Below are 55,224 nucleotides of genomic sequence, written 5' to 3'. Positions count from 1 at the left end.
CCGTCATGGCGTCATAACCCATGGCTTTCAAACGGCTGACCTGTTTTTTCAGGATTGAACGCGGCGCGTGCGGCACTTCCTCGTGCGTGTGATGATCCAGCACGTCACACATCACCATCACCGTGCCTTCAAGCCACGGCACCGGGCGCAGGGTGCTGAGGTCCGGTTTCATGACATAATCGCCATAGCCCCGTTCCCAACTGGTCGAGGCGTAGCCATCGGGTGTCGCCATCTCCAGATCGGTGGCCAGAAGGTAGTTGCAGCAATGGGTCTCTTCCCATGCGCCAGCCACGAAATGGCCCGCGTGAAAACGCTTGCCCATCAACCGGCCCTGCATGTCCACCATGCAGACCAAAACCGTATCAACCGAACCTTCGGATACCTGCGTTTTCAGATGTTCGAACGTGAGCATGTGCCACCTTTGTCTTTGCCGAAATCCTTCATCGGCCATTCGTTCTGTCAGACCCGCCCCCATGCAAGGGGCGGGTCGCTTGGCCAATTCTTAGCCGTAGCGGTAGGGCCGTCCAGCCTTGAGCATGTCGGCGTTGTACTGTTTGAAGATTTCAACAACCTTCGCCTTGGTTTCGGATTCGGCTGCGATCTCGTCCCAGAAGGCAACGGCCGCGGCTTCGACGGTTGCCCATTCTTCGTCCGGAATCGACGTCAGCTGCATCTTGTCTCCGTTGACGCGCAGGCTGGCTTCGCCGCCCCAGTACCACCACTGACGATAATAGTGTGACTGATCGGTGCAGACGCGGAACAGGGTCTGCAAATCTTCGGGCAGCTCGTTCCAGCGATCCATGTTGGCAAAGAACGAACCGGCCCAGGCGCCCGAGATGTTGTTGGTCAGGAAGTAGTTGGTCACATCCGCCCAGCCGACTGTGTAGTCTTCGGTGATGCCGGACCACGCGATGCCGTCCAGCTCTCCGGTTTGTACCGCGACTTCGATGTCTTCCCAGGGCAGGGTGACCGGCACAACGCCGAACTGCGACAGGAAGCGGCCCGCGGTCGGGAAGGTAAACACACGTTTGCCCTGAAGGTCCGCCAGGCTGTTGATCGGGTCCTTCGTTGCAAAGTGGCACGGGTCCCAGGCACCGGCCGAGATGTGCTTGACGCCGACTTTCGAGTATTCCTCGTCCCAGATCTCGTTCAGCCCGTACTGGTTGAACAGAACCGGCACGTCCAGCGAGTAGCGCGAGGCAAAGGGGAAATAGCCGCCGAACACGGTGACCTCGGTGGGCGACGCCATCGAGTCATCATCCGACTGCACGGCATCAATCGTGCCGCGCTGCATGGCACGGAACAGCTCGCCCGTCGGAACCAGCTGGTCGGCATAGAACAGCTCGATCTGCATCCGGTCTCCGGCGATCGTGTTGAACATCTTGATGGCCGGGTCGATCACGTGTTCGGCCAGCGCCGGGCCGGCATAGGTCTGCATCCGCCATCTGATGGTCGATTGCGCCAGTGCAGGCGTCGCCAGAGCAGCGGCGGGAGCGGCCGCAGCACCTTTCAGAAATGTACGTCTGTTCGTCATTCTCTCTCTCCGTTGGTCAGTTTCGATTGTGCGGGGATTGCCCGCGAAGCCCCGGTTTGATCCGGGATCATTTGTTGTAGATGTATTCAGGCAGCCACAGCGCGATCTGCGGGAATGTCATGATGATCGCCAGCGCCAGCGTCATCACCATCACGAAGGGCAGGATCGAACCGTAGATGTCGCGCAGCGATATCTCTGGCGGCGCCATCGCGCGCATCAGGAACAGGTTGTAGCCGAAGGGCGGCGTCATATAGGCGATCTGGGTGGTGATCGTGTACAGAACCCCATACCAGATCAGGTCGAACCCCAATGCACCCACGAGCGGCACGTACAAAGGCGCGACGATCACCAGCATGGCTGTATCGTCCAGAAACGTGCCCATCAGAATAAAGCTGAGCTGCATCAAGATCAGGATCACCCACGGGTTGAGGCCCAGCCGTTCGGTAAACAGGTTCTCGATTGCCCGAACGGCGCCCAAACCGTCGAAAACAGCGCCAAAGGCAAGCGCAGCCAGAATGATCCACATGAACATACAGGTGATGCCCAGCGTTGACCGTACAGACGTCTCGAAAACCTCACGTGTCATACGGCCCTTGAGGATGGCCGCGGCGAACGCCGTCAACGCACCGATGGCCGAGCTTTCAACAAGCGAGGTCCAGCCGTTGACGAAGGGCACCATCATCGCGGCAAAAATACCCAGGGGCAGCAGGCCCGCGCGCAACAGGCGCAGTTTCTCTGCCATGGGCACGTCGCGCTCCTCGGCTGACAAGGCGGGCCCTAACGCCGGGTTGATGCGGCAGCGGATCACGATGTAAAGGATGAACATTGCGGCCATCATCAGCCCGGGAAGCAGCCCTGCAAGCCAGAGCTGCCCGACAGGCTGGCGCGCGATCATCGCGTAAAGAACCAGCACGACGGAGGGTGGCACAAGAATACCTAATGACGATCCGGCTTGTATCACCCCGGTCACCATTTTCTTGTCATAGCCGCGTTTCAGAAGTTCCGGCAGCGCAATGGTCGCGCCGATGGCCATGCCTGCGACACTCAGCCCGTTCATGGCCGAGATCAGCACCATAAGACCGATCGTGCCAATCGCGAGCCCACCGTTCAGGCCGCCCATCCAGACGTGGAACATCTTGTACAGATCGTCTGCAATTTTGGATTCGGCCAGAACATAGCCCATGAAGATGAACATCGGCAGGGTCAGCAGCGGGTACCATTTCATCAGCTTCATGGCGGCCGAAAAGCCAATGTCATAGCCGCCGCGATCCCCCCACAGAAACAGGGCGGCCATCACGGCGACAAATCCAATCGCGCCAAAAACGCGCTGCCCGGTCAGCAGCATCAACATCATGGTCGAAAACATCAGGATGGCGATCAATTCGTAAGACATCAGATCACCTCGCGCGGGATGTCATCGCCCCTGAGGCGCAGAATATCTTTGAACAGTTCCGAGATCGCCTGAAGCAACATCAGGAACAGACCCACGACCATGATGACCTTGATTGGCCACAGATATGGACGCCACGCGGTCGGGCTGCGTTCGCCATATTGCAGCGAATAGCTCAGAGAGTCGTATCCGCCGTAGATCATCACGCCCAGGTAGATGATTAGAAAAAGGACGGTGATCGCATCCGTCCACGCGCGACGACGGTCGGACCATTCGCCGTACAGAAGGTCCATGCGGACGTTGGACCCCATCTGGATCGAATAGGGGCCGCCCAGAATGTAATAGGCGACCATTGCGAACTGGGCCATTTCCAGGGTCCAAAGCGATGGCAGGAAAAAGGTTTTTGAAATCGAGGACCAGAGCAGAATGCCCATCATGGCGAAGATGCCGTACATGACGAAGCGTCCGATCCAGCGGTTCGTGCGGTCAATGACCGCCACATATCCCCGCATGAAATTCATCCCGATACCTCTGCTCTCATGGTTTCGCCTCTGCGTGCGATAAGTCTTGGATGACCGATTGCAGAATTGGCGTCAGCAATCCCGCAATGCGGTTCACGCCGTCTGCTGTGTCGATCAGATCGTTTCGAACTTCGATCATGACATTTGGAAGCCCTCGCCGGACCGCGTGTTCGCGCAACGTGTGCGTGACGCCATCCGTGGCCGAGTAAGGTTCGTTCAAAGCCACGCGCAATCCCGAGCTTTCCGCGTGGCTCAGCATCAGCTGCGCGGCGCGGTCGTCTTCGTCATGAAGAATCCCCAGCTCTACCGTTCGGGGGGTTCCCTTGTAGACGGGCGTGAAACTGTGGATCGTGATGACAACCGGAGGTTCGGGCCGTTCGTCCAAAGTGGATGAAACCAGTGTTTTGAAAGGTTCATACACGTCGCGAACCCGCTGGGCGCGCTGAGCATCTGTCAGGTTCATGTTTCCGGGAATGGAAAACACTTCGCTGACCTGCGGCATGGCATCGCCGCGTTCGGGCGGGCGGTTGCAGTCATAAACAAGGCGACTGACGCGCGAGTGGACCAGCGGCGCATCCAAAGCGCCCATCAGCTCCACCGACAGGTCCAGCGCGCCGATGTCCCAGGCCGCGTGTGAGCTGGCCGCCGCCTCATCCAGCCCCAATCCATCCAGCGCGGCCGGAATAAACCGGCTTGCATGTTCGCATATCAGCACGGCAGGCGCGCAACCGTGCGCATTGAGCACGCGGGCTGCCGGGGCTTCGGTCGGCAAAAGCAATGATGACTCGGTCTCGTGACGCATAGGTAGCATTTGTTACAGCAACTTCTCACCTGTCAAGAAAATTTCTGTAGACAAAATTTCAAACGAACATATTCTGTAACAAATTCAAGAAACGAGGGCGCCGATGGCCACCGTTGCCAAACTTGTCAAACAGCGGATTCAGGATGAGCTGGACGATCTGACACGGTCTGAACGTCAATTGGCCTCGGTCCTGTTGCAGGATTATCCGATGGCCGGTTTGCAATCGATCACCAAGTTGGCCGCTGCGGCGCAGGTTTCGACCCCGACCGTCATTCGCATGGCGCGCAAGCTTGGGTTTGACGGGTTCCCCGACTTGCAGGATGCGCTGCGCGAAGAGGTTGCGGCGCAGATCAAAAAGCCGATCTCGAAACGGGACGCCTGGGTTGTGGATGATGAGGCAGAACATCCGACAACGCGCTTCGCCCAGGCCGTATGGACCAACATGCGCCACACGCTGGAACGTCTGGACAAAGAGATGTTCGATGCCGTCGCGCGTCTTTTGGCCGAGACAGAGCGCCATCTTTACGTCGTTGGTGGCCGCATCACGCGGTCAAATGCGGATTACCTGTTCAATCACATGCAGATCATCCGGCCCAACGTGACGATGCTGGGCAATTCGGCGAATGTCTGGCCGCAATACCTTTTGGATATGGATAAATCATCCGTTCTGGTGATCTTCGACATCCGCCGCTACGAGGCGCATCTGGAGAAGCTGGCACAGGTTGCCTCGGGCCGCGGCGTCAGCGTTGTTCTGTTTACGGACCAATGGGGATCGCCGATCGGAAAGACCGCCAATTATTCCTTCCACGCATTGGTCGAGGCGCCTTCCAGTTGGGATTCGACCATTGCCTTGCAGTTGATCTCGGAAACGCTGATTGCCGAAGTGCAGGAGGCGCGTTGGGAAGAAAGCAAGGAGCGGATCGAAGAACTGGAGCGGTTCTTTTCCTCGACCCGGATATTTCGCAATCAGGACTGACGGGCCGAGCCGTGTCGGAAAAATTGCGCCACTAAATTTGCCACTTCCGGCTTGACGATCCCGAAAGCATGACTTAACCAGCGCAAACCATTTGCGGGTATAGCTTAATGGTAAAGCCCCTGCCTTCCAAGCAGGCTATGTCGGTTCGATTCCGTCTACCCGCTCCACGCCTTCCCTGAAATTCTGCGTCAAATGGCCCTTTCGACCTGCCGATTGCGGTTGTGATGCTTGACCATACCTGCCGCTACCTCCAAGAAAGCGGTCACTCAGTACGGTTCAGGACACAAGGGCCAGACATGGCAAGACAAGCCGCCAGCAAGCCAACGCATACCGCCGCGCCCGGAGCTTCCGAGGAACGCGCCCGTTCAAAGAAGATTGGGGTTCTGGCCTCGCTTTGGCCGTTCATGAAACCCTACAAATTCCTGATGATCGGCGCGACGCTGGCGTTGATTCTGACGGCCAGCATGACCCTCACGCTGCCATTGGCGGTGCGGCGCGTGGTCGACAATTTCCGAATTCAGGATGGAGAGCTTCTGGATTGGTATTTTCTGGCAGCGCTGGTCATCGCTGCCGTTCTGGCCGTGGGTACCGGTATTCGGTATGCGCTTGTGACCCGTCTGGGCGAACGGGTGGTGGCCGATATCCGCAAGGCGGTGTTTGATCGGGTCATCGGTATGAGCCCGGAATTCTATGAGCGAATCATGACCGGAGAGGTGCTAAGCCGGATCACCACTGACACGACGCTGATCCAATCTGTTCTCGGCTCGTCCGTGTCCATTGCCCTGCGAAACATGCTGATGTTCATTGGCGGACTGGTTCTGATGCTGCTGACATCCGCCAAGCTGACCGGGCTGGTGTTGTTGCTGATCCCAGTGGTCATCGTGCCGATCCTTGTACTTGGCCGCCGTCTGCGCGTGATCAGCCGCGAGAATCAGGACTGGATCGCGGCCTCGTCCGGCAACGCGGGTGAGGCATTGGGCGCGGTACAGACCGTTCAGGCATTTTCTCATGAACTGGCCAGCCGCCAGCAGTTCAGCGAGATGACCGAGACATCTTACGCCGTCTCGCTGCGCCGCATACAGACCCGCGCGGTGCTGACGGTGATTGTGATCTTCCTGGTTTTCTCGGGCATTGTCGGCGTTCTGTGGATGGGTGCCAATGACGTACGCAATGGCGTAATGACCGAAGGCGTTCTGATCCAGTTCGTCATCTATTCGATCATCATGGCGGGTTCGGTCGCCGCCCTGTCCGAAATCTGGAGCGAACTTCAGCGTGCCGCGGGGGCCACCGAACGTCTGGTCGAGCTACTGCACGCAGAAGATACCGTGACCGACCCTGCCAATCCCAAAGCGTTGCCCAAGAACATTCAGGGCGAAATCCGGTTTGAAGATGTCAGCTTCCGCTATCCCGCGCGGCCCGACACGGTTGCACTGGATCATCTGTCGCTTCTGGTGAAACCTGGCGAGACGGTCGCATTCGTCGGGCCATCCGGGGCGGGAAAAACAACCGTGATCCAACTGATCCAACGGTTCTATGATCCGAACTCGGGCCGCGTGACGCTGGACGGTCTTGATCTGCGCGACATCAACCGGTCTGATTTCCGCCGCCACATGGCTCTGGTGCCTCAGGATCCTGTGATCTTTGCCGCATCCGCGCGGGAAAACATCCGCTTTGGCCGTCTGGACGCCTCGGATGCAGAAGTCGAGGCCGCCGCGCGGGCCGCTGCCGCGCATGATTTTATCGCGGCCTTGCCGCAAGGATATGACAGCTTTGTCGGCGAACGCGGTGTCATGCTGTCTGGGGGGCAGAAGCAGCGTATTGCCATTGCCCGCGCAATCCTGCGCGACGCGCCGGTTCTACTGCTGGACGAGGCGACTTCGGCGCTGGATGCGGAAAGCGAACGCGCAGTGCAGGGCGCGGTGGACAAGATGCGCGCCGGCCGCACGACCCTAATCGTCGCGCACAGATTGGCGACGGTTAAGAAAGCCGACCGCATCGTCGTGCTGGAGGAAGGCCGCATCGTGGCACAAGGCCGCCATGAGGATCTGGTGTCTCAGGACGGGCTGTATGCACGCCTTGCCCGGTTGCAGTTCACCGATGGTGTCGCCGCAGAATAAGAGTGACGCTCCGGCACTTGCGAATTCGCCGTAGCGTCATTCTACATTTTACTCCCCTTGAAGGCTAAGGCCTCGCTTGCGCGAGGTTCGTTTTGCTTCCATCTTGGTTGCGAACAACAAGCCCGCGCAAAACGCGGGAGAATAATACGGGAGGAACCACATGGCCTTTGTGGGTTTGGAAGACAAGAAGCGCATGGAACAGGAAATGCCGTGGGAGGATCGGGATTTGCCTGTCACCTTCCACCAGCTTTTGTCGCGCACCGCAGGGAAGTTCCCCAACCACAATGCCATGAGCTTCCAACTGTTCTCGGGCCCGAAGGACAAGGCCGAGACCCTGACCTGGTCGCAACTTCTGGCTCAGGTCAACCAGGCGGCGAACCTGTTCCGCTCGCTGGGTGTGGGTGAAAAGGACGTGGTCGCCTATGTGCTGCCCAACTGCAACGAGACACTGGTCACGATGATGGGCGGCGCGGTTGCGGGGATCGTGAACCCGATCAACCCCTTGCTTGAACCGGAACAGATTGCCGCGATCCTGCGCGAGACCGGTGCCAAGGTCGTGGTGACGCTGAAATCTTTCCCGAAAACAGATGTCGCGCAGAAGGTCGAAGAGGCGGTGCGCCACGCACCCAAGGTCAATACCATTCTGGAAATCGACCTGAACCGGTATCTGACCCCGCCCAAATCATGGCTGGTGCCGTTTCTGCGCCCCAAGATGGGCGACAAGGAAAAGCTTGCCCATGCGGATTACAAGAACTTCCACACGGAACTGGCCAAGCAACCGACGAAGCTGACGTTTGAAGACAGCAAGGAAGATCGTGTCGCCTGTTATTTCCATACCGGCGGTACCACGGGTATGCCGAAGGTGGCGCAGCACAAGTATTCCGGCCTGATCTACAACGGCTGGTTGGGGAACACGCTTCTGTTTGACGAAAACGACGTCATCATGTGCCCGCTGCCCATGTTCCACGTTTTTGCGGTGCATGTGATTGTGATGGCGGCCGTATCATCCGGTGCCCATGTGGTTTTCCCGACGCCACAGGGATATCGCGGCGACGGGGTGTTCGACAATTTCTGGAAGCTGATCGAGCGTTGGAAGGTGAGCTTCATCATCACCGTGCCAACCGCGATTTCAGCCAAGATGCAGCGCCCGGTCGATGCCGATATCTCAAGCGTAAAAACGGCCTTCTCGGGCTCGGCTCCGCTGCCCGTGGAACTGTTCCGCCGCTTTGAAGAAGCGACCGGCGTCACCATTGTCGAAGGGTACGGTCTGACAGAGGCCACGTGTCTGGTTTCGTGCAACCCGGTGGATGGTGAGAAAAAGATTGGATCGATCGGTATTCCGTTCCCCTATACAGACGTCAAGATCTTGCAGGATGGGCCAGATGGACCGACCGAGTGCGACACTGATCAAATCGGTGAGATCTGCATCTCGAACCCTGGTGTCTATGCGGGCAATACTTACACTGAGGCCGACAAGAACGTTAACCTGTATCACTTCGACAAGTACCTGCGCACGGGCGATCTGGGGCGCTTCGACGAAGATGGATATCTGTGGATCACCGGTCGCGCCAAGGACCTGATCATTCGTGGCGGTCACAACATCGACCCTGCCGAGATCGAAGAGGCTTTGCTGGGTCACGAGGCCGTCGCTTTTGCCGGTGCCATCGGCCAGCCGGATGCGCATTCCGGTGAAGTTCCCTGCGCCTTTGTCGAGCTGGTCGAGGGCGCGTCTGTCACCGAGAAAGAGCTGATGGATTACTGCAAAGTTCACGTGCATGAACGCGCGGCGCAACCCAAGCACATGACCATTCTGGATGAGCTGCCCAAAACGGCCGTTGGCAAGGTGTTCAAGCCTGATCTTCGGAAACAGGCCATCACTCGTATCTACAACGGTGCCCTCGAGGATGCCGGTTTGGCGGCGCGAGTGGTTTCTGTCATTGATGATAAGAAACGCGGCCTCGTCGCGCAGCTTGACGCGAACGGATCTTCGGAAGACGATGTTGCAAAAGTGCTGGGCGTATACACCCGGCCATGGGAGTGGTCTGAATAAGCCGGAGGGACAATGGACTATGAACGCCTGATCGACGAAGAAACCTGGGCGTTCATACGTCGCACGGCCGAAAGCTATCCCGACGACGCTGTCGAGCTGTCGATCGAGGATCAGCGCCGTGTCTATGACTCCATGTGTCAGGACTTTCGCCAACCACGCCCGGCTGGCGTGGAAACAGAAGACCGGGCGGCCGATGGTGTTCCGGTTCGAATTTACTCTGCCGGGCAACCAACCCGAACCGTCATCTATTTTCATGGTGGCGGGTTCGTTGTTGGTGGTCTGGAAAGTCACGACGATGTTTGCGCTGAATTGTGCGCCCAAACCGGGTATCGGGTCGTCGCCGTCGATTACCGGCTGTGCCCTGAACATGTGCACCCGGCACAGTTTGACGACTGTTGGAGCGCTGCGAACTGGGCCGCAAACGAATTCGGAGACCCTTTGATTTTGGCCGGTGACAGCGCCGGTGGAAATCTGGCTGCTGCTGTATCCCACTACGCGCGCGGGCGTTTGGACGGGATTCTTGGGCAGGTGCTGATCTATCCGGGCCTCGGAGGGGACCGCAGTCAGGGGTCCTACCAGGAACATGCCCAGGCCCCCTTGCTGACGCTGGACGAAATCAGGTTCTATGAAACCATCCGATGCGCGGGCGATCCGCCCCAGGGCGATCCGACCTATGCGCCATTGCAGGACAGTGACTATTCAAACCTGCCACCGACCGTGGTTGTAACGGCTGATTGCGATCCGCTGCGTGACGACGGGCAAGTTTATTGCAGTCGGATCAATGCGGCGGGCGGGCAGGCCCACTGGATCAATGAATTCGGTCTTGTGCACGGATATCTGCGCGCACGAACTGCGGTGAAACGTGCGGCCGACAGTTTTGAGCGTATTTCGGTTGCGATAGAAGCGCTGGGGCAGGGGATCTGGTCCTACGACTGATGCAATGATTTGAAGGCTCAGGTCCTTTTGAGGCCTGTATGCCGAAAATCGGCTGGCTGTGGTAAGCTCACTCAAAATTTCCAAGGAGATCTTACCTTATGGCCGACCCCTTTCAGAACGTCGATGCCGCAGGGCCGGAATTCATCAAGCTGTTTGCGGATTCGATGGACCAGCGGCAAGCGGACCCGACGATGGAACAGATCGTTGCCGCGTATCTGGGCCACCTGAACGTCACGGATGCATCGACGGTTGTTGAGGTTGGCGCCGGTGCAGGCGCCGTCACACGTCGCATCGCATCACACTGCCACCCGGCGAACGTCATAGGTTTCGAGCCTTCAAAAGGATTTGTCTCGGAAGCCAGCACGCGGGCCAAAGAGCATTCGAACCTGACTTTCAAGGTTGCCGACGGTGCCGCGCTTCCGCTGGAGGATGATGCCGTCGATGCGGTCATCATGCACACGGTACTCACGCATGTAGAAGACCCCAAATCGTTGGTTGCCGAGGCCTTCAGAGTGCTGAAACCCGATGGGATCTTGATCGTCTGTGACGCTGATTTCTCAAAAGCGACCTTCAGTGCTTTTCCGAATGATCCACTGGATATGTGTGCAAAGGAATTTGTACGCGAGTTTGTGACCGATCCTTTTGTCGTCGCAAAACTCAGGTCAATGATTTCCGATGCCGGACTTTCCGTGCAACATTTCGACGTGCAGAGCAGAGTTGTCTCGACACCCGAGCAGATGTTGCCTTGGGTCGACCTGACCACCAAGCAAATGTACGAGCGGGGTGATATCGGAAAAGAACTGGCAGAGGGGCTTGTGGCCGAGCACGAAAGACGTGCTCGAAACGGGTCACTTTATGGATATCAGGTGTTTGCGACAGTGGTGGCTGCGAAGGCCGCATAAGTGACCCCGAAGCTGCGTGCGCATTACCGCAGAAACGGTTCGGCCTTCATTGTCTCAGCAATGGGGGCACCCATTCGGCTCAGGATGGTCGGGGCCAATTGCAACTGGCTTATGACGGTATCTGCGTCTGGCCCTTCGGCGTCGCCGAAATAGTACAGCGCCGTTTCCTGTTGCAGCGGGCCGCGCCCGCCGTGGTGCCCACGCTCGTCCTGGCCGTGATCCGCGGTGACGATCACTTCATATCCCAACTGGCGCCAGCGGGGGATGAAAGGGGCGAGCATTTCGTCGGCGACAAAGCAAGCGTGATCCATTTCTTCACAATCGTGGAAGAAACGGTGGCCCATACTGTCCAGCGTGCAGGTGTGCAGAATGCCATAGTCCAGCCCGAAACGCAGGCACAGATTGGTCAGAGTGGCATACAGGTCGACATCGGATGGCGTCATCTGGTTGGCTTTGCCATAGCCCGTCATGCTGTGAAAACGGCCATGGTTGATCGTCGCGCTTTCGGGTTCGTCATATTCGATGTCGCGGACGTAATCGAAGGGATGACGGTTGAAGAATTGCGACCAATAGCTGTGTGTGACCGCCCCGGTCACACCACCGGCTTCACGCATCTGGCTGAACACGTCCTTATGGTTCAGCCGGAAGACGTTTCCATTTCCGGTGCAGCCATGCTCTTGCGGCGTCACGCCGGTGTGGATCGACGCATAGCAACTGGCCGATGTCGAGGGCAGCACGGCATGCAGTTTCCAGACGCGTGCTTCTCCGCTGTCGACCCAGCCTTCGAGATTGCCGAACAGGCGGCGAAAGTTGCGATAGGGGACACCGTCCAGAATGATAAGGAGTAGCTTGCGGTCCATTTCGAGGCCCTTCGAGAGACATTGCATTCCGGCGACCCTAAGAGATTCGACGTCCTCAGGCTGCCACTTTGCGCCCCCAATAGCAAAATCCCGACACCTGTCTTCACACAAGATGCCGGGATTTCAAACCTTCATTGAAATGTCACGAACCGGATCAGTTGCCAGCGCTTTCCATCTTGCGATGAGCGACAACCTCTTCCAGCCAGCCCAGATGCATTTCAGGCACCGAACTGAGCAGCAGGTCGGTATAATCGTCGAAGGGCGGGCTCAGCACCTGGCTCTTCGAGCCATAACGGGCCACGCGACCCTGATACATCACTGCGATGCTGTCGCTGATCGCGCGGACCGTCGCCAGATCATGGGTGATGAACAGATAGGCCACATCTTCGATCTTTTGCAGGTCCAGCAGCAGCTTGAGGATCCCGTCTGCCACCAGCGGATCCAGAGCCGAAGTGACCTCGTCACAGATGATCATCTTGGGCTTGGCTGCCAGTGACCGGGCGATACAGACACGCTGTTTCTGACCTCCGGACAGTTCCGCAGGATAGCGGTCGATGAACTTTTCGCCCAACTCGATCTCATCCAACAGCTCGATGATCCGCTTGCGCTTTTCAGCGCCACGCATGTTGAAATAGAATTCCAACGGGCGGCCGATGATGGTGCCGACGGTCTGACGTGGGTTCATTGCCACGTCTGCCATCTGATAGATCATCTGCAACTCGCGCAGATCCTCCCGAGAACGCCCCGCAAGGTCCGGCGACAGCGTGCGACCGGCAAAACGGATCTCGCCATCGCGCGGCGGCAACAGGCCGGTGATCACCCGGGCCAGCGTGGATTTGCCCGAACCGGATTCGCCCACGACCGCCAGCGTTTGCCCCGGATGAAGCTCGACATTGACGTTGTGCAGCACGTCGAAGTTCAGCCCCTTGTAGCGCGCGGTGATCCCGTCAACGGTAAGCAGCGGTTCCGGTGTGGGCTGCTTTTCTTCGTGCTCGATCGAACGCACCGAGACCAAAGCCTGAGTATATTCTTCCTGTGGGTTGTTGATGATCTGATCGGTGCTGCCGTATTCGACTGTATCACCCATCCGCAAAACCATGATATCGTCGCTGACCTGCGCAACCACGGCCAGGTCATGGGTGATGTACAAAGCGGCAACGCCGGTGTCGCGTATGGCATCCTTGATCGCCATAAGAACATCGATCTGGGTGGTAACATCCAGCGCCGTGGTCGGTTCGTCGAACACCACCAGATCGGGTTCAGGACACAGTGCCAATGCGGTCATACAACGCTGCAACTGACCGCCCGAAACCTGGTGCGGATAACGGTTGCCGATGTTGTCAGGGTCAGGCAAACCCAGCTTTGCGAACAGCTCGCGCGCGCGGGCCTCGGCCTCTTTGCGCGAAAACTTCTTGTGCTCGACAGCCGCTTCGACAACCTGATCCATGATCTTCTTGGCCGGGTTGAACGACGCGGCGGCAGATTGCGAGACATAGGCAACCTCGCCCCCGCGCAGATTCCGAATATCGCCATGCGATGATTTCAGGATGTCGCGCCCGTTGACCCAGACTTCGCCGCCGGTGATTTCAACGCCACCCCGGCCATAGGCCATCGAGGCAAGACCGATGGTGGATTTCCCAGCGCCGGATTCACCGATCAGACCCAATACCTTGCCGCGCTCGAGGTCAAAGCTGACCCCGTGCACGATTTCGATGTCATGGGGTTTCTCACCCGGTGGGTAAACGGTTGCACCGATCTTGAGGTCACGGACCTTGAGAAGGGAATCACTCATCCCCGACCTCCTTTCAGCGATGTAGTACGGTTCAGGATCCAGTCAGCCACAAGGTTGACCGAGATCGCGAGCGTCGCGATGGCCACCGCGGGGTACAGGGCCGCGCCAATGCCATACACGATGCCGTCCTTGTTTTCCTTCACGATGCCACCCCAGTCGGCCAGCGGCGGTTGAACGCCAAGACCCAAGAAAGACAGGGTAGAGATGAACAGCACCATGAAGATGAACCGCAGGCCGAACTCGGCCACCAGCGGTGACAATGCGTTCGGCAGGATTTCCCGGAAGATGATCCATGTCCGCCCCTCACCACGCAGTTTCGCGGCTTCGACATAATCCATCACGTTGATGTCCACGGCGACGGAGCGCGAAAGGCGATAAGGGCGTGTCGCATCCAGAAGGCCCATGACGAGGATCAGGATCGGGACAGTTACCGGAACGATGGCCAGAATGACCAGCGCAAGGATCAGGGTTGGGATCGACATGATCAGATCGACCGTCCGGCTAAGCGCCTGATCCGCCCAACCGCCCAGAACGGCGGCCAGAAGACCAAGCGATGTACCGGTCAAGAAGCTGAGCAATGTCGCGGCGGCGGCAATGAAGATCGTCGTGCGCCCGCCATAGATCATGCGGGTCAGCAGGTCGCGGCCGATATTGTCGGTGCCCAGCAGGTGTTCGGCGCTGGCCGGCTCCCATACATCGCCGACCACTTCTGCCATCCCGTAAGGCGCGATCAACGGGGCAGCAATGGCCACGAAGAAATAGGCGCCGGTGAATATGAGGCCAATCAGAGCCGAAAGAGGGATGTTTTTCATTTCGGATGCCTCAGTCTTGGGTTGGCGAGGATCGAGACGATATCCGCGACCATGTTCAGGCCGATGTAAACAGCCGCGAATACCACGCCGCAGGCCAGAACAACCGGCACGTCACGCTTGGTCACTGCGTCCACAAGGTACTGCCCCATGCCGGGATAGACGAACACGACTTCAACCACGACGACGCCAACAACGAGGTAGGCGAGGTTCAGCATGACAACGTTCACGATGGGTGAGATTGCGTTGGGAAAGGCATGCCGCGCGATGACCTGAAATGTGCTCAGGCCCTTGAGTTCGGCCGTTTCGATATAGGCTGATTGCATGAGGTTCAGAATTGCAGCGCGGGTCATCCGCATCATCTGCGCGAGGACCACCAGTGTCAGAACGAAGGCCGGCAGCGCAATCGCGTTCAGCTTTTGCCAGAACGACATCGAGTCGTTGATCATCGCAAGCGAGGAAAACCATCCCAGCTTGACCGAGATGTAGTAGATCACGACGTAGCCGATCAGGAACTCGGGGATGGAAACCGTTGTCAGCGTGACGGCGGAAATCAGTTTGTCGGGCCAGCGATTGCGGAACCGGACAGCCAGCAGACCCAGAAAGATCGCAAGCGGGACGGATACGATTGCCGCGACACAAGCCAGGAACAACGTGTTCCCGAGGCGTTTTCCGATGCTCTCGGCAATATCAAGCTTGTTGGTCAGCGATTGGCCAAGGTCGCCCTGAACGATGCCGCCCAACCATTCAAAATAACGGGTCAGGGCCGGGCGGTTCAGGCCCATTTCTTCGCGAAGGTTGGCCAAGGCCTCGGGGGTTGCGGACTGCCCCAGGACGGCTTGCGCGGCGTCTCCGGGAAGAGCTTCGGTCAGGCCAAAAATCAAGGCCGAAGCGCCGAACAGCAATAGAATTCCCAGCGCGAGGCGCTGGGAAACCAGTTTTATGATAGGATGCATTATCCGATGCCCGTATCAGACGAACCACATTTTGCGGGACATGTTGCCGTTCATCATTTCCTGTGTCGGGTCGCTTTCCCAACCATCCAGTTGGTTGCTGACACCTTCAACAAAATCGTTGAACATCGGGCAAATCAGACCGCCTTCATCACGGACCATGCGGCCCATCTGGCTATAGATGCCCTTGCGTTTCTCGACATCCAGTTCTGCACGAGCCGCGAACAGCAGGTCGTCAAATGCCTGAACTTTGAAACGTGTATCGTTCCAGTCAGCCGTCGACAGATACGCGGTCGAGTACATCTGGTCCTGCACCGGACGACCGCCCCAGTAAGAGGCGCAGAAGGGCTGCACATTCCAAACCTCGGACCAGTAGCCATCATTCGGCTCGCGCTTGATTTCCAGCGGAATTCCAGCCTGGGCGGCTGTCTGTTGGAACAGGGCTGCGGCATCCACCGCGCCCGGGAAGGCGCCGTCTGCAACACGAAGGACAATCGGCGAGCCGTCATGACCGGACTTCTTGTAGTGCTCGGCTGCTTTTTCCACGCTGAACTCGCGCTGTTCGATTGTCTCATCAAACAGTGGATAGGCTGCGTTAATCGGCATGTCGTTACCGATCGAGCCATAACCGCGCAGTACTTTGTCCACCAGATCCGCACGGTTGATGGCATACTTCAGGGCCGTGCGCAGTTCGTTGTTGTCGAACGGTGCGGTATCGCAGTGCATGATAAAGACATAGTGGCCGCGGCCAGCGGTCGAGTGCACGGTCAGATTGGGTGCGCGCCCCAGCAGGTCCGCGACCTTTGGTTCAACACGGTTGATGGCGTGGACCTGACCCGATTGCAATGCAGCGGTACGCGCAGTTGCGTCATTGATAACCACAACTTCAACACTGTCGAAGTTACCAAAATCAGAGTTCCAGTGGTTCTCGTATTTTGTGAACAAGTGGCGCACACCGGGTTCGTCCACTTCCACCTTGTACGGTCCGGTTCCGATACCTGCTCCGGGATTGTCCATGCCGCCATCGGGCTGAATGATCAGGTGGTAGTCGGCCATCAGATACGGAAGGTCAGCGTTTGGCTCGGACAGAGTGACCTGGAAATTGTCGCCATCGGCTTTCATTGACTCGATGCCCTTCATGATACCAAGGGCACCGGACTTGGAGTCTTCGTTCGAGTGGCGCTGCATTGTCTTCAGCACGTCCTCGCTGGTCATGGTTTTGCCGTTGTGGAATTCGACACCCTGACGCAGTTTGAAGGTCCAGACCTTGGCATCCGCGCTGCCTTCGACGCTTTCCGCCAGGCGCGGTTCGATGGACCCATCTGGTGCAACTTCTACAAGCTGGTCACCAAACTGCTTGCCGTTCTGGAACGGAACCGAGCTGGCATAGGTCGCCGGATCCAGCGAGTTGGTCGACTCACCGCCTTGCAGACCGAACTTCAGATCACCACCCTTTTTCGGGCCTGCTGCGCGTGCTGCGTCCGCGAACATCGTGCTGGCCACGGCAGCCGAAACGCCCAGGGCCGCGGCTTTCCCCATGAATTCGCGGCGAGTCATCTTCCCGGCTGTGACCTGACCGGCCATATGCGTTATTTGTTCATTCATTGAGTGCTCTCCCTATTGAGTGGTTCCAGCCCCTTTGGGGGCTTTTTGTTGACGCATGAGTCAACGTTGGCTTATTTCCGCGAACCGGGCAAGGTTATTTCTCTTAAATACCGAAGGCCAAAGCCATCGCTTTGTTGTCCGGTGTGCGGCAATTGCTGAGTGGGTGTTCAGGTACATTCTGCATTTTCGGGTAGTTTCCGGTCGATTGCGGGCCAAAGCGGCATGATAAGCGTCAAATCATCCACGTATCGCGACAACCAGGTCCATGACATTGGTGCCGGTTGGTCCGGTTGTCAGCAGGCCGTGCGCTTTTTCCAGGAATGATCCGCTGTCGGCTTTGTGAAGAGCGCGTTCGGCGCCATCACTCCAAGTCTTTCCTGTTATGATTCCACCCGCCGCATTTGTCGGGCCATCCGTGCCGTCGGTGCCGCCCACGATCACCGCGAGATCCGTCTGCCCCGCGATCTCTTTTGCCAAAGCAAGCGCAAGGGCTTGATTTCTGCCGCCACGTCCCGGGTGATCAGGCAAGACCACGGTCGGTTCTCCGCCAAAGATCATCACGCCCTTTTCCATTCCACGCAGCACGGGCCCAAGACGCGCCGCGACCTGCAAATAGTCGTCGTGCAGAGCCTCATCATTGATCAAGACCCTCAGCCCCATTGTTTCCGCTGCTTTGGCAGCGGCACTGCGGGCATGCGCGTTCGAAGCAACGATCCGGGTGCTGGCGGCAAAGGAATGATTGTCGGGCAATGCTCCGATTCCCGAACCGATGACGTTCAGATCGTCTCCGGGCACATCCGATATCGCCAGAACAGTGGCGCGGTCTCCGGCGAAATGGGACAGCAGGCCGCCGCCCTTGATGCGCGACAGCTTGCGCCGCTCGGCATTCATTGCGCGGATATCCAGCCCTTTGGACAGCAGTTCGCGGTTCAACGCCTCGAGATCCGCCAGCGATGTTCCGGGAAGCAGGTCTTCGGCCAGGGATGACGCGCCGCCCGAGACCAGCAGCAGAACATGTGATCCGGGCCCCATCTGATCCATGGCCAGGCGCAGCGCCCGCCCGCCCGCCACGCTGCGGTCGTCCGGAACGGGGTGTGATGCTTCGATCACCTCGACCCCAGGCGGCAGGTCGTGGCCATGCCCGTCTTTGGTGACCACAAGCGTGGGGATGGCGCCGAAATGTTCCAGCGCAGCCCGCGCCATGGCTGCGGCGGGTTTGCCCACGGCCAGAATAAGGTCTGGTTTCGGGACATCAGGCAAGGCGGCCAGGGTGGCCTTATACCCGCCGACGGCATCAACACCGGCCTGCCACAACCTGACAGCTTGCTTTTCAATATCCATCAATTCTCCACCCAGATCGTGACCGGCCCGTCATTTACAAGCTCAACCGCCATGTCCGCGCCGAACTGTCCGGTTTCCACCGCGATCCCCTGCGCGGCAAGGTGCTCTGCGAAGACCTTGTACAATTGCTCTCCCAACTCGGGCGGGGCCGCGTTTGAAAATCCGGGACGATTGCCGCTGGAGGTGTCCGCCGCCAGTGTGAACTGGCTTACCACCAAAGCAGAGCCTTCAACATCCAGAAGCGAGCGGTTCATCTTGCCGGCGTCATCCTTGAAAATCCGCAGTTTTGCGGCTTTCTCGGCCAATTTTTCTGCCTGTGCCTTGCTATCGCCCTGCATGGCGCAGACAAGAATCATGAGCCCGGGACCAGTTTTGCCGATGACGGTGCCTTCGACCGACACTTTGGCCTGTGTCACCCTTTGCAGCAATGCGCGCACTTGGTTCCTCCCCCGAAACGTTGAGCCTGCCTGAGCGACGGTTTAGCCGCGCCAGTCCACAAAGTCACCCAATGCCGCGCGTTCCGTACGGAAGCTGTTTGCAGGATGATCCATATCCGAATAGCCAAAGGAAATTGCGCACAGGATCAACCGGTCATCGGGGATCTGAAAATACTGATGCAAAAACGGGCTGTACGCCGCCAATGCCGCTTGCGGGATGGTCGCCACGCCCAAAGCCTGAGCGGCGAGCGCAAAAGCCGTGACAAAGCCGCCGCAATCCATTGCACCATAAGGTCCCAGCTCTGCCGGGCTTGAGATGATGGCACAATGTGGTGCGCCAAAAAGGGCGAAGTTCTGCATCATTTGCTGCGCCGATCCTTTACGGTCCCCCCGTTCTACGCCAACCGCGCGGTAGAGCGCCCAGCCGCACGTCCGGCGGCGGTCTTGATACACGCCGGAGTAGGAAACGGGAAAAGGAAGATCGGGGGCCGGCGTGCCGTTCCTGGCTTCGTTTGACATCGCGTCGCGGAACCTGTCGGTTTCGTCTCCGCTGGTGATGACCAATTGCCAAGGTTGCGCATTGCACCAGCTCGGCACCCGGGACGCGCTGGTCACGATCTGTTCGATGTCACCACGTGGCACCGGGTCAGGCCGAAAGGCGCGGCAGGAATGGCGCGCAGTCAGAAGCGTGTTCAGATCGGCCAGGGTCACGTCGTCTTCTCCTCCGGGGCAGCCGGCGGCAGGATGGGTGAGAAGCCGGGGATGTTCAAGGGGTTCCGCCGCACAGATTTTGGCTGCGGCCCCCGAAGGTCATTGCTGTCCGGTCGCCATGAGGTATCCGATGCCTGCCGCAACCAGCAGGCCAAGCACAACGGCGATCGTGACCTTGATTGCCGACCAGGGGCGTTCTCCCTGAACCCGGCCGGTCCGGCCGTTCACCACGAAACGATAGGTCTGACCGCGATACTTGTACGCCGCCAACCAGACCGGCAGCAGGATATGCTTGAACGTGACATCGCGCACATCGGTGTCCACTGCATGGATGCGTTGCCTGTCGCCCCCAATATCAAACCGCACGTCCCGCTCGATCACGCGGGCCATATAAGCGCGTGCCTCGGCATATCCATCTTTCAGCTCGACCGTATAGGCCTCGGCCCGAAAACCGGCGAGGTACTCTGGCTGGTAGGGTTCCAGAGCCGGGAGATCCCAAGGCTCCAGAGCATCCGTGTAAGCCTTGGGCAGGGACCTTGAGGCCAACACCAACACGTCGTCAAAAAACCGCGCCACCCGGCCGGACTTGGGCGTCCAGCGGACCTTGGGCACCTGTTGTTGCACCCGTTTGCCATCCCGCATGACGGTGCGGGTTTCATAGTAGACTATTCCGCGCTCTCCGCGATAGGCCGACTTCGTATCGGCGTCGAAGGTCCAGTACGGCACATAGATGCCCTGCATCCTGCGGCCCTTGCGGGCATAATCCTTCAACCCGTTCGGCGCGAACCACAGCCGCCCCAGCCAGTCGCTCATGGCTTTGTGGGCGGCGCGTTCGTCCAGCGCAAAAGGCAGAACGCCCTTCGGTTTGATATGCCGGTTCATCCCGGTGTCCGTCACGACCGGGGTGGCGCAGAACGGGCATTCCGAAGCATGGGTGTTGGGATCGAATTCAACCTGCGCTGCACAGTTCGGGCAGGACAGAACCCGCGTCTTTTCGATTTCGCTGTCGGGCAGGCGGTCGGCGATGGCAGCGTCGAAATCCAGCTCGCGCAGGCTGGCGCCGCCCCAGGGGCCGGCACCGATCGGTTCGGAATGGCCACAGTGATCGCAGATCAGCGTGCCGGATTTTGGATCGAACCGATAATCGGCGCCGCACTGGTCACACGGGAAACGATGTTCCGCGAAATCAGGCGATGGGGCAGGGGCATCCGTCATGCTACGCTCAGTCCTTGAGAGGGAAGTAGAGATAGTCCGCGCGGTCTTCCGCAGGCAGGACATGCGGCAGCATCGCGGCCTCACAGGCCCCGATCGTCTTGAAGTTTTTACGCCCCTCAGCCAATGTCAGGCCGTGATTGGCCGCCGAAGGCTCGCGCAGGTTCGTGTCATATTGGATGTCCTCGTCCTCCCAGAAACAGATCGGGCAGATCAGGTACTGTCCACGTTCCGAAAGGGTGACATAGTCGCAGCAGGGGCAGACGAAATGCGGTTCGGGCCGCGTTCTGCGCCTGCCCTTTTTCGAACGCTTTCCAAGGCCGGCCATGCGGTGCCCTCATGCGCCGGGCGGGGGCGGAGGCAGAATGGTGAACAGCTGCGCCAGTTCCTGCACCTCACCCGCCTTCTTCCAGCCGTCCTGACCGGGCGTCCACACGTAGGTGTCGCGCGTGATCTCGCCCTCACTGGCCATGCGGCCCATCTTGGCCTTCGAGAACGGGCCGCTGGTCTGTCCGTCCACCGCAATGTGCCAGACATGCTCGACGGGCGGCGGAGGCGGCGGGGCCACATGTGCGGCCGGTTGCGCGGCAGCGGGCGCGGGCGCGCCCCACGGGCCTGACGACTGACCCGCTGCCATGTTCGACATCTGGTTCGCCATCGCCATGCCCATTCCCATACCAAGGCCAGCGCCCATGCCGCCGCCTCCGCCCGGGGAACTGGCTGCCGCCGTCATCGCCTCGGCCGCGGAATACTGGGTGAACTTGCCCAGATCCCCCGCCAGACCCATCGAGGTGCGCTTGTCCAGCGCCGCCTCGACCGCCGGCGGCAACGAGATGTTCTCGATGTAGAATTCCGGCATCTCCAGCCCATAGCCGTCCAGTACGGGCGAGACCTCGGCCGCGATCAGCTTGCCCAGATCGGCGGTGTTTGCAGCCATGTCCAGAACCGGGATGCCCGAGCCCGCGATCACTCGGCTGAATTCCTGCACGATGATGTTGCGGATCTGAAAGCTAATCTCGTCCATGGTGAACTCACCGTCGGTGCCCACGATCTCGACCAGGAAACGGGCCGGGTCCTTCACCCGGATCGTGTAGGTGCCATAGGCGCGGATCCGGGTGGGGCCGAATTCGGGATCGCGCAGCATGATCGGGTTCTTGGTGCCCCATTTCAGGTCGTTGAACCGGGTCGTGTTGACGAAATAGATCTCGGACTTGAACGGCGACTGGAACCCGTGATCCCAATGTTGCAGCGTCGTCATGATCGGCATGTTGTTGGTTTCAAGCATGTAGAGGCCCGGCGTGAACACATCGGCCAGCTGGCCTTCATGCACGAATACGGCCGCCTGGCCCTCGCGCACGGTCAGCTTGGCGCCATACTTGATCTCGTGGCCCTCACGTTCGAACCGCCAGACCATCGTGTCACGGGTGTCGTCCACCCAATGAATGACATCAATAAATTCTCCGGTCAGAAAATCGAAAATTCCCATCTGGGTTCTCCTGTCATCGGGGTCAGAGCGGCTGCCCCATCAATTCATGTGCGATTATTCGTACAATGGGTCGCGCTTCATCGACGTCTATGCCGGGCTGCAACCGTGGGTCATACAACATCGTCAGCAGCTTTTCGTCGTGACTGGTCAGCAGGGCAAATTCGTCATCATCATTGAAAATCGAAGGCCGCGCTGCCGGGCTGTCATTGGACAGGCCAAGACCCTGAGCTATTTCTTCGTGAATGCAGCTTTGGCGGCCCAGATCCGTCAATTCGGCCCGGATAAGGGAAACGGCACGCACGTACCTGTGTGGTGAAGACGTCGTTGCCGATGCAATCACCAGGCAATCGAAATTGGCGCGTGGATTGGCCACCAGATTCAGCGAGTCCTGACTGATATTTGGGATCAGCTGTTTCAGGCGGGATACGATATAGGCGCTGTCGTCCTTGCCTGCAATAAAGACATGGAAATTGGCGTTGCGAGAGACGACGGAAACCGGATGATCCGTCAATCTGGCCAGTCGGGTGGCAAAGGACCGAACCTGATCCGCATCATGCTGCCGTGCAGAAGGAAGCACGGAGGGCCCGAACTCGGTCTGTATGCGGACAGAGCCGGACCACCGGCTGAGTTGCCCGTCGGTCTGACGCGAGCCAGCCGAGACGCTTTGCGTCGGATATTCGCTGTAGAACGCAATCGCTTCGAAATTCCGCGCCAGATCATCGGCATCATAGGGAGTGTCCGGACCGCCCCCATCGGTGCGTAAAAGCCCCCGCACCAGCAAATCCCGTTCAACCCGCTGATAAAAACGCGCCAGATCCTGACTTGCGGCCGACGGCGGCACATAGGCATTGGCTGCCACGGGTGCGGGTGTCGGGCGAGGTTGCGGAACAACAGATGACGTCAGGGTTTCATCGCAATTGGCCAGAGCCAAGAGCGACACCATCCCCAAGGTTCCTTTCAAGTAACCGAAGGCCCGCACGCCGATCCCGCCCTCAGCCGGGAACCGCCGTACCGGCATTGTCGCCGGTTCCGTCGCGGCGCGCTTTGGCGGCCGCCAAAGTGTCGCGCAGTTCCTTTTCCATCTTCTGCAACTCAGCCTCGGCTGCGGCGCGTTTGGCTTTGCCTTCGTCCGCAATGGCAAGGCTTTCGTTGATGGTGCCAATCAGGTCGGCATTGGCCTGCTTGACCGCTTCGATGTCGAACACGCCGCGCTCCATCTCTTGGCGGATCATCTTGTTCGATTCGCGCAGGTTGGCCGCATTCGAAGTCAAAAGCTCGTTCGTCAGGTCGTTCGCATCCCGCACCGCGGCGGCGGCTTCGGCGCTGCGTTGTATCGTAACCGCCTGGGCCAGCTGCGTTTCCCACAGCGGTACCGTGTTTACCAGCGTCGAGTTGATCTTGGTGACCAGCGATTTGTCGTTTTCCTGAACCAAACGGATCGACGGCAGCGACTGCATCGTGACCTGTCGTGTCAGTTTCAGGTCATGAACCCGGCGTTCTAGGTCGTCACGCGCCGCACGGATGTCACGCAGTTCCTGTGCCTTCATCACTTGCTGGTCTTCCGGAGCGGCCTGAACTTCGGCTTCCTTTTCAGGGATGTCGTGGCTGTCCAGCTCGGTCAGCTTCTCTTCGCCCGCAGCGATGTACAGCGCCAGTTCGTCATAAAAGCCCAAGGTCTTCTCATACAGCAGATCCAGAGATTTGATATCCTTGAGCAGCGTATGCTCATGTCCCAGAAGATCGTCGGTAATGCGATCGATCTGGCCCTGAACCTCTTCGTACTGGGCGGTAAATTTGGCAAAAGGCGCAGCCCTGCCCAACAGTTTCTCCCACCAGCTGCGCTCGCGCCGCACGTCAAGTTCACTGACCGAGAAACCGCGGATCGTGGTCACGATATTGCGCAGGCTGTCACCGGCCGGGCCGACATCCTTGTTGCGCACATCCGCAAGCATGGCCTGGCTGATCTCCTGCAACTCGGCCTGCGCGGACGAGCCGAACGCGACAATCGAATTGGTGTTGCCCATGTCGATTTCATCCATCCGCTTGCGGATTTCGGCGCTGACGGGTTCGTCGGCTTCCTCCAACGACACGACCTCGGCCTGCGGTTCGGGCAGGGCAACTGCGGTGACTTCCTGTACCAGTGTTTCGGCCTGAACTGCCTTGTTCTTGATCTCATCGGACATGGGTATGTTCCTCGCTTAAATAATGGCCGGTCAGTCCAGCCGGACGCCTTCGCGCTGCAGTCTTTCACGCAACACGTCAATTTCGACCGTCAGATCACTGCGGTCATCCAAAAGCATTTTCCGCGTTCGCGCGGCGAAATTCTGTTCCAGATCGTCCAGCAAAGCAGAGTAATCCGCAAGCGCCTGCGCATCGCGGGTTCGGGCGTAGACATCAGCAAACTTAACGGTCGCGTCGCGTGCGCCCTGCAAGTACACGGTCAGGTACTTTCTAGCACCGGCCAGATCTCGCGGGTCTTCCTCGACCGTGCGAAACAAATCCCGCGCGGTGTTCTGAAACCGTTCGACGCGGGCTTCGACCCTGCGGTCACCAGCGCGTTTTATGGCATTCGTCATTTCCGACAGATGTTTCTCGGCATCATCGACCACGCGGGCCACGCGGTCCTGCTGAAAAGTGTCGACCCCTTCCATGCCCTTGTTCTTCATCGGATCAAGCCCGAATGAGACAGAATGCAGAACGGTCGCTGCAACACCAAACAGCACGGGGGCCAACAAACTGACCTGCACTGCCGCTTCAGCGTCCAGAAACTCGGACCTGTAAGACGCAAGGCCAGCGCCAAGGCCGGTGAGAACACTGGCAAATATCTTCCGCGGAAAAGCAGGACGTCGGGCGGTTTTGCGGGCATTGTACGCGGCCTCAGCTCTCAGACCTTCTCGCAGCAAAAATGCGGCCGCCGTCAGAAAACCAGCGGCGACCAGCCCCAGTGTCATGCCAATCGCGCCGTCGTTTAGGGACAGAAACACCAATGGAATGGCGGGTAGAAACAGAATATTCGCACGTGCGCCAGCGGGCTCGACCCGTGCGCCGTCAAACTGCCCCCTCGGCAGTGGGGTGTTTTCCGATTCATCCCCCTGTGGGCTGTATTTGCCGCCGAACCGCTTTGCCATGGCTTACAGACCTCCGAGCAAACCAGTGCAGACGCCAAACAACAGCACCAACAGCACAGCGTAGGCCAGTTTTTGCACTCCGCTTCCGGACATCACGCCCCCCAAATAGCAGCTTTCACTGAAAATTTAGGGTATGCGCGGGCTTAGCGCTAGGGGGAAGGTTGCCGAACCCACATCACTTACGGGGATTCTTGCCGATCAGAGGCCGTTTTCTTTTGGGCCGTGACGGGCGTTTGGGCGCGTTGCCGGGTTTGTCTTCGGCGTCCAGACCCAGCTGGTCCCGCATGACCCGGCGACGGACTTCTTCGACCTCGCCCTGTTTCAGCGTCCCAAGCTGGAAGGGGCCGTAGGACACGCGCAACAGACGATTCACGGTAAAGCCGATATCTTCCATCGCGCGGCGGATTTCGCGGTTCTTGCCTTCGCGCAAGCCGATCGTCAGCCATGCATTTGCGCCCTGCTGGCGATCCAGTGTGACGGTCATTGGCTGGAACCGTTCTCCCTCGATCACCAGCCCCTTGCGCAGCGGTTCGAAATCCTCGTCCTTCGGGCGACCGTTCACCCGCACGCGGTACTTCCGCAACCACCCGGTCGAGGGCAGTTCCAGCTTGCGCTTGATGCCGCCATCGTTGGTCAACAGCAGCAATCCTTCGGAATTCAGGTCCAACCGACCAACGCTCATCACTCGTGGCATGTCGTCAGGCAGCTTGTCGAATATTGTATCTCGTCCTTTTTCGTCGCGGGTCGTCGTCACCAACCCGGCGGGCTTGTGATACAGCCACAGACGCGACGGTTCCGGTTCCGAGACCGGCTTGCCGTCGACTGCGATCTTGTCTTTCGCGGTCACGTTCAGGGCGGGGCTGTCGATGGTCTTGCCATTCACTGCCACGCGGCCTGCTTCTATCATGCGTTCAGCCTCGCGCCGGGATGCTACGCCAGCGCGGGCCAGGACTTTGGCGATCCGATCGCCGGGGGGTGGGGTCTTGTTCATGTCAGGGCCATACCGCATCCCGGGCGCTTGCGAAAGGCGGGTTTCTGCGGCAGTCAGGGGGCATGGTGTTCAAATCGCATATGCAACAGGCCCTGGCCGAGGCGCGCGCAGCCGCTGACCGCGGCGAGGTGCCCGTGGGGGCCGTTGTCGTCGGACCGGACGGAACGGTCGTGGCCGCGGCCGGGAACCGGACGCGCGAATTGAATGACCCCACGGCCCATGCGGAAATCATGGCCTTGCGTGTCGCCTGTGCGCAGGCGGGCTCTGAACGGCTGCCGGATCATGATCTCTACGTCACGTTGGAGCCTTGCGCGATGTGCGCCGCGGCCTTGGCGGCCACGCGCATCCGGCGGATCTATTACGGTGCGGCAGACCCCAAATCCGGGGGCGTGGCGCATGGCGCGCGCGTGTTTTCGCATGCACAGGCGCATCACGTGCCCGAAGTCTATGACGGAATTGCAGGCGAAGAGGCTGCCGCGCTTTTGAAGGCCTTCTTCGAAGCGCGCCGCCAGGACAAGCCGGGCTGACGCGCTGCGCTGTCGTCAGACGGTGATGGCTTTCATGACCTCAGGTTCGATCACGTCGACCCCGGGCAACCCGTCGATCAATGCCTGTGCGGATTGTTCCAGAATGGGGAACGTCTGGTAGTGACATGGGATGACCGTCTTGAAGTCAAAGTACCGTTTCGCGGCATAAGCGGTGGCTTTCATATCCATGGTGAAATGCCCGCCGGCGGAAAGGATTCCGATATCGGGCTTGTAGTAATCCCCCATCCATTCCATGTCGGCCATGATGTCGGTATCGCCCGAGACGTAGAGCATACGCCCCTCGGCCGCGATCATGAAGCCGACCTCACTGCCTCCAGTGCGCAGACCGTCCGGTGTTGAAAAAGTCGAGCTGTGAGAGGCCGGTACCATTGTCACCATGACGCCGTTCAGGTCGACGGTGCCGCCTTTGTTGAAACCGATGGTCTCAATGCCTTCCGCTTCGCTCCAGTATCCCATCAGGTCATACTGTCCGACAACGGGGATTTTCAGGTGCTTTGCCAGAGGAAGTACATCGGCCACGTGGTCAAAATGCGTATGGGTCAAAAGAATGTGGGTCGCCCCTTCCAGCACGGCATCATGCCGATCTTCGGGCAAGACCGGGTTGCCGGTCAGCCACGGGTCGATCAACAGAACCTGCCCCTGAGTTTCTATGCGAAAACTGCCATGGCCCAGCCAGATAATGTTCATTCCGGAATTCCTCTCAAGTCTTGTCTTGGCTCCAGCCTAGCATTGGCTATGTAAATTTCCATGGACTGGATTCGAGAAATTGATGGCTATTGCGAACGCGTGTCGCCGGAGTATTGGGCCGAGCCGATCAACGCGATCACAAATGCGGCTTTTCTGATTTCCGCATGGGTCATTTGGCAGCGCGTGCGCGATCAGGACATGCCGCTGGCCAAAGGTCTGGTCGTGATTTTGGCCATGATCGGGGTTGGAAGCTATCTGTTTCACACCCATGCCCGAGTTTGGGCGGCATTGGCGGATGTGGCGCCGATCCTGCTGTTCATATTGGTCTATATATTTGCGGTGAACCGGAACATCTGTCGCATGTCGTCCGGAATGGCGATCTGCGGTACGCTTCTGTTTCTTCCCTTTGCGGCACTTGTTGCGCCTTTGTTCCAGCTTGTGCCGGGGTTTGGCGGGTCGGCGGTTTACGCGCCGGTTCCTTTGTTGATCCTGATCTATGCGTTCCTGCTGCGGGGCCAAGACATGATCCTGGCCAAAGGGATGACAGTCGGGGCCTTGATCCTGATTCTGTCGATCACGTTCCGGGCGCTGGATTTGCCATTTTGCGGGCAATGGCCGGTGGGGACGCATTTCATGTGGCATATCCTGAATGCCATCATGCTGGGATGGATGATCGAGGTGTATCGCGCAGCTCTTGTCAGGGGCCGTTTTAGCAAAGGCCCGGCGCCTTGAGGCGCGGAAGGATCGCGTGTGTCTTCCGAGCCTCATGGCAAGAAGCCAACGGAACCGCCCCGGTCCGATTCTAGTTCTGAAAGGCTGCGGCCAGATGGTCGGGCAGATCAAATTCGCTCAACACCCGAGCGCGGCCTTCGGGCGACATCTTGCGGGCCGTTTTTTCAACGATGCTCTGGATTTTCTCGGCCGAGTGTTTTGCGGCAAAGGGCTGGAAATACCATTTCAGAAACACAAAGCAGATCACGTCTTCCAACGCCTGCACTTCCGCGTCGCGCTTGATGCCTTGTTTGCGCAACATGCGCCCTGCGGCCTCGATCTGTTCTGAATCGTAACCTTCGCGGGCCATCAACCCCATGACCACGTCGGAATGGTGTTCGCCCTGCGCCTTGCGCCATGACAGATATCCAACCCGGCCTTCGGGGTATTCACTGCGGGCAAGTTTCCAACGTTCCACATGCTGCCCGCGCGCGGCGATTTGAAGGGCGTCGGAAGCATCCGGAAACAGGCGGCCCAGCTCGGCACTCATGCGTTCGCCATACAACAGTGCCGCGGGGCGGCCCTCGTCTTGGTTGGGGTCATTTGCATTGGCTGCGTCGATTGCGTCCAGAACCGCTTGTTTTTGCGCGCTCATCATCTGCTCCACTGGCTTGCCTGAACTACGAAACCTCGGCGCAGTTCTGTTCTGTATTCGACGTCATGCTAGCGGCTTGCTCAGGGATGTGCATCCTCGAAAATGCAAAACAGCCGGGTCAGAGAGGGGATATCTGACCCGGCTTGGACCTGCGCGTTACTTGGCAGGTTTAACCTGATCCTGCGTGACCGGTTCCGCGATAGGGGACGGGAAGGTCAACGTGCGTGTCAGGTTGCTTGTGTCGATACCCAAAGCCATGGCCGGTGCGGCCAAAATCGTGGCGGACAAGACTGCGGCTGTTATCAGGGGTTTCATGTTTTTCTCCGGTTTGCGTTATGTCGCATAAATAAAATGAACAGTACAGTACAGTTTTCAAGATCAATAATGAACTATTCGGTTTACTTTTTTGCATGCCAGTCATTCAGTTTTGAATAGCCTCATAAGAGGGGGGATTCCAAACTCGGACCTGCCCAAGGCACCCCGGTCTTGCGACTGCCGCTGCAGACGGGTAAACGCCCCCTAACGTAGATGAGGGAAGCCGATGTCGATTGACCAAAGCACCGCCGCCAAAGTGGCCAAACTGGCCCGGATCAAGGTCGAGGATGACGCGCTGCCGGCGCTGGCATCCGAGTTCAACACCATCCTTGGGTTCATCGAACAGCTGAACGAAGTGGATGTGGAAGGTGTCGAGCCGATGGTTTCGGTCACACCCATGCGCCTCAAGCGTCGTCAGGACGAAGTCACCGATGGCAATCAGCAGGACAAGATTCTGGCCAACGCCCCCGACGCCCGCGAAGGGTTCTTCGCAGTCCCCAAAGTGGTGGAGTAAGACATGAGCGATCTGAACAAATTGGGCCTGGCCGAGGCCCGCGACGCGTTGCGAGCCGGCGACGTCACCTCTGTTGAGCTGACAGAAGCCTGCTTGAAAGCCATTGATGAAGCAGATGCGCTGAACGCATTCGTCCACAAGACGCCCGAGATCGCGATGGAGCGCGCCAAGGCTGCGGATGAACGGATCAAGGGCGGGGACGCTCCGTCAATGTGTGGCCTGCCGATCGGCATCAAGGACCTGTTCTGCACCAAGGGCGTGCCGTCACAAGCCGCGTCGGGCATTCTTGAAGGCTTCAAGCCGGAATACGAATCCACCGTGTCACAGCAACTGGCCGACGCAGGCGCAGTCATGCTGGGCAAGCTGAACATGGACGAATTCGCCATGGGCTCGTCCAACGAAACATCGGTCTATGGCAACGCGGTCAGCCCGTGGCGTCGTGGCAACGATGATGCGCAGCTGACACCGGGCGGTTCGTCGGGCGGGTCCGCGGCCGCTGTGGCCGCCGACCTGTGCCTTGCGGCAACGGGCACTGATACCGGCGGTTCCATCCGCCAGCCCGCGGCTTTTGTCGGGATCACCGGCATCAAGCCGACCTATGGCCGATGCTCGCGCTGGGGCATTGTGGCGTTTGCGTCCTCGCTGGATCAGGCCGGTCCGATGACCAAGAACGTCCGCGACGCCGCGATCATGCTGGAAACCATGTGCGGCCATGACGCCAAGGATTCGACCAGTGCGGACCTGGCCGTCCCGAATTTCGAAGCGATGTTGACTGGCGACATCAAGGGCAAGAAGATCGGTATCCCCAAGGAATACCGCATGGACGGAATGCCCACCGAGATCGAAAAGCTCTGGGCCGATGGTGCCGCGATGCTGAAGGATGCGGGGGCCGAGATTGTCGATATCTCGCTGCCGCACACCAAGTATGCGCTGCCTGCCTACTATGTGATCGCCCCGGCCGAGGCGTCTTCGAACCTCGCCCGCTATGACGGTGTCCGCTATGGGCATCGTGCACAGATGGCGCAGGGTGATGGCATCACCGAGATGTACGAAAAAACCCGCGCCGAGGGCTTTGGCCACGAAGTGCAGCGCCGGGTCATGGTTGGCACCTATGTTCTGTCGGCTGGTTTCTATGACGCCTATTACAACCGTGCCCGCAAGGTGCGCACGCTGATCAAGAAAGACTTCGAAGACGTGTTCGCGGCCGGTGTCGACGCCATCCTGACCCCGGCAACCCCATCGGCGGCCTTCGGTCTGGGCGAAATGACCGAAGCAGATCCTGTTCAAATGTATTTGAACGATGTCTTCACCGTGACCGTGAACCTGGCCGGACTGCCCGGTGTCTCGGTCCCCGCAGGGCTGGACACACAAGGTCTTCCGCTGGGATTGCAGCTGATCGGACGTCCCTGGGAAGAAGGCGACCTGCTCAATACCGCCTATGCGCTGGAAAACGCGGCCGGTTTTGTGGCCAAGCCCGGGAAATGGTGGTAAGCCTCGGGCAACTGAAGCACTAGACACGGAGCCAAACTATGCGCGTTTTGCTTTTGGTCCCCGCTCTTGCACTGGCAGCGGCGTGCACGGATGTCGCACCGCTGACCAGCACGGGTTTCAACACGCCTGAATACCAGGCGCAGCGCGAGGCTCAATTGGCAGGTCAGGGTGCGGCCGGCAACCCTCTGCTGGCCCCGGTCGAAGTTTCACAACAACCGCTGGGCGCCCCTGGTACGGCGCCTGTTGCCACGGGTGAAAACGCGGATATCGCCAACCAGACCGCGGCGGCATTGGCCAGCACATCTGGCCAAAACCCAGCCGCGGTTACGGCGGTTCCCGTGGCGAAAACTGGCGCGATTTCGGATGAACAGGACTTTGCCGCCGTGTCCGAACGCCGCAGCATCGAATCCGACGCCGCCCGGATCGAGCAGAACCGCCAGACGTATGAACTCGTGGCCCCGACGGCAGTGCCCGAGCGCACGGCGAGCGGCCAGACAAACATTGTGCAATATGCGCTGAGCACGTCCAATCCGGTAGGTGTGCAACTCTACAGCCGCTCGGGCTTCAACCTTCAGGCCAAGGCTCAGAGGAACTGCGCGCAATTCCCATCCCCTGATCAGGCTCAGATCGAGTTTCTGTCCAATGGCGGCCCCCAGCGCGACCGCAAAGGTCTGGACCCGGATGGGGATGGTTATGCGTGTGGCTGGGACCCGAGCCCGTTCCGCAGTGCCGTCAGCAACTGACCCCCTGAACCCGATCTGGCATCCGTCACCCAATTTTGGTGAACGCCGAGATGGTCTGACACCATCCTTGATCGTGATCCATTACACGGCGATGGACAGCGCGCAGGCGGCTCTGGATCGTCTGTGCGACCCAAAGGCCGAGGTCTCGGCCCATTACCTGATCGGCAATGATGGCACGCTGTGGCAGATGGTACGCGAAGAAGACCGGGCCTGGCACGCGGGTGCCGGAGAATGGCACGGTCGGGCCGACATCAACTCTCGTTCCATAGGCATCGAGCTGGACAACGCCGGCAAGCATCCGTTCCCTGAACCCCAGATGCACCGGCTGGAACAGCTGTTGCGCCAGATAATGCACCGTTGGGCCATCTTGCCAAACGGTGTTATCGGCCATTCGGACATGGCGCCCGGGCGCAAATTTGACCCCGGTCCGCGATTTGACTGGTTGCGACTCGAGCGCAACCTGCTGGCCGCGCCCCGCGGATATGCCGCTGGTCCGCTAACTGCATCAAAGGGCCAGTTCCGAAGCCTGGCTCGGGCCGCTGGTTTCAGCGCTGATGCAGACGATGATATGCTGTTGCATGCCGTCCGCCTTCGATACCGCCCATGGGGCAGGGGGCCTTTGCAGCAAGCCGACCTTGCACCGTTGATCCCGCACACCTGATCCGCCCTTCATCTGGCTGATAATATCCCGGGGTTGAATTGGCCGCAGGCCAAGAAGGGGCTGGCCCCTTCTCTGAACCATCCACCCTTGACGCCGCCGACCGCAGAGCCTACCCAACCCACGCGCGGAGGGCCGGATGGCCGCTGGGGTCGCAAGGCCCGAGAGGAAAGTCCGGACTCCACAAGACAACGGTGCCGGGTAATGCCCGGGCGGGGCAACCCGACGGAAAGCGCCACAGAAATCAGACCTCCCGGAACCTTGGTTCAGGGTAAGGGTGAAACGGTGGGGTAAGAGCCCACCGCGCCTCTGGCAACAGGGGCGGCACGGCAAGCCCCACCGGGAGCAATGCCAAATAGGGTCCCCGCGCGGGCCGGTCGGCGCAAGCCGATACCGCCGCTAAGCGCGTCTTGGCCGAGAGGGACCGGGTTGGCAGCTTGAGCCGCGCAGCAATGCACGGCCTAGAGGAATGGTCATCGAAGGGGGCAACCCCGGAACAAGATCCGGCTTACAGGCCCTCCGCGCGTATTCCCTTACCCACCGGGCGGTGTGTACGCCCCTGTGAGCTTCGCGGCCTTCTCTGCGACCGAAACGAACTCATCTGCTGTCCAGGCACGGACCGTTTCTATGTTGGTCACCGCGCCGGATGCCGCGACAGCCATGCCAACGGCTACGGCGTCCGTGCCATCCGGGGCTTCGCTGATCACGACCACGTCATTGCCCCCGGTCGTCATGTAGAAGGACAGCAGCCTGCCGCCGACTTTTTCCAGCAAGGCTTTTACTGGGCCGGTGCGGTTCTCGGGTTTCTGCAACATGCCTTTGACACCGACTTGCGAGTAAGATGCGTAAGTAATGAAAATGGGCATTGATACCTCCTGTTACATCAAATCGTTTTTGGGTCTTCAAGTCAGCCGACCCCAGGGCCGTTCAAAATCAGGTGCCAGAAAACAACAGTGCCGTGATGAACCAAAGGCCAGCGCCGATCAGCGCAAAACCTGTCACCGGCACAAGCCACCGGGCCCCGGGCAGAAGCTTTTCCAGCGCGACGTACGCGGCAATTCCGACAATCCAGTAGAGGTTCATGATCCCTCCGACGAAAAGCAGCAGCATCAGTGCCCAGCAGCATCCCAGACAATACGTGCCGTGCAGGATACCGGTGCGGAATGCACCGAATGTTCCGGGTCGGTTGTGATCGGCCAGAAAACGTGCGGGGCTCTGACAGTGGCGCAGGCATGCGTTTTTCAAAGCTGAAAACTGATAGGCGCCAGCCGCCAGCAGGATGCTTCCTGCGAAGACACCCGAACTAATCGTCATCATCGGCCCGTCGGACAACCCGATTTGTTCCAACCCCCATTGCAATGCGGTTGCAATCAGGCTGAACGCCCCCCAGGCCACCAGATAGCCGGATAAAAACCACAGGCTGAACGCAACCGTCCGGTGCTTTTCAGGCCCTGTCCGCTTGACCGCGATGAACAGAAGAACGGCAGGCGCAGCGCTTGGGGTCATCATGGCGATCATCATGACCCACCACATCAGAAAAATCAGCAAGGCATAGCTTGCGCTCCACGCTGCTGCCGGGCCCATTTGCATCGGGTCTCCGACAGGGCCGGCCATCCGGGTCATCTCGACCGCGGACATGTTCATCCCGACGCCAGCTATCGTGTACCAGGTTGCACCGAGGATGATCAGAAGAACGCTTCCCAGAACAATCGCGCTGTCCTGTCTCAGCAACCACTCAACCGTCCCGCCCCGGGGCGATGCGTTCTGTTTGGTCATGGGTGTTCTCTGATTATGCGCCCAAGACGCCATGGCCCGAGATGTTCAGATGCGCCAGATGAGCATGGGTTGCGTCAAAGGTCAGCCGGATCTGACCACCCGTTGTAGTCGCACTGCCCGATGCCGCCTCGGCATGGCGGTATTCAAAGCCGTTCGGCAACTGTATCGACGCGCGGTGAGGTGCGCCCGATACGATATGAGGGATCGGATTGACCTCAACATCGAAAACTCCGGTAACTTTGGCGTATCCGCTGCGCTCTTCGCGGTTCCAGTTCAGTTCAATCGGAACAAACAGAGTTTCATGTTTCAAAGGCGCCATGGCGCTGAAGACATACCAGAACGTGGCCATTTCATCAGTATCCTGACCGGTCATGATTGCTTGCAACGCAGCCCGCTGTTCAGCTGTCGCGCTGTCATCAATGATCAGCTGCATCTGACCGTTGCCCTCATGAATTGGTCCCGGCCAATGATAGACCCCTGCCGCCCGAAGACCGCCCAGATCAGTTTCACCGTAGTGACCGCTTTGAATGTCAAAGACCACAACCGCCTCGCAATTGCCGTGTGACGGCAGTACGCTGAACTGACACGGGCAACCAAAGTTGCAATTGCAATTGGCCAGTTCTTCGGCCTGAATAGCCCATTCTGTCATGATAGCCCCCCAAGAAAAGTCGCCTAAAACAACTCTGCTCGTTGCAGGTTTAACGCATTCACGCTGCCTCGGCCTTCGAGCCTGAATTCGGCTTCTTGGATGGGCGAACCTATCACGAATCCGTGATATGTACAAACAAGACTGCAAATTACATGCCTTCTTTGGGCTTTATAATGCGCCGGGCTATGGGCCGGTCGCGTTCAGGTTGAGCACGGTATTCGGGATTGCATTCGGCTGTTAGACTTTCGGAACCAATTTGAAGATATGGGAGGTTGATTATGAGCTTTATGAAAACGCTGGCGTCCGTGGCCATTGGATTTGCTGCGGCCAAGGGCATGGAAAAATATCAGAAGATGGGCGGCATGGCTGGGCTGCAAGACATGATGCAGGGTGCCGGCGGTGGTTTGGGCGTGGATCAGCTGGGCAAAATGGCAGAACAATTTGGTCTGCCCGGTGGCGCGTCAGGCTTGCAGGACATGATGAGCAAGATGGGGGTTGGCGGCAGCACAGCCGGAGCCGCTGGTTTGGGTGGGTTGTTGAACGCCATGCAAGGGGCTGCCAAAACTGCCAATCAACACACAGGTGACATGATGGAAACCGTGTTCGGCGGCACGCCCGCGGGTGCAGCGATGGAAGAGCAGGCAAAACTCATGCTGCGCGCAATGATTCAGGCTGCCAAGGCAGATGGTGAACTTGACGAACAGGAAAAGGAAATCATCCTGGGTGAATTGGGCGATGATGTCAGCGAGGAAGAGCGCGCATTCGTGCAAGAGCAGCTGAACGCACCGATTGACGTCATGGGATTGGCGGCTGATTCTGGTGCGCCGCTCAAGACGCAGATCTATGCAACTTCCCTGGCTGCGATCCGTCTGGACAATGCGCGCGAGGCGTCTTACCTGCGGCAATTGTCCACCGCTCTGGGTCTTTCCGACGCGGAAAGGGACCAGATTCACACGTATATGGGCGCGCCAACCTTGCCTAGTTGAACCTGCATCAGATTCCTGTGCCTGTATCATCCGATTGGCCTTGACATAGGCGGTGCAGCGCGTAAAAGCGCACGCTCATAGGAATTCAACCGAAAGGCCCCTGCCTTTTCGGACGCAGGAGATAACCATGGCGAAGCCGACGACAATCAAGATCCGTCTGAACTCGACCGCGGGCACGGGCCACTTCTATGTGACCAAGAAGAACGCGCGCACCATGACTGAGAAAATGACCATTCGTAAATACGACCCGGTCGTTCGCAAGCATGTCGAGTATAAGGAAGGCAAGATCAAGTAATCTGCCATTCCATTTGGAAATTCCGAAAAAGGGCTCTGTTGCACAGAGCCCTTTTTCAGTTCCGGTTTCCTGATTTCGGCGGATGGCAGGCTGCGGCGGTCCGTTGCAGTGGCGCATCAGCGTTTGGGACAATCGCATCCCCTGCGGCTTGCTTTTTATGGGAACCTGCAAGTACGCTTCAGCAAACCGCCACAAAATGTTGACCGCCATGAAAAAAATCTTGTTATCCACAATTGCCGTTCTGACCCTAGCGGCCTGTGAAGACCCGTTTAACCGCGAAGGTGTCGGGTTTACTGGAATCGATGGCGAACCGCGCACGATTTCGGACGTACCCGGGGCCGTCGCCTTTCTGCCAGACGCGACCAACGTTCCGGCAGAGCTGGCGGAACTGCGGACAGTCACGCTTTTGAGTGATGAGGTTGACCCGTCCAAGGTGGCTTCGGTTGCAATAGACAATGGCGGGCAGACGCCAAACACTGCTGTTCAACTGCAAGGAAGCGACACAAACCTGTTCCTCAGCACTGTCAGCGTCAACGGCACCTTATTTGGTGTGCTGCGTACGCGCTCTAACAGTGTGAAGGTCGACAATTCGGTCGGTGTAGGCTTTGCGGAAGAAGCAGAGCGTTTTACCGGCTGTCTGCCGGCTGGTCAGGTCTACCGCAAAGGCACCTCGGAAAAGAGCTCGGGCTTTGCCGTTCCGCTGAATTGCAGCTAACAGATTTCTCTCTCAAGTCCAAAACCCCCGCCGAATTCGGCGGGGGTTTTTGTTTGGTTTACGGCAAACAAAAAGGCGGACCCGTAAGGCCCGCCCTTGGAAGTCGGCTATTCCGGTCGCTTATTCTCGATTGCCAAACAGTTGCAGCAGGAACATGAACATGTTGATAAAGTCCAGATACAGGCTCAGCGCGCCCATGATCGCGGCTTTGCCCAACCATTCTTGATCGCCCGAATGGGCCATTTGCAGATAGGTGTTTTTGATGTTCTGCGTGTCATAGGCTGTCAGGCCGGCAAAGATCAGTACGCCCAGAACCGAGATCGCAAACGCCATCGCCGACGAGGCAATGAAGATATTCACGATCGAGGCGACAATCAGGCCGATCACACCCATGATCAGGAATGTGCCCATTGCCGACAGGTCTTTCTTGGTCGTGTAGCCATAAAGCGACAGACCGGCAAAGGCGATTGCAGTGATCAGGAACACCTGAATGATCGATTCACCGGTGAACACAAGGAAAATCCAGCTGATCGAGACACCCATGACCGCAGCAAAGGTGTAGAACACCAGCTGAGCAGCCGAGGCCGACATACGATTGATCCCGGCGCTAAAGCCAAAGACAAACAGCAGCGGGGCAAACATGATGACCCATCTCAGAGGCGACGCAAACAGCGAGTAACCAAACGACGTCAGATACTTGCTTTCGCTCAGTTGAGCGGCGGCTGCCGACGGATCGGTTGTGGTTGCCAGACCGGCAATTGCCCAGGCCGCTGCAAAGGTGATCAGCATGCCGACGGACATCGTGCCGTAGACTTTGTTCATGTGGGCGCGCAGGCCCTGATCAATCTCGGCGGCGCGCGCGCCGGATGCCGTCCGGATCGTGTCGAATTGTGCCATCAAAGGGTCTCCCTAGTCGTCAAGTTAGAGCGCCCCGGCAGAGCGGGGCGGTTTTCCCTCTAAATATCGGCAACAAGGGGCTGTGTTTCAAGAGATTCCGGGCGAAAACCGACTAAAACACGCAACAAAAATGCCAACAGGCGACTCACGGTCGCCCATCGCCTTGAAAATATGAGAGTCACAGTTACCTTTTCCAGAATTGAGGTGCATCCCAGAAAAAGCGTTTTGCTTCTGCGGATGCTTCCTCGCGGGTGACTCCGATATCGTCCAGCACGGCGGCATCCAGCTGTGCCAGCTTTCGCCGCTGTCTGGACAGTTCGAACGCTTGTGAGATCAGGGACACCAAAGAACGTTTGGCTGGTTTGCAGGGATTATGGATTGCGAGTTGAGTCATAACGTGTCCTTTCCGAATTTTTGATGGTTTCGATGGGTGTCATCAATTTCCTTGATTGATATGGGTGAGTATGACATATTTTTAAAACGAATATTATTGATGGAACGCATAAGGAATCGTGAAGATGCGAAATCTGGACATTACAACCCTGCGATCTTTTGTGGCGGTGGCGGATCAGGGCGGTGTAACCCGCGCCGCCGGATTTCTGCACCTGACGCAGTCTGCGGTGTCCATGCAGCTGAAGCGGCTGGAGGAGCTGCTGGGCCTGGAGTTGCTGGACCGAAGCGGCAGGACAATTGCATTGACCGCATCCGGTGAGCAGCTGCTGGCCTACGCGCGCCGCATGATTGCCCTGAATGACGAGGTAATCTCAAAACTCACCGATCAGGCCTTTGAGGGCGAAGTGGTTCTGGGCGTTCCCCATGACATCGTCTACCCCGCGATTCCCCGGGTCCTGCAACGGTTCAATGCCGATTTTCCCCGCGTCAGGGTGCAGTTGGTGTCGTCCTATTCACTGCAATTGAAAGACATGTTCAAGCGGGGCGAATGTGATGTGATCCTGACGACCGAACCGTCTTCGGCCGATGGCGCAGAGACCATCGCAGAGCTGCCGTTGCGCTGGATCGGCGCGCCGGGCGGGTCCGCATGGCGCAAGCGCCCGTTGCCTCTGGCGCTGGGGCGGCGCTGCTTGTTCAGACCGCAGGTCATATCGGCACTGGATGCGGCCGGAATACCGTGGGAGCTGTCCGTGGAAACCGAAAACGACCGTACTATAGAAGCCACGGTCAGTGCCGATCTTGCGGTTCACGCAATGCTGGACGGAACCGAGGCCGCACATCTTGAACAGATCGACTCGGGTGGGGCCCTGCCGGATCTACCTGCACACATGATCAACCTCTACGGTGGCGAGCAGGGCCGGGATGCGGTTGTCGAAGCTCTGGCACAGTTGGTGCGACAGAACTTCAGATTGCTGGGCGGTACCCAGTTGCGGGCCGTGGTTGGATGATCGCGATCAGGGCGTGATCACAATCTTGCCCGTCGACTTGCGCTCTTTCAGCAACTGCATTGCATGTGCGACATCTTCAAGGGGCAGAACATGACTGATATGCGGTTTTATCCTGCCCTCAGAATGCCACTTGAACAGGGTGTCAAAACTCTTGCGCACAGCTTCGGGGCGGAACTTCAGATAGCCGCCGATATACACCCCGATCACGGTCAGGTTTTTGACCAGCAGATGATTGGCCGGAATCTGCGGGATATCGCCCCCGGCGAATCCGATGGGCAGCAAACGCCCTTCGGGATTGGTGGCCCTGAATGCGGCCTTGAACACATCCCCGCCGATGACGTCATAGACGACATCTGCGCCACCCAGCGATTTGACCCGCTCGCGCAGGTCTTCGGAAGCATCGATCAGATGATCGGCACCAGCGGCACGGGCAACGGCAAGCTTGTTCTCGCCGCGCGCCTGCGCGATGACCGTGGCGCCCATGAGCTTGCCGATTTCGACGGCAGTCAGGCCGACGCCTCCCGCTGCGCCGGTGACCAGAAGGGTTTCACCCGGTTGCAGGCGTGCCCTGTGATCAAGGGCCATGTGACTGGTGGCATATGCGATCTGGATGGCAGCGGCGTCTTCGAATCCGGTGTCGTCCGGCAGCACGATCGCACGATCCGCGTCGAATACACCGTACTCGGCCAACCCACCCTGACCGGAATAGACTGCGATCCGGTCGCCTGGGCTGAGTGTTGAAACGCCGGGTCCGACTGTCTCCACGATACCGGCGATCTCCATGCCCAGGGTGAATGGGGCAGGTGGCGTGTCCTGATACGCGCCCGTCTGCATCAGCAGATCGGCGAAATTCAGGCCGCAAGCTTTTATCGCGACCCGCACCTGACCTTCGCCCGGCTCGGGTATTTTCACGTCACAAAGCTGGGCAGGCGCCCCGTCGGATGGAATGCAATAGGCCCGCATATTGTTCCTCAAGAGTTTCCGACATAGGCGCGTGTGCCGTCAGAAAAGTCAATCCGTTTGCTGCGCGGGCTCAAAAGGCACCCGATTTTGAAGGAGGATTCAGTTGCAGGAAAACGGTTCTGTAAAGGCTTTGGGTAATACAACCACAAATCCCTGTCAGGGGCGTTCGATTCAACCAGCTTGAAAAAAATCTCAAAACCGGCATTATAGATAATCAGTGCTGTAAACGGGGGGCGGTACAGTCCGTATTAGGGAGCGGTTAAGGGGAGCTCTCTAAAACTGCGATATCGGACGTCGCAAAATCCCGTGCAGATGTTTGTGTAGTATAGGAGAATACCAATGACTCATCACGTCGATGTCCATGTGGGCAAGCGCGTTCGGCATCGCCGCTGGCTGATTGGGATGACCCAGCAGCAGTTGGCGCAGCAAGTTGGTATCAAGTTTCAGCAAATCCAGAAATATGAGACCGGTGCCAACCGAATCAGCGCATCCCGCCTGTGGGACATCGCCGAGGCGCTGGATGTTCCGGTCAGCTTTTTCTTCGAAGGTCTGGAAGAAGCCCAGAAAGGCGATGCGGACAAGAAATCCGTCCCTGCCGACTTGATGGGTGACAAAGAGGCTTTGGATCTGGTGCGCTCTTACTATGCGATTCCGGAAAATCAGCGTCGCCGCCTGTTCGAGCTGGCGCGGGTTCTCAGCGACGTTGCCTGACTGACTTGACTTTGTCGCGGATTGCTCGCACCTCAGGGTCATGCAACCGACGACACAGAGCGATATCGAAATTGCCGAAGAAATGGCCGAAGCTGCGCGTGAGGCCATACTCCCCTTTTTTCGTCAAACAAATCTGGAAACTACGAACAAGCTGGCCGATGGGTTCGACCCGGTCACAGTGGCTGATCGTGCCGCTGAACAGGCGATGCGGGACGTTCTGGCGCGGCGGCGCCCGGATGACGGTGTGCTGGGCGAAGAGTTCGGCGCGCATACGGGCACCAGTGGCCGCACCTGGGTACTGGACCCCATCGATGGGACCCGCGGGTTTATCAGCGGCACGCCAACCTGGGGTGTTCTGATTGCGCTGAGTGATCAGGACGGGCCTTTTATGGGTCTAATCGATCAGCCGTATATCGGAGAGCGCTTTGTCGGATCGTCTTCCGGTGCTCACATGACCGGTCCGCAGGGCACCAGAAGAATGCACACGCGCGATACCAGGGCGCTGGATCAGGCGACTTTGTTTACCACGTTCCCTGAGGTTGGAACCCCGAAGGACCGCGCAGGGTTTCAGGCGGTGTCCGAGCAGGTACAGCTGACGCGCTATGGAATGGATTGCTATGCTTATGCGCTTCTGGCTGCCGGGCAGGCGGATTTGGTGATCGAGGCGGGCTTGAATTCCTATGATATCCAAGCGCCGATTGCCGTTATTCAGGCGGCCGGCGGTATTGTGACCGATTGGCAGGGCGGCCCCGCACATCAAGGCGGCCGGGCCCTGGCCGCAGCAAACGCTGACCTTCACGCCGCAGCGCTTGAGATACTCCGCCAATTCTGAATTCTGTTGCCCGGCGCATCAAAGCCAACTACACCGGTGATGGCCGGTTCTTGCGCCCGTTTTCCACCGGCCGACGCACTTCTTGCATGAGACGGGCAGATGCAGGAGCGCGAAATGACGGAAACCCTACTCAAGAATGCTGATCTGATCCTGACGATGGACGAGTCCCGGCAGGAATTGTCCAAGGCCGATATTCTGGTCCGCGACGGGCAGATTGCCCGGATCGGGCAGCGACTGGAAACACAGGGTGAGGTGCATGATGTTTCAGGTTGTCTGGTGACGCCTGGCCTGGTGAATACCCACCACCATCTTTACCAAACCCTGACACGGGCGGTGCCGGGCGGGCAGGATGCGCTGCTGTTTGGGTGGCTGCAAACGCTCTATCCGATCTGGTCGCGTTTCGGGCCGGAGGAAATGTTCACCTCGGCTCAGATCGGTTTGGCCGAACTGGCGCTGTCGGGGTGCACGCTCAGTTCCGATCACCTTTACCTCTATCCCAACGGCGCGCGGCTTGAGGATACGATCGCGGCCGCGTCCGAGTTGGGGATGCGGTTTCATCCGACACGCGGCGCGATGAGCATCGGCGAGAGCGACGGGGGCTTGCCGCCGGATCACCTGGTGGAAAACGAAGCCGCTATTCTGGACGACATGGTACGTGTCGTGGACGCGTTTCACGACCCGTCGGAGGGGTCCATGTGCCGCGTTGGCCTTGCCCCGTGTTCACCATTTTCCGTCAGCCGCGACCTGATGCGCGATGCGGCGTTGCTGGCGCGGGACAAGGGCGTGATGTTGCATACCCATCTGGCCGAGAATGATGAGGATATCGCCTATTCGCAGGCGCAATTCGCCTGCCGCCCGGGGCAATATGCCGAGGAACTGGGCTGGACCGGCCCGGATGTCTGGCACGCCCATTGCGTCAAGCTGGACGGGGCCGAGATTGATCTGTTCTCGCGCTCGGAAACAGGCGTGGCCCATTGCCCCTGTTCAAATTGCCGCCTCGGATCGGGTATCGCACCGGTGCGGGCGATGCGCGATGCGGGTGTCAAGGTCGGCCTCGGCGCCGATGGATCGGCCAGCAATGACAATGGCAACCTCATGCTTGAGGCGCGCCAGGCCATGTTGCTGCAACGGGTCGCCAATGGTGCAGATGCCATGTCGGCCCGCGAAGCGCTCGAGATCGCGACGCGCGGCGGCGCGGATGTGTTGGGACGTCCCGATTGTGGACGGCTGATGCCCGGAAAACGAGCCGATATTGCGGTGTGGGATACCCGCGGCATCGAAAGCGCGGGCAGTTGGGATCCGGCGGCGCTGCTTCTGGCGGGGCCGATGTCTGTGAAACATCTGTTCGTCGAAGGCCGCCAGATCGTGCGTGACGGGCACATAACGACCATCGATCTGCCCCGCGTGATCGAATGCCAGAACACGCTTGCCCGGGCGTTGCAGGCCTAAGCCGCCTGTTGTCCGCCGATCCAGACCTCAGCCACGGCGCGATCATCGCCCATCATGATGGTTGGGAAGATCGCTTCCCAAACATCTTCTGCATGGGCCTCGCGCTGGGCGATGGCGGGGGTCGAGGCGAGGTCGATTACCACCAGATCCGCCTCCATCCCCTGAGCGATGTTGCCGATGCAGTCGTCCATACGCAGGCTTCGGGCGGATCCGACCGTGCCCAACCACAGCAATTGCGCCGGATGCAGGGGACGGCCGCGCAATTGGCCGATCTCATAAGCGGCGGCCATGGTGCGCAGCATCGAAAAGCTGGACCCGCCGCCGGTATCCGTGGCCAGACCGATCCGGTGGCCATCATGGATCAGCCCGTTCATGTCAAACAATCCCGATCCGATGAAGGTGTTCGACGTGGGGCAATGGATCAAAGAGGCATCGACCTCGCGCAGCCGATCCCGTTCCCGGTCCTCCAGATGGATGACGTGGCCATACAGGCCGTTCTGGCCCAACAGGCCGAATTTCTCGTAGGTATCCAGATAATCCCTTGCTTCAGGGAACAGGGATCGAACCCATTCGATTTCATCCGTTTGCTCGCTCAGGTGGGTTTGCATGAGACAATGGGGATGCTCGGCCCAAAGCGCGCCCATGGCCTCGAGCTGTTCCGGGGTCGAGGTCGGTGAAAAGCGCGGCGTGATCGCATAGGACAAGCGGTCGACGCGATGCCATTTTTCCAGCAGGGCGGCGGATTGGTCGTAAGCCGTCTGCGCGGTGTCGCGCAGCCCTTCGGGCGCGTTCCGGTCCATGCAGGTCTTGCCGGCGACGACACGCTGCCCACGCTGTTGCGCCGCAGTGAAGAAGGCATCGACGCTTTCAGGGTGAATCGTGCAAAAACTGCACATGGTCGTGGTGCCGTGGGCGGTCGTCAGGTCCAGATACCGGTTGGCGATCTCGGTCGCATAGTCGAAATCGCCGAACTTCATCTCTTCCGGGAAGGTGTAGGTGTTCAGCCAGTCGATCAGCCGTTTGCCCCAGCTGGCGATCATCGCTGTCTGTGGATAATGCACATGTGGATCGACGAACCCAGCCATGATCAGGCGCGTTCCGTGATCCTTCGTGACTGCGTCAGGATGGGCTTTATTCAGCGCATCGGCGGTGCCGACCTCTGCAATTCGCCCGTGTTCGATCACGACCGCTTCGTCCAGCCGGGTCGCCTCGGTCGGCTCTCCGTCGAAGGGTGATCCTGTGAAACTCAGAACACGCCCTTTCAAAAGCGTCTTTTGCGCCATTTTTCCTGTTCTCCACCTGTTTGGAACCGCACACCAGCATAGGCGGACGAAAGAAGTGGGTAAATCGGCGCATTGTCATTGTTTTCCGGTAGCTGCTTCTTCTATTTAAAGGCAAATCGTAAAATAGGGGCAGAGCATGACGACAGGCAGAGACGAAGCCGGACACGATCAGCCCCGGGATGAAGACGCCTATGCGTTGGACCCCAAGGCAGTAGCGGCAATTCTGTACGCGGTGGACATAGACGACCGCGACAAGCTGGTTGAGTTGATGGAGCCGCTGCACTCGGCCGACATTGCCGACCTTCTTGAACAGATCAATCCGTTTGACCGGGCGCGCCTGATCCGCCTGTATGACAAAGAGTTCGACGGCGACATCCTGTCTGAACTGGATGAATCGGTTCGTGAAGAGGTGATCTCGGTTCTGAACCCGGATGTTCTGGCCGAAGCCGTGCGCGAGATGGAAAGCGACGATGTCGTTGACCTGCTGGAAGACCTTGAGGAACCGCAGCAGGAAGCCATTCTGGACGCATTGGAGGTTTCCGAAAGGATCGCAGCCGAGCAGGCACTGTCCTACCCCGAGAACTCGGCCGGTCGTCTCATGCAGCGGGAAGTCGTCATGGCGCCGGAACATTGGAGCGTCGGGCAAGCTATCGACTTCATGCGCGCCAATGACGATTTGCCCGAGCAGTTCTATCATGTCGTTCTGGTCGATCCGCGCCTGAAACCGGTTGCTCAGGTGACGTTGGGCAAGCTTATGGCGGCGCGTCGTGAAGTGCCGCTGATTGATCTGGCAGAAGAAGAGTTTCACATCATCCCCGTCGATCAGGATGAGGAAGACGTGGCTTATGCCTTCAACCAGTATCACCTGATCTCGGCCCCGGTGGTGGATGCGGATGGTCGTTTGGTCGGTGTCATCACCATTGACGACGCGATGGTCGTTCTGGATGAAGAGCACGAAGAGGACATTCTGCGTCTTGCCGGCGTTGGCGACGAAAGCTCGTTGTCTGACAGTGTGGCGGCAACCAGCCGGCGAAGGTTGCCCTGGTTGGCGGTGAATCTGTGCACGGCGATTTGTGCCTCTTTGGTGATTTCGCAATTCGAGGCGGCAATTGATCAATTGGTCGCGCTGGCCATCCTGATGCCGATCGTTGCGTCAATGGGCGGCAATGCAGGAACACAATCGCTCACCGTGGCGGTGCGTGCGCTGGCGACGCGCGACCTGACAAATTCGAACGTGATGCGCGTTATCAGGCGGGAACTGCTGGTGGGGATGCTGAATGGGCTCTGCTTTGCCATCGTGTTGGGGACCGTGGGGATGCTGTGGTTCGATTCCCCGCTGCTGGGTGTCGTGATCGGGTCGGCCTTGGTCGTGAATATGATCATCGCCGGGTTCGCAGGTACGGTAGTACCGGTGGTGCTGGATCGTCTGGGAATTGACCCTGCGCTGGCATCGGGAACCTTTGTGACAACCACGACGGATGTCATGGGTTTCTTCATATTTCTTGGGCTTGCCAGCGTGGTGCTACTGTGACCGATCTGACCGATATCAAAGCCGCAGCGCGCAAAGCGGCATTTGCCCGCCGCAAGGCCGCGTTTGATGCCCGCTTGCCGGGCGCAGCCGGGCGCTTGTCCGAGGTTCTGGCAGGCTATCGCAGCGTGCCCCTGTCAGGTTACATGCCGATCCGGACCGAAATCGACCCGGTGCCTGCGATGGCCGAAGCATCGGCTTATGGCCCTGTGGGGGTACCTGTCATTCAGGCAGCCGGTCAGCCGCTGAAATTCTCTCGCTGGACGCCGGACGGTGTGCTTAAAGACGGCCCGTTCGGTGCAAAAGTGCCCCAGGTGGATGACTATTTCGACCCCGAAATTCTGATCGTTCCACTGGTCGCCTTCGACGCAAATGGTGGCCGCCTGGGGTATGGCGGCGGGTTTTATGACCGAACGCTGGAAGGTCTGCGCGCCAAACGCCCGACGCTTGCCATCGGTTTTGCTTTTGATGCGCAAGAGGCTGCGGACCTGCCGCTCGAGCCAACCGACCAACCGCTGGACATGGTTGTCACGGAAAGCCGCGTGCTGACCTTCTAGCTGCTACTGTTCGAAATGGCTGCGCAAGTAATCCCAGGCATCCACCTCGGTGCCGTCCTTCAGGATGCAGACGCCATAGACACTGCCGTCTTCGTTTTTACGAAGCTGGTAGGTCCCGTCGTTTTCAATGCAAAAGGTCGCGGCGGGGTTGGGCATGGATGTCTTGGTGCCTTCGGCAGCGGCAGCAGTTGCCGCCAAAAGGCAGCCGGTCAGAACAATTGACGACTTCACGAAGAATTCCTTCTGTATTCAAGAGACGTATCGAAACATTGCCACGGCAGAATTTGATTTCAACCCCCAAGTCTGCCGTTAATTTCACGCTTCCGCCTTGTTATTGCCAAGTACAGCCCCTACGACCCGGATCATGAGGATTCTGTTTCTTGGTGATGTCATGGGGCGCGCGGGACGCGCTGCCGTTCAGCAGCATTTGCCGCGCCTGCGCGACGAATGGCGGCTGGATTTTGTCGTGGTCAATGGCGAAAACGCGTCGAACGGCATGGGGCTGACCGGAGATCACGCCAGGCTGTTGCTCGACGCCGGAGCGGATTGCCTGACGCTGGGCGATCATGCGTTCGACCAGAAAGACATGCTGCAATTCATCGAGAAGGAACAGCGCATCATACGACCCGTCAATTTCGCCAAAGGCGCGCCGGGGCGGGGTCATCGGCTGTTCACGGCCCCGGGGGGGCGCAAGGTTCTGGTGGTTCAGGTGCTGGGTCAGGTCTTTATGAAACGCCCGTTCGACGATCCGTTCTCGGCTATCGAACCGATCCTGAAATCCCATCCCAGAGGCGGGCAGGCACAGGCGATCATCGTGGACATGCATTGCGAGGCCACGTCCGAGAAGATGGCGATGGGGCACTACTGCGACAAACGTGCAAGCCTTGTGGTGGGAACGCATACCCATGTCCCGACGGCGGATTCCCAGATTCTGCCGGGGGGCACTGCGTATTTGACCGATGCGGGCATGTGCGGAGATTACGATTCGGTCATCGGCATGGACAAGCAGGAGCCCATGCGCCGGTTCATCACCGGCATGCCCAAGGCGCGCTTTACCCCTGCAAACGGCGAAGCCACACTAAGCGGCGTGTTCGTGGAAACCGATGATCGTGACGGACAAGCCAAAACCGTGCGCATGGTGCGCGTCGGAGGGCGTCTGGAACAAGCCGGGCCCGAATAGTCATCGTCAGGCTTGCTCTGTCGGGCGCAATGCGTGAAACTGCATGTCATCAGGCGCTTGGGCCCGGGTTCGGACAGAATACCACGAATGAATTTCCTTTCACTGACAGACACAGGAAGCGCAGTTCTGGCGCTGGTCATCGTTGCGGGCATGTTCATCATGTTCCTGCGCGAGGTTTATCCGACCGAAGTCGTGGCCATTGGCGGTGTCTCACTGATGCTTGTAACCGGCATTCTGCCCTATCAGAGTGCGCTTGCAGTTCTGTCCAACCCGGCACCCTGGACGATTGCCGCGATGTTCATCATCATGGGGGCTTTGGTGCGGACCGGAGCCCTGGATTCGTTCACCTCGACCGCGCAAAAGCAAGCTCAGGTGAACCCGCGTGTCGCAATCGCTTTGCTCATGGGGTTTGTCGTGCTGGCCTCGGCGGTGGTTTCGAATACGCCAGTGGTCGTGGTGATGATACCGGTCTTTGTGCAAATCGCCCGCACCCTGAATGTTCCCGCGTCCAAATTGCTGATTCCGCTGAGTTATGCGGCCATTCTGGGCGGCACGCTGACATTGATCGGCACGTCCACCAACCTGCTGGTCGATGGTGTGGCCCGCGCGCAGGGGATGAAACCCTTTACGATTTTCGAAGTCACGCCGCTGGGGATCGCGCTGGTGATCTACGGCATGATCTATTTGCGGTTCATCGCGCCGAAACTGTTGCCCGAGCGGGACAGCATGGCGTCGCTGCTCAGCGACCGGTCCAAGATGAAGTTCTTTACCGAGGCCGTCATTCCGCCGGACAGCAACCTGATCGGGCGCGAAGTGACCGGCGTGCAGTTGTTCAAACGCCCCGGCGTGCGCCTGATCGATGTCATCCGGGGGGATGAGTCGTTGCGGCGCAACCTGAAAGGCGTCGAACTTAAGGTCGGCGACCGGGTGGTTCTACGCACCGAGATGACCGAGCTTCTGAGCCTTCAGCGCAACAGGGAACTCAAACGCGTGGATCAGGTATCGGCCGTTGAAACCAAGACGGTTGAGGTGTTGATCACGCCCGGATGCCGTCTGGTGGGTCGGACCCTTGGGATGATGCGGCTTCGGCGTCGTTATGGCGTTTACGTGCTGGCGGTGCACCGCCGCAACCAGAATATCGGTCGTCAACTGGATGACTTGGTGGTCAGGGTTGGGGATACGCTGCTTTTGGAAGGTGCCCCGGCGGATATCCAGCGGCTGGCGGCGGAAATGGACATGGTGGACGTCACCCAGCCATCGGCTCGTGCCTTCCGTCGCAGCCACGCACCGATTGCGATTGGGGCTCTTGTAGGGATTGTTGCCCTTGCCGCGCTGGGCATTGCGCCCATCCTGTTGTTGTCGATTGTGGCCTGCGCCGTGGTTCTGTTGACCCGTTGTATCGATGCGGATGAGGCGTTTTCTTTTGTGGAAGGTCGCCTGTTGGCGTTGATCTTTGCGATGCTGGGCATTGGGGCTGCACTGGACAGTTCGGGCGCGGTTTCTCTGATCGTCGAGGCCGTTGCGCCGGGGCTCAGTGTCTTGCCGCCATTCCTGATTATCTGGGCGATTTACCTGCTGACCTCGGTGCTGACGGAACTGGTTTCCAATAACGCCGTGGCGGTTGTGGTCACCCCGATCGCCATCGGTTTGGCGCAGGCGGTCGGAATAGACCCGCGTCCGCTGGTCGTCGCGGTCATGGTGGCGGCCTCGGCATCTTTTGCAACTCCGATCGGATACCAGACGAACATGATGGTCTATGGCCCCGGGGGCTACAGGTTCACCGACTTCATGAAGGTCGGTGTGCCGCTGAACCTGACGGTCGGATTGTTGGCGTCTCTGCTGATCCCGTTGATCTGGCCGTTATGACATCGGCACAGATTTGCCGCTTTATCCGCGGCGTACTTGTAAATGTCAGATGAACAGCAATCTTTTGTAGAAATATTACTTTAAGGGGTACTGCCATGCTGACATTCGGCCGCACCATGTTTCCTGCGGTTGCTTTCGCCACCGTTTTGAGCGGCGCATCGCTTGCCGGAACCGTCGAAGGAACTGCAACCTACCGAGAGCGTATTGCGCTTCCGCCTGACACGACCTTGTTCGTCGAGCTTCAGGATATCTCATTGGCGGATGCGCCGGCCGAAACGCTTGCCGCGCAGAGATATTCCTTGACCGGTGTGCCGGCGCAGTTCGAACTGACTTATGATGACGCATTGATTCAGGACGGGCGCAGATACGCCGTGCGTGCTTCGGTCATGCAGGGGCAAAAGCTGTTGTTCACCACGGATACCGTTTATCCGGTTCTGACACATGGGGCCGAGAATTCAGCTGACCTGCTGATGATACAGGTGCAACACCAAGATGCTGCGATGCTGGAAAACACCGGATGGGTCGCTTCGGGCCTCAATGGTGCGGCTGTCGAGACAGAGAAACGTCCTGAACTTGCTTTTGGGCAGGGCGGGGCATTTTCAGGCAGCGGAGGTTGCAACCGGTTCAGTGGCCAGGCCGAGATTTCTGACAATCGGATTGCGTTCCCGGACAATATGGCTGCAACGCTCATGGCTTGCCCACCCCCGCTGGATGAGGTCGAGCGGCAGTTTCTCAAGGCGATGCAAAGTGTCACGACCTTCGCGATGCAAGGCAACGCGCTGGCCTTGCTGGATGCTCAGGGTGAGCCGGTGATCAAAATGATGCGCAAGTAATAGGGCAGGGCTGTCACGCGATGGCCCTCGATCGTCCGGCGTTGCGACCCGCAAAGATGCAGCCGCCCAGGAAAGTTCCCTCAAGCGCGTTGTAGCCGTGATAGCCACCGCCTCCGAACCCGGCGACTTCGCCGGCTGCGAACAGGCCCGGCACAACCTGACCGTCGGCGCCGATCATCTGACTGTCCAGATTGGTCTGCAAACCGCCCAGTGTCTTGCGGGTCAGCACGTGCAGCTTGACCGCGATCAGCGGGCCATTCCTGGGGTCCAGGAACTTGTGCGGTTTGGCGGTGCGGATCAGCTTGTCGCCGCGATAGTTGCGCGCCGCCAGGATCGCCATCATCTGCGCGTCTTTTGAGAACGGATTGTCCACCTGTGAATCCCGTGCTTCGATCTGGGCGCGCAGATGCGCCTCGCCGATCAGACCCCTGCCCAGGTGGTTCATGCCACTCACCAGTTCGGTCAACGTGTTGGCGACGACAAAATCCTCGCCCTTTTCCTTGAACGCCTCGACCGGGCCGGTGGCTTTCGACCCCGAAAGGATGCGCTGCCGGATCACTTCCTTCCAGCTGCCTGATGTGAAATCGGGGTTCTGTTCAGACCCGGACAGGGCGAATTCTTTCTTGATCACCTTCTGTGTCAGGACGAACCAACTGTATTCATAGCCAGTCTTAAGGATTTCGCGCAGGGTGCCCAGCGTGTCGAACCCGGGCAGGCAGGGGGGCTGCAACCGGTTTCCGCGCGCGTCGAACCACATCGAGCTGGGACCGGGCAGAATGCGAATGCCATGGTCGGGCCAGATCGGATCCCAGTTGCGCACGCCTTCGGTGTAATGCCACATGCGGTCTCCGTTGATGACATGGCCACCGGCCTTTTCGCTGATGGCGATCATCCGACCATCCACATGGAAGGGCACACCCGCCACCATGTCCTTGGGCGGTTCGCCCAGGCGGTCGCGGGGCCAGTTCTGGCGCACCATCTCGAAATTGCCACCGATCCCGCCCGAGGTGACGATGACGGATGGTGCATAGACCTCGAACTCGCCCACCTCGTCACGGTTGGTCTTGCCGCCGCGTGGGGCCGCATCATCGGCCAGAACCTCGCCCGAGACGCCCTTGGCCTCGCCGTTCTGCATGATGATATGGCTGACCTGATGGCGGAACTTCAGCTGGATCAGGCCGGCGCTGACATGGTCGCGGACCCGGCGGATGAAGTGTTCCAGTACGCCGGGTCCGGTGCCCCAGGTGATGTGAAAGCGCGGGACGGAATTGCCATGCCCGTTTGCATAAGACCCGCCACGTTCAGCCCAACCCACGACCGGAAACCAGCGCAGGCCCATGTCATGCAGCCAGGGGCGCATTTCACCGGCGGCGAACTCGATATACGCCTCGGCCCATTTGCGGGGCCAGGTGTCTTCTTCGCGGTCAAACTGCGCGCTTCCGATCCAGTCGCGCAATGCCAGATCGTGGCTGTCGCGGATACCCATGCGGCGTTGTTCCGGCGTGTCGACCATGAACAAGCCGCCCAGGCTCCAGAAGGCCTGGCCGCCCAGAAAACCTTCTGGTTCCTGATCGAGTATGATTACCTTCTTACCTCGGTCGCCCAGTTCGGCGGCGGCGGCCAATCCGGCCAGACCAGCACCGATTACGATCGCATCAGCAGTGTTGTTTGTCATAACGGTCCTTTCAGCGCCTGCGGAACCAGACAAGAAACGGCAGAACCACGGCGTACATCGTAATGCCATAAACTGCCGAGGGCAGGGCCAGCGGGCTGAACCCGCTTTCGGTATTCGTGATCAGCGTCGCCAGTGTAATGCCCAGCGTGGAGTTTTGAATTCCGGTTTCGATCGAGATCGTCTTGCACTCATTCCAGGACAGGTTTGATATCCGCGCCAGCCCGAGCCCGATGAACAGCAGGGCGATATTCAAAGAAATCAAACCTGCGCCCATGATGCCAAGATTGTCGACGAACAATTGCCAGTTCCCGGCCAGTGCCGCGGCAACGATCAGCACGAACAAAACGGTCGCGAGCGTCGACAATCCCGGCTCTACGCGGTTTGCAAACCCTGTTGCAAAGTTGCGAATTCCGACCCCGATGGCCACGGGCAGCGTTGTTATCAGAAACAATGCAACAGCCAGACCGGTGATCGAAACCTCGGGGGCTTCGTCGCCCATGAAGTGCCTGATCGACCACGCGGCCAGTATTGGCACGGTCACCATCGACAAAAGGCTGATCACGGCGGTCAGGCTGACCGAAAGCGCGACATCGGCTTTGGCGAGCTTGGAGAGGATGTTGCTGGTTACGCCGCCCGGGCAAAAACTGAGCAGCATGAAACCAACCGCGATCTCGGGGGGCAATGCAAAGATTGTGACCGTCACAAAGGCCGCGACTGGCAAGAGAACAATCTGGCTTGCCGCCCCGATGGCAAAGGCGCGTCGCCGGCTCAGGACACGACGGAAGTCTGCCACCTCCAGCCCGATGCCCAGAGACAACATGATAATGGCAAGCGACACCGGCAAGCCGACATTCAAAAGCAAATCCAAGGACAACTCCTCCCAAAGTTGCGTCAGATCAGCCTATGCGAGGGGGCAAGGCGCAGGCAACCGCGCCGTTGGGTCATTCGTATCGTCGGACGAACCGGCGCAGGATTTCGCCCGGCTGCGTGACATCGGCCGAATGGCAGTGGTCGATTAGTTTTTGCGCGTCTTCAGGCGGGAAATAGCCGTGGTTCTTGTAGATATTGATGCGCTGTTCAAAATCCCTGGCGTCGGCTTCTGGGTGGAACTGCGTGGCGTATACGTTCTGCCCCCAACGGATCATCTGGAACGGGCAGGGGTCTGACGCGACAAGGTGCACGCATCCCTCTGGCAGAGCCTGAACCGCTTCCTTGTGGCCAACGAAAGCGTCGAAGGTGGGTTCCAACCCGGCGGTCAACGGATCCTGCCGCCCCTCCGGTGTCAGGTGGCACGTGGATGGTCCGACGGGTTCGCCATACCGGGCCTTGCTGACGTCGCCGTCCAGGTAAGCCGCCAGAATGCCAAGGCCATAGCAGCAGCCCATGAACGGGTGATCCCGTGCGATGATCTGCGGCATCAATCCCATGATCGCAGCCTCGATCCGGGCATCCAGCGGGGATTTGGTCGCCGGGTCGTCACTGACGCATCCCGGTCCGCCGCCTACGATGACACCGGCATACTCCGTGACATCCAGCCCTTCTGGCAGGTCGTCGCAATCCAAACGGACGCGATGCGTCTGTTCAGGAGACAACCCGCTCCGGTTCAGGATCGAGGCATATTCGGCGTCGGACGCATCTGTTTCGGGGCGCAGTTGCAGGATCAAAAAGGGTTTCATGCGCAGCCTTTACCGGTCACAGCGGCCAGAATACAAGAATGGCGGGAACAGAAACGGCTATGATCAGCACTTCCAGCGGCAATCCCATGCGCCAGTAATCTCCGAACCGATAGCCGCCGGGACCCAGAACCAGCGTGTTGTTCTTGTGTCCGATGGGGGTCAGGAAGGCAGCCGAGGCCGCAACGGCCACGGTCATCAGGAACGGGTCGGGTGACACCTCGAGCGTGCGTGCCATCTGTATCCCGACCGGCGCGGCGACAATGGCGGTGGCGGTGTTGTTCAACACGTCCGACAAAGTCATCGTGACAACCATCAATACGGTCAGAATGGCCCAGGCGGGCAGACCATCGGTCAGCTGGATCAGGGCGTTTGCGATCAGTTCGGTGCCGCCCGAGGTCTCCAAAGCGCTGCCCAGAGGGATCATGGACCCCAGCAATACGACCACCGGCCATTCGATGTGATTGTAAATGTCGGTGATTGGCATGATCTTGGTCAGCACATAAGCAATCACGACCAGCCCCAAAGCAATGGGCAGATAGATCAACCCAACACTTGCGGCCAAAACAGCGGCGGCAAACAGACCGATGGCCAACCCTGCCTTGTCGTTTGCAGTAACGTTCAGCCCGCGTCCGGCAAGGGGCAGGCAACCCAGCCATTCCGTAACATCCGCAGCGCGGTCGCGGGGGCAGAGCAGCAGTAGGATATCGCCCGGTTCCACCTCGGTCTTGCGGACCTGTTGGGTGATCCTGCGCCCCTGGCGTGAGATGCCCATCAGAACGGTGCTTTGCCGCCAGGCCAGCCCAAGCCCTTGTGCCGTGCGACCTGTGATACGCGCGCTTTCCGGCACGACGACTTCGATCACTTCCAGCCCGTCACCCTCAGCCGTCAGCAATTCCTGCCGGCGCGTGTCCGAGAAGTTGAGATTGAGCGCCGCGCGAAACTCGTCCAGCGCTTCGGGTCCGGCTTCCAGAACCAGCGCGTCACCTTCTTGTAAAACAGCGTGCGCCGACCGGCCATAACGACGCTTGCCATCCCGGATTAATCCGATGATGGCCACGTCCGATTTCTCGGCCACATC

Annotated in this window: 58 protein-coding genes, 1 tRNA gene and 1 other RNA gene (2 of these 60 cut by a window edge); 25 read left to right on the top strand and 35 right to left on the bottom strand. The window is 58.9% G+C overall.

The features are described 5' to 3' along the window. From ACR3E6_RS01130 to ACR3E6_RS01110, 5 genes are all read right to left on the bottom strand, one after another. Window positions 1-412: the 5' end (the start) of a glutamine synthetase family protein gene (locus ACR3E6_RS01130; protein ID WP_171205338.1), read on the bottom strand. 941 nt of this gene lie to the left of the window's left edge; only the first 412 of its 1,353 coding nucleotides appear in the window; it begins with the start codon at window positions 410-412; its stop codon lies beyond the left edge, outside the window. A 90-nt stretch (window positions 413-502) separates the two neighbouring features. Further along, on the bottom strand, window positions 503-1,534 hold the full coding sequence (locus ACR3E6_RS01125; RefSeq protein ID WP_170343589.1) for a TRAP transporter substrate-binding protein: 1,032 nt from the start codon (window positions 1,532-1,534) through the stop codon (window positions 503-505). Between the two features lie 67 nt (window positions 1,535-1,601). Next, window positions 1,602-2,927 (bottom strand): TRAP transporter large permease, encoded by a 1,326-nt coding sequence (locus ACR3E6_RS01120; protein WP_171205339.1) that lies wholly within the window; start codon window positions 2,925-2,927, stop codon window positions 1,602-1,604. Further along, window positions 2,927-3,445 carry a TRAP transporter small permease subunit gene (locus ACR3E6_RS01115; protein WP_171630769.1) on the bottom strand — a complete coding sequence of 173 codons (519 nt, stop codon included), beginning with the start codon at window positions 3,443-3,445 and terminating at the stop codon, window positions 2,927-2,929. Before ACR3E6_RS01115 ends, ACR3E6_RS01120 begins: the two co-directional genes overlap by 1 nt. A 16-nt stretch (window positions 3,446-3,461) precedes the next feature. Then, the gene (locus tag ACR3E6_RS01110; protein WP_480485385.1) at window positions 3,462-4,247 is read right to left on the bottom strand and encodes an N-formylglutamate amidohydrolase; all 786 of its coding nucleotides are present in this window, start codon (window positions 4,245-4,247) and stop codon (window positions 3,462-3,464) included. 103 nt (window positions 4,248-4,350) lie between these two features. Between ACR3E6_RS01110 and ACR3E6_RS01105 the strand changes: the two genes are divergently transcribed. The 6 genes from ACR3E6_RS01105 (at window position 4,351) to ACR3E6_RS01080 (ending at window position 11,228) form a co-directional block, all read left to right on the top strand. Continuing rightward, a complete protein-coding gene (locus ACR3E6_RS01105) occupies window positions 4,351-5,223 on the top strand; it encodes a MurR/RpiR family transcriptional regulator (RefSeq protein WP_209832409.1) in 873 nt (290 codons plus the stop codon). Window positions 5,224-5,316: 93 nt separating this feature from the next. After that, a tRNA-Gly gene (locus ACR3E6_RS01100) sits at window positions 5,317-5,390 on the top strand. Between the two features lie 129 nt (window positions 5,391-5,519). Further along, window positions 5,520-7,340, top strand: a complete 1,821-nt coding sequence (locus ACR3E6_RS01095) for an ABC transporter transmembrane domain-containing protein (RefSeq protein WP_209832411.1) — start codon at window positions 5,520-5,522, stop codon at window positions 7,338-7,340. 160 nt (window positions 7,341-7,500) lie between these two features. Beyond that, window positions 7,501-9,390 carry an acyl-CoA synthetase gene (locus ACR3E6_RS01090; RefSeq protein ID WP_171630777.1) on the top strand — a complete coding sequence of 630 codons (1,890 nt, stop codon included), beginning with the start codon at window positions 7,501-7,503 and terminating at the stop codon, window positions 9,388-9,390. Window positions 9,391-9,402: 12 nt separating this feature from the next. Further along, window positions 9,403-10,326, top strand: a complete 924-nt coding sequence (locus tag ACR3E6_RS01085; RefSeq protein ID WP_480485382.1) for an alpha/beta hydrolase — start codon at window positions 9,403-9,405, stop codon at window positions 10,324-10,326. A 98-nt stretch (window positions 10,327-10,424) separates the two neighbouring features. After that, on the top strand, window positions 10,425-11,228 hold the full coding sequence (locus ACR3E6_RS01080; protein WP_480485380.1) for a class I SAM-dependent methyltransferase: 804 nt from the start codon (window positions 10,425-10,427) through the stop codon (window positions 11,226-11,228). A 23-nt stretch (window positions 11,229-11,251) separates the two neighbouring features. Here the strand turns inward: ACR3E6_RS01080 and ACR3E6_RS01075 are convergent, their stop codons facing one another. The 15 genes from ACR3E6_RS01075 to ACR3E6_RS01005 form a co-directional block, all read right to left on the bottom strand. Further along, entirely contained in the window at window positions 11,252-12,088 is an 837-nt protein-coding gene (locus ACR3E6_RS01075) for an alkaline phosphatase family protein (protein ID WP_480485378.1), read from the bottom strand. Window positions 12,089-12,242: 154 nt separating this feature from the next. Continuing rightward, a complete protein-coding gene (locus ACR3E6_RS01070; RefSeq protein ID WP_171630785.1) occupies window positions 12,243-13,880 on the bottom strand; it encodes an ABC transporter ATP-binding protein in 1,638 nt (545 codons plus the stop codon). After that, window positions 13,877-14,692 (bottom strand): ABC transporter permease, encoded by an 816-nt coding sequence (locus ACR3E6_RS01065; RefSeq protein WP_171630787.1) that lies wholly within the window; start codon window positions 14,690-14,692, stop codon window positions 13,877-13,879. Before ACR3E6_RS01065 ends, ACR3E6_RS01070 begins: the two co-directional genes overlap by 4 nt. After that, window positions 14,689-15,645 carry an ABC transporter permease gene (locus tag ACR3E6_RS01060; protein ID WP_152458791.1) on the bottom strand — a complete coding sequence of 319 codons (957 nt, stop codon included), beginning with the start codon at window positions 15,643-15,645 and terminating at the stop codon, window positions 14,689-14,691. Before ACR3E6_RS01060 ends, ACR3E6_RS01065 begins: the two co-directional genes overlap by 4 nt. A 15-nt stretch (window positions 15,646-15,660) precedes the next feature. After that, entirely contained in the window at window positions 15,661-17,247 is a 1,587-nt protein-coding gene (locus ACR3E6_RS01055; protein ID WP_171167064.1) for an ABC transporter substrate-binding protein, read from the bottom strand. Window positions 17,248-17,484: 237 nt separating this feature from the next. Continuing rightward, window positions 17,485-18,588 carry a glycerate kinase type-2 family protein gene (locus ACR3E6_RS01050; protein WP_480485376.1) on the bottom strand — a complete coding sequence of 368 codons (1,104 nt, stop codon included), beginning with the start codon at window positions 18,586-18,588 and terminating at the stop codon, window positions 17,485-17,487. Further along, window positions 18,588-19,025 (bottom strand): D-aminoacyl-tRNA deacylase, encoded by a 438-nt coding sequence (gene dtd, locus ACR3E6_RS01045; protein WP_209832422.1) that lies wholly within the window; start codon window positions 19,023-19,025, stop codon window positions 18,588-18,590. Before dtd ends, ACR3E6_RS01050 begins: the two co-directional genes overlap by 1 nt. A 42-nt stretch (window positions 19,026-19,067) precedes the next feature. Then, complete coding sequence (locus tag ACR3E6_RS01040) at window positions 19,068-19,736, bottom strand: nitroreductase (protein WP_171630793.1); 669 nt, start codon at window positions 19,734-19,736, stop codon at window positions 19,068-19,070. Between the two features lie 99 nt (window positions 19,737-19,835). Beyond that, window positions 19,836-20,951, bottom strand: coding sequence for a TFIIB-type zinc finger domain-containing protein (locus ACR3E6_RS01035; protein WP_480485374.1), 1,116 nt, complete (start codon window positions 20,949-20,951; stop codon window positions 19,836-19,838). 7 nt (window positions 20,952-20,958) lie between these two features. After that, window positions 20,959-21,276 (bottom strand): CPCC family cysteine-rich protein, encoded by a 318-nt coding sequence (locus ACR3E6_RS01030; RefSeq protein WP_171722854.1) that lies wholly within the window; start codon window positions 21,274-21,276, stop codon window positions 20,959-20,961. A gap of 9 nt (window positions 21,277-21,285) precedes the next feature. Next, on the bottom strand, window positions 21,286-22,434 hold the full coding sequence (locus tag ACR3E6_RS01025; protein WP_209832428.1) for an SPFH domain-containing protein: 1,149 nt from the start codon (window positions 22,432-22,434) through the stop codon (window positions 21,286-21,288). Between the two features lie 22 nt (window positions 22,435-22,456). Next, on the bottom strand, window positions 22,457-23,377 hold the full coding sequence (locus ACR3E6_RS01020; protein WP_480485372.1) for a DUF2927 domain-containing protein: 921 nt from the start codon (window positions 23,375-23,377) through the stop codon (window positions 22,457-22,459). Between the two features lie 49 nt (window positions 23,378-23,426). Next, window positions 23,427-24,617 (bottom strand): toxic anion resistance protein, encoded by a 1,191-nt coding sequence (locus ACR3E6_RS01015; RefSeq protein WP_171630802.1) that lies wholly within the window; start codon window positions 24,615-24,617, stop codon window positions 23,427-23,429. A 30-nt stretch (window positions 24,618-24,647) separates the two neighbouring features. Then, the gene (locus tag ACR3E6_RS01010) at window positions 24,648-25,562 is read right to left on the bottom strand and encodes a 5-bromo-4-chloroindolyl phosphate hydrolysis family protein (protein WP_480485370.1); all 915 of its coding nucleotides are present in this window, start codon (window positions 25,560-25,562) and stop codon (window positions 24,648-24,650) included. Between the two features lie 175 nt (window positions 25,563-25,737). After that, entirely contained in the window at window positions 25,738-26,553 is an 816-nt protein-coding gene (locus ACR3E6_RS01005; protein ID WP_171630806.1) for a pseudouridine synthase, read from the bottom strand. Window positions 26,554-26,615: 62 nt separating this feature from the next. On the opposite strand from ACR3E6_RS01005, the gene ACR3E6_RS01000 reads away from it, so the two are divergent. Further along, complete coding sequence (locus ACR3E6_RS01000) at window positions 26,616-27,080, top strand: nucleoside deaminase (RefSeq protein ID WP_171722858.1); 465 nt, start codon at window positions 26,616-26,618, stop codon at window positions 27,078-27,080. Between the two features lie 15 nt (window positions 27,081-27,095). Here ACR3E6_RS01000 and ACR3E6_RS00995 read toward each other — a convergent pair whose 3' ends face one another. Continuing rightward, complete coding sequence (locus ACR3E6_RS00995) at window positions 27,096-27,788, bottom strand: metal-dependent hydrolase (RefSeq protein WP_171630810.1); 693 nt, start codon at window positions 27,786-27,788, stop codon at window positions 27,096-27,098. A 60-nt stretch (window positions 27,789-27,848) separates the two neighbouring features. Between ACR3E6_RS00995 and ACR3E6_RS00990 the strand changes: the two genes are divergently transcribed. After that, complete coding sequence (locus tag ACR3E6_RS00990) at window positions 27,849-28,520, top strand: ceramidase domain-containing protein (RefSeq protein ID WP_480485368.1); 672 nt, start codon at window positions 27,849-27,851, stop codon at window positions 28,518-28,520. 70 nt (window positions 28,521-28,590) lie between these two features. On the opposite strand, the gene ACR3E6_RS00985 is transcribed toward ACR3E6_RS00990, so the two are convergent. Together ACR3E6_RS00985 and ACR3E6_RS00980 are read right to left on the bottom strand one after the other, a co-directional pair. Beyond that, complete coding sequence (locus tag ACR3E6_RS00985; protein ID WP_171630815.1) at window positions 28,591-29,154, bottom strand: DUF4202 domain-containing protein; 564 nt, start codon at window positions 29,152-29,154, stop codon at window positions 28,591-28,593. Between the two features lie 156 nt (window positions 29,155-29,310). Then, entirely contained in the window at window positions 29,311-29,469 is a 159-nt protein-coding gene (locus tag ACR3E6_RS00980) for a hypothetical protein (RefSeq protein ID WP_170343617.1), read from the bottom strand. A gap of 226 nt (window positions 29,470-29,695) precedes the next feature. On the opposite strand from ACR3E6_RS00980, the gene gatC reads away from it, so the two are divergent. From gatC to rnpB, 5 genes are all read left to right on the top strand, one after another. Continuing rightward, window positions 29,696-29,983 carry an Asp-tRNA(Asn)/Glu-tRNA(Gln) amidotransferase subunit GatC gene (gene gatC / locus ACR3E6_RS00975; protein ID WP_117868236.1) on the top strand — a complete coding sequence of 96 codons (288 nt, stop codon included), beginning with the start codon at window positions 29,696-29,698 and terminating at the stop codon, window positions 29,981-29,983. A 3-nt stretch (window positions 29,984-29,986) separates the two neighbouring features. Continuing rightward, window positions 29,987-31,474: an Asp-tRNA(Asn)/Glu-tRNA(Gln) amidotransferase subunit GatA gene (gene gatA / locus ACR3E6_RS00970; protein ID WP_171630817.1), complete on the top strand. Its 1,488-nt coding sequence runs from the start codon at window positions 29,987-29,989 to the stop codon at window positions 31,472-31,474. A gap of 38 nt (window positions 31,475-31,512) precedes the next feature. Beyond that, complete coding sequence (locus tag ACR3E6_RS00965; RefSeq protein ID WP_480485365.1) at window positions 31,513-32,217, top strand: hypothetical protein; 705 nt, start codon at window positions 31,513-31,515, stop codon at window positions 32,215-32,217. After that, window positions 32,168-32,878, top strand: a complete 711-nt coding sequence (locus ACR3E6_RS00960) for an N-acetylmuramoyl-L-alanine amidase (protein WP_480485363.1) — start codon at window positions 32,168-32,170, stop codon at window positions 32,876-32,878. The genes ACR3E6_RS00965 and ACR3E6_RS00960 overlap by 50 nt, the downstream gene beginning before the upstream one ends. A 124-nt stretch (window positions 32,879-33,002) precedes the next feature. Next, window positions 33,003-33,402, top strand: an RNA gene (rnpB, locus tag ACR3E6_RS00955) — RNase P RNA component class A. Window positions 33,403-33,408: 6 nt separating this feature from the next. On the opposite strand, the gene ACR3E6_RS00950 is transcribed toward rnpB, so the two are convergent. The 3 genes from ACR3E6_RS00950 to ACR3E6_RS00940 form a co-directional block, all read right to left on the bottom strand. Continuing rightward, a complete protein-coding gene (locus ACR3E6_RS00950; RefSeq protein WP_480485361.1) occupies window positions 33,409-33,741 on the bottom strand; it encodes a GYD domain-containing protein in 333 nt (110 codons plus the stop codon). Between the two features lie 67 nt (window positions 33,742-33,808). After that, window positions 33,809-34,651, bottom strand: coding sequence for a DUF2182 domain-containing protein (locus ACR3E6_RS00945; protein WP_210092664.1), 843 nt, complete (start codon window positions 34,649-34,651; stop codon window positions 33,809-33,811). 13 nt (window positions 34,652-34,664) lie between these two features. Continuing rightward, a complete protein-coding gene (locus tag ACR3E6_RS00940; RefSeq protein WP_210092663.1) occupies window positions 34,665-35,300 on the bottom strand; it encodes a DUF1326 domain-containing protein in 636 nt (211 codons plus the stop codon). 278 nt (window positions 35,301-35,578) lie between these two features. On the opposite strand from ACR3E6_RS00940, the gene ACR3E6_RS00935 reads away from it, so the two are divergent. The 3 genes from ACR3E6_RS00935 (at window position 35,579) to ACR3E6_RS00925 (ending at window position 37,296) form a co-directional block, all read left to right on the top strand. Continuing rightward, the gene (locus tag ACR3E6_RS00935; RefSeq protein ID WP_480485359.1) at window positions 35,579-36,286 is read left to right on the top strand and encodes a DUF533 domain-containing protein; all 708 of its coding nucleotides are present in this window, start codon (window positions 35,579-35,581) and stop codon (window positions 36,284-36,286) included. Window positions 36,287-36,413: 127 nt separating this feature from the next. Continuing rightward, window positions 36,414-36,581: a 50S ribosomal protein L33 gene (gene rpmG, locus ACR3E6_RS00930; protein WP_037309480.1), complete on the top strand. Its 168-nt coding sequence runs from the start codon at window positions 36,414-36,416 to the stop codon at window positions 36,579-36,581. A gap of 208 nt (window positions 36,582-36,789) precedes the next feature. Next, window positions 36,790-37,296 carry a hypothetical protein gene (locus tag ACR3E6_RS00925; protein WP_171630828.1) on the top strand — a complete coding sequence of 169 codons (507 nt, stop codon included), beginning with the start codon at window positions 36,790-36,792 and terminating at the stop codon, window positions 37,294-37,296. A gap of 120 nt (window positions 37,297-37,416) precedes the next feature. On the opposite strand, the gene ACR3E6_RS00920 is transcribed toward ACR3E6_RS00925, so the two are convergent. Both ACR3E6_RS00920 and ACR3E6_RS00915 read right to left on the bottom strand, forming a co-directional pair. Then, window positions 37,417-38,193 carry a Bax inhibitor-1/YccA family protein gene (locus ACR3E6_RS00920; protein ID WP_171722863.1) on the bottom strand — a complete coding sequence of 259 codons (777 nt, stop codon included), beginning with the start codon at window positions 38,191-38,193 and terminating at the stop codon, window positions 37,417-37,419. A gap of 184 nt (window positions 38,194-38,377) precedes the next feature. Beyond that, window positions 38,378-38,587 carry a DUF1127 domain-containing protein gene (locus ACR3E6_RS00915; RefSeq protein WP_171630833.1) on the bottom strand — a complete coding sequence of 70 codons (210 nt, stop codon included), beginning with the start codon at window positions 38,585-38,587 and terminating at the stop codon, window positions 38,378-38,380. Window positions 38,588-38,711: 124 nt separating this feature from the next. Between ACR3E6_RS00915 and ACR3E6_RS00910 the strand changes: the two genes are divergently transcribed. Then, window positions 38,712-39,593 carry a LysR family transcriptional regulator gene (locus ACR3E6_RS00910; protein ID WP_171630835.1) on the top strand — a complete coding sequence of 294 codons (882 nt, stop codon included), beginning with the start codon at window positions 38,712-38,714 and terminating at the stop codon, window positions 39,591-39,593. 6 nt (window positions 39,594-39,599) lie between these two features. Here the strand turns inward: ACR3E6_RS00910 and ACR3E6_RS00905 are convergent, their stop codons facing one another. Further along, window positions 39,600-40,556, bottom strand: a complete 957-nt coding sequence (locus ACR3E6_RS00905; RefSeq protein ID WP_480488074.1) for an NADPH:quinone oxidoreductase family protein — start codon at window positions 40,554-40,556, stop codon at window positions 39,600-39,602. Window positions 40,557-40,895: 339 nt separating this feature from the next. On the opposite strand from ACR3E6_RS00905, the gene ACR3E6_RS00900 reads away from it, so the two are divergent. The 3 genes from ACR3E6_RS00900 (at window position 40,896) to ACR3E6_RS00890 (ending at window position 43,548) form a co-directional block, all read left to right on the top strand. After that, complete coding sequence (locus tag ACR3E6_RS00900; RefSeq protein ID WP_152458749.1) at window positions 40,896-41,267, top strand: helix-turn-helix domain-containing protein; 372 nt, start codon at window positions 40,896-40,898, stop codon at window positions 41,265-41,267. Window positions 41,268-41,307: 40 nt separating this feature from the next. Continuing rightward, window positions 41,308-42,099, top strand: coding sequence for a histidinol-phosphatase (gene hisN / locus ACR3E6_RS00895; protein ID WP_480485355.1), 792 nt, complete (start codon window positions 41,308-41,310; stop codon window positions 42,097-42,099). A gap of 114 nt (window positions 42,100-42,213) precedes the next feature. Then, on the top strand, window positions 42,214-43,548 hold the full coding sequence (locus ACR3E6_RS00890; RefSeq protein ID WP_480485353.1) for an 8-oxoguanine deaminase: 1,335 nt from the start codon (window positions 42,214-42,216) through the stop codon (window positions 43,546-43,548). On the opposite strand, the gene guaD is transcribed toward ACR3E6_RS00890, so the two are convergent. Then, window positions 43,545-44,831: a guanine deaminase gene (guaD, locus tag ACR3E6_RS00885; RefSeq protein WP_171630843.1), complete on the bottom strand. Its 1,287-nt coding sequence runs from the start codon at window positions 44,829-44,831 to the stop codon at window positions 43,545-43,547. The two genes, ACR3E6_RS00890 and guaD, sit on opposite strands and share 4 nt — an antisense overlap. A gap of 136 nt (window positions 44,832-44,967) precedes the next feature. On the opposite strand from guaD, the gene mgtE reads away from it, so the two are divergent. Together mgtE and ACR3E6_RS00875 are read left to right on the top strand one after the other, a co-directional pair. Then, a complete protein-coding gene (gene mgtE / locus ACR3E6_RS00880) occupies window positions 44,968-46,362 on the top strand; it encodes a magnesium transporter (protein ID WP_171630845.1) in 1,395 nt (464 codons plus the stop codon). Next, entirely contained in the window at window positions 46,359-46,916 is a 558-nt protein-coding gene (locus tag ACR3E6_RS00875; RefSeq protein ID WP_480485351.1) for a 5-formyltetrahydrofolate cyclo-ligase, read from the top strand. The genes mgtE and ACR3E6_RS00875 overlap by 4 nt, the downstream gene beginning before the upstream one ends. A gap of 3 nt (window positions 46,917-46,919) precedes the next feature. Here ACR3E6_RS00875 and ACR3E6_RS00870 read toward each other — a convergent pair whose 3' ends face one another. Beyond that, window positions 46,920-47,147, bottom strand: a complete 228-nt coding sequence (locus ACR3E6_RS00870; protein WP_224853568.1) for a putative hemolysin — start codon at window positions 47,145-47,147, stop codon at window positions 46,920-46,922. A gap of 133 nt (window positions 47,148-47,280) precedes the next feature. On the opposite strand from ACR3E6_RS00870, the gene ACR3E6_RS00865 reads away from it, so the two are divergent. The 3 genes from ACR3E6_RS00865 (at window position 47,281) to ACR3E6_RS00855 (ending at window position 50,795) form a co-directional block, all read left to right on the top strand. Further along, on the top strand, window positions 47,281-48,096 hold the full coding sequence (locus tag ACR3E6_RS00865) for a TIGR00282 family metallophosphoesterase (protein ID WP_171114781.1): 816 nt from the start codon (window positions 47,281-47,283) through the stop codon (window positions 48,094-48,096). Between the two features lie 87 nt (window positions 48,097-48,183). Continuing rightward, window positions 48,184-49,962: an SLC13 family permease gene (locus ACR3E6_RS00860; RefSeq protein WP_171630849.1), complete on the top strand. Its 1,779-nt coding sequence runs from the start codon at window positions 48,184-48,186 to the stop codon at window positions 49,960-49,962. Window positions 49,963-50,057: 95 nt separating this feature from the next. Next, window positions 50,058-50,795, top strand: a complete 738-nt coding sequence (locus ACR3E6_RS00855; protein WP_480485349.1) for a YbaY family lipoprotein — start codon at window positions 50,058-50,060, stop codon at window positions 50,793-50,795. Between the two features lie 13 nt (window positions 50,796-50,808). On the opposite strand, the gene ACR3E6_RS00850 is transcribed toward ACR3E6_RS00855, so the two are convergent. The 4 genes from ACR3E6_RS00850 to ACR3E6_RS00835 form a co-directional block, all read right to left on the bottom strand. Beyond that, the gene (locus tag ACR3E6_RS00850; protein WP_480485347.1) at window positions 50,809-52,470 is read right to left on the bottom strand and encodes an FAD-binding dehydrogenase; all 1,662 of its coding nucleotides are present in this window, start codon (window positions 52,468-52,470) and stop codon (window positions 50,809-50,811) included. Window positions 52,471-52,480: 10 nt separating this feature from the next. Then, complete coding sequence (locus ACR3E6_RS00845) at window positions 52,481-53,338, bottom strand: bile acid:sodium symporter family protein (RefSeq protein ID WP_480485345.1); 858 nt, start codon at window positions 53,336-53,338, stop codon at window positions 52,481-52,483. Between the two features lie 73 nt (window positions 53,339-53,411). Further along, window positions 53,412-54,146: a glutamine amidotransferase gene (locus tag ACR3E6_RS00840; protein ID WP_480485343.1), complete on the bottom strand. Its 735-nt coding sequence runs from the start codon at window positions 54,144-54,146 to the stop codon at window positions 53,412-53,414. Between the two features lie 16 nt (window positions 54,147-54,162). Next, window positions 54,163-55,224, bottom strand: the 3' portion of a protein-coding gene (locus ACR3E6_RS00835; RefSeq protein WP_480485341.1) for an SLC13 family permease. Its footprint extends 711 nt past the window's final position; the window shows 1,062 of its 1,773 coding nt (coding positions 712-1,773); the start codon falls outside the window, past its right edge — the gene reads right to left on this strand; the stop codon is at window positions 54,163-54,165.

The organism is Ruegeria sp. AL3, from assembly GCF_056536065.1.
This window is presented reverse-complemented; position numbering and strand designations above follow the sequence as displayed.

What these genes read in the sequence shown, in the direction of transcription:
- ACR3E6_RS01075 (WP_480485378.1), bottom strand. Translation starts at nt 12,088, where the DNA reads ATGGACCGCAAGCTACTCCTTATCATTCTGGACGGTGTCCCCTATCGC.
- ACR3E6_RS01030 (WP_171722854.1), bottom strand. Translation starts at nt 21,276, where the DNA reads ATGGCCGGCCTTGGAAAGCGTTCGAAAAAGGGCAGGCGCAGAACGCGG.
- ACR3E6_RS01070 (WP_171630785.1), bottom strand. Translation starts at nt 13,880, where the DNA reads ATGAGTGATTCCCTTCTCAAGGTCCGTGACCTCAAGATCGGTGCAACC.
- ACR3E6_RS01000 (WP_171722858.1), top strand. Translation starts at nt 26,616, where the DNA reads ATGGTGTTCAAATCGCATATGCAACAGGCCCTGGCCGAGGCGCGCGCA.
- ACR3E6_RS00915 (WP_171630833.1), bottom strand. Translation starts at nt 38,587, where the DNA reads ATGACTCAACTCGCAATCCATAATCCCTGCAAACCAGCCAAACGTTCT.
- ACR3E6_RS00900 (WP_152458749.1), top strand. Translation starts at nt 40,896, where the DNA reads ATGACTCATCACGTCGATGTCCATGTGGGCAAGCGCGTTCGGCATCGC.
- ACR3E6_RS00960 (WP_480485363.1), top strand. Translation starts at nt 32,168, where the DNA reads ATGCGTGTGGCTGGGACCCGAGCCCGTTCCGCAGTGCCGTCAGCAACT.
- ACR3E6_RS01050 (WP_480485376.1), bottom strand. Translation starts at nt 18,588, where the DNA reads ATGGATATTGAAAAGCAAGCTGTCAGGTTGTGGCAGGCCGGTGTTGAT.
- ACR3E6_RS00910 (WP_171630835.1), top strand. Translation starts at nt 38,712, where the DNA reads ATGCGAAATCTGGACATTACAACCCTGCGATCTTTTGTGGCGGTGGCG.
- ACR3E6_RS00850 (WP_480485347.1), bottom strand. Translation starts at nt 52,470, where the DNA reads ATGACAAACAACACTGCTGATGCGATCGTAATCGGTGCTGGTCTGGCC.
- ACR3E6_RS00855 (WP_480485349.1), top strand. Translation starts at nt 50,058, where the DNA reads ATGCTGACATTCGGCCGCACCATGTTTCCTGCGGTTGCTTTCGCCACC.
- ACR3E6_RS00865 (WP_171114781.1), top strand. Translation starts at nt 47,281, where the DNA reads ATGAGGATTCTGTTTCTTGGTGATGTCATGGGGCGCGCGGGACGCGCT.
- ACR3E6_RS00985 (WP_171630815.1), bottom strand. Translation starts at nt 29,154, where the DNA reads ATGAGCGCGCAAAAACAAGCGGTTCTGGACGCAATCGACGCAGCCAAT.
- ACR3E6_RS00920 (WP_171722863.1), bottom strand. Translation starts at nt 38,193, where the DNA reads ATGGCACAATTCGACACGATCCGGACGGCATCCGGCGCGCGCGCCGCC.
- ACR3E6_RS01095 (WP_209832411.1), top strand. Translation starts at nt 5,520, where the DNA reads ATGGCAAGACAAGCCGCCAGCAAGCCAACGCATACCGCCGCGCCCGGA.
- ACR3E6_RS00965 (WP_480485365.1), top strand. Translation starts at nt 31,513, where the DNA reads ATGCGCGTTTTGCTTTTGGTCCCCGCTCTTGCACTGGCAGCGGCGTGC.
- ACR3E6_RS00925 (WP_171630828.1), top strand. Translation starts at nt 36,790, where the DNA reads ATGAAAAAAATCTTGTTATCCACAATTGCCGTTCTGACCCTAGCGGCC.
- mgtE (WP_171630845.1), top strand. Translation starts at nt 44,968, where the DNA reads ATGACGACAGGCAGAGACGAAGCCGGACACGATCAGCCCCGGGATGAA.
- ACR3E6_RS01035 (WP_480485374.1), bottom strand. Translation starts at nt 20,951, where the DNA reads ATGACGGATGCCCCTGCCCCATCGCCTGATTTCGCGGAACATCGTTTC.
- ACR3E6_RS00860 (WP_171630849.1), top strand. Translation starts at nt 48,184, where the DNA reads ATGAATTTCCTTTCACTGACAGACACAGGAAGCGCAGTTCTGGCGCTG.
- ACR3E6_RS00980 (WP_170343617.1), bottom strand. Translation starts at nt 29,469, where the DNA reads ATGAAACCCCTGATAACAGCCGCAGTCTTGTCCGCCACGATTTTGGCC.
- ACR3E6_RS01015 (WP_171630802.1), bottom strand. Translation starts at nt 24,617, where the DNA reads ATGTCCGATGAGATCAAGAACAAGGCAGTTCAGGCCGAAACACTGGTA.
- ACR3E6_RS01125 (WP_170343589.1), bottom strand. Translation starts at nt 1,534, where the DNA reads ATGACGAACAGACGTACATTTCTGAAAGGTGCTGCGGCCGCTCCCGCC.
- ACR3E6_RS01055 (WP_171167064.1), bottom strand. Translation starts at nt 17,247, where the DNA reads ATGAATGAACAAATAACGCATATGGCCGGTCAGGTCACAGCCGGGAAG.
- ACR3E6_RS01060 (WP_152458791.1), bottom strand. Translation starts at nt 15,645, where the DNA reads ATGCATCCTATCATAAAACTGGTTTCCCAGCGCCTCGCGCTGGGAATT.
- gatC (WP_117868236.1), top strand. Translation starts at nt 29,696, where the DNA reads ATGTCGATTGACCAAAGCACCGCCGCCAAAGTGGCCAAACTGGCCCGG.
- ACR3E6_RS01090 (WP_171630777.1), top strand. Translation starts at nt 7,501, where the DNA reads ATGGCCTTTGTGGGTTTGGAAGACAAGAAGCGCATGGAACAGGAAATG.
- ACR3E6_RS00840 (WP_480485343.1), bottom strand. Translation starts at nt 54,146, where the DNA reads ATGAAACCCTTTTTGATCCTGCAACTGCGCCCCGAAACAGATGCGTCC.
- ACR3E6_RS00950 (WP_480485361.1), bottom strand. Translation starts at nt 33,741, where the DNA reads ATGCCCATTTTCATTACTTACGCATCTTACTCGCAAGTCGGTGTCAAA.
- guaD (WP_171630843.1), bottom strand. Translation starts at nt 44,831, where the DNA reads ATGGCGCAAAAGACGCTTTTGAAAGGGCGTGTTCTGAGTTTCACAGGA.
- ACR3E6_RS01010 (WP_480485370.1), bottom strand. Translation starts at nt 25,562, where the DNA reads ATGGCAAAGCGGTTCGGCGGCAAATACAGCCCACAGGGGGATGAATCG.
- ACR3E6_RS01110 (WP_480485385.1), bottom strand. Translation starts at nt 4,247, where the DNA reads ATGCGTCACGAGACCGAGTCATCATTGCTTTTGCCGACCGAAGCCCCG.
- ACR3E6_RS01005 (WP_171630806.1), bottom strand. Translation starts at nt 26,553, where the DNA reads ATGAACAAGACCCCACCCCCCGGCGATCGGATCGCCAAAGTCCTGGCC.
- ACR3E6_RS00935 (WP_480485359.1), top strand. Translation starts at nt 35,579, where the DNA reads ATGAGCTTTATGAAAACGCTGGCGTCCGTGGCCATTGGATTTGCTGCG.
- ACR3E6_RS01020 (WP_480485372.1), bottom strand. Translation starts at nt 23,377, where the DNA reads ATGGTGTCGCTCTTGGCTCTGGCCAATTGCGATGAAACCCTGACGTCA.
- ACR3E6_RS00945 (WP_210092664.1), bottom strand. Translation starts at nt 34,651, where the DNA reads ATGACCAAACAGAACGCATCGCCCCGGGGCGGGACGGTTGAGTGGTTG.
- ACR3E6_RS00990 (WP_480485368.1), top strand. Translation starts at nt 27,849, where the DNA reads ATGGACTGGATTCGAGAAATTGATGGCTATTGCGAACGCGTGTCGCCG.
- ACR3E6_RS00890 (WP_480485353.1), top strand. Translation starts at nt 42,214, where the DNA reads ATGACGGAAACCCTACTCAAGAATGCTGATCTGATCCTGACGATGGAC.
- hisN (WP_480485355.1), top strand. Translation starts at nt 41,308, where the DNA reads ATGCAACCGACGACACAGAGCGATATCGAAATTGCCGAAGAAATGGCC.
- ACR3E6_RS01085 (WP_480485382.1), top strand. Translation starts at nt 9,403, where the DNA reads ATGGACTATGAACGCCTGATCGACGAAGAAACCTGGGCGTTCATACGT.
- rpmG (WP_037309480.1), top strand. Translation starts at nt 36,414, where the DNA reads ATGGCGAAGCCGACGACAATCAAGATCCGTCTGAACTCGACCGCGGGC.
- ACR3E6_RS01105 (WP_209832409.1), top strand. Translation starts at nt 4,351, where the DNA reads ATGGCCACCGTTGCCAAACTTGTCAAACAGCGGATTCAGGATGAGCTG.
- gatA (WP_171630817.1), top strand. Translation starts at nt 29,987, where the DNA reads ATGAGCGATCTGAACAAATTGGGCCTGGCCGAGGCCCGCGACGCGTTG.
- ACR3E6_RS01080 (WP_480485380.1), top strand. Translation starts at nt 10,425, where the DNA reads ATGGCCGACCCCTTTCAGAACGTCGATGCCGCAGGGCCGGAATTCATC.
- ACR3E6_RS00995 (WP_171630810.1), bottom strand. Translation starts at nt 27,788, where the DNA reads ATGAACATTATCTGGCTGGGCCATGGCAGTTTTCGCATAGAAACTCAG.
- ACR3E6_RS01120 (WP_171205339.1), bottom strand. Translation starts at nt 2,927, where the DNA reads ATGTCTTACGAATTGATCGCCATCCTGATGTTTTCGACCATGATGTTG.
- ACR3E6_RS01025 (WP_209832428.1), bottom strand. Translation starts at nt 22,434, where the DNA reads ATGGGAATTTTCGATTTTCTGACCGGAGAATTTATTGATGTCATTCAT.
- ACR3E6_RS00905 (WP_480488074.1), bottom strand. Translation starts at nt 40,556, where the DNA reads ATGCGGGCCTATTGCATTCCATCCGACGGGGCGCCTGCCCAGCTTTGT.
- ACR3E6_RS01065 (WP_171630787.1), bottom strand. Translation starts at nt 14,692, where the DNA reads ATGAAAAACATCCCTCTTTCGGCTCTGATTGGCCTCATATTCACCGGC.
- ACR3E6_RS00940 (WP_210092663.1), bottom strand. Translation starts at nt 35,300, where the DNA reads ATGACAGAATGGGCTATTCAGGCCGAAGAACTGGCCAATTGCAATTGC.
- ACR3E6_RS01115 (WP_171630769.1), bottom strand. Translation starts at nt 3,445, where the DNA reads ATGAATTTCATGCGGGGATATGTGGCGGTCATTGACCGCACGAACCGC.